The organism is Pseudomonas sp. GL-RE-29, assembly GCF_019947275.1.
In the GTDB taxonomy this organism is placed as follows: domain Bacteria; phylum Pseudomonadota; class Gammaproteobacteria; order Pseudomonadales; family Pseudomonadaceae; genus Aquipseudomonas; species Aquipseudomonas fluorescens_A.
Window position 1 is genome coordinate 1 of the sequence record NZ_JAGYGD010000005.1, and the last position, 51329, is coordinate 51329.

Consider the following 51329-nt stretch of genomic DNA (forward strand, 5'->3'; position numbering starts at 1 on the left):
TGAAGGTAATAACCCCGTCATCCCGGTAGGTCTTAAGGTAGGGGCTGCCGGCGATGTTGTTCGCCATCAAGTCAAAGCAGTAGAACTTTGTCGCGGCGCTGCAGTTCGCGTACATGAATGTAATCGTGTTACCGCTTCGCACCGATCCATTCAGGCAGCCGGGGCCAACGATGAACACGATTGGCGATATCGCGTTGGTTACCGTAAACCCCCACATATCGTCGCCGCTGCCCTGACTGCCTCCCACCGTGGCATCCGTCCAGTTCGCCCCGTTATTCGGATCAAGTTGCGCGGACTTCAGGAATCGCCGATACCACGACTGGATGTACGCCATGTTCCCGCTCTTCACCAGGCCGTAGCAAATCTGTCTGGTATCAAGCAGAAGCTCGCCGGTGTCCTTACTGACCACGAGTTTCGCTGTCATCAATAGTACCCGTAGAAAATTTGGCAATTCGCGGAGAAGTACCCCCACCCATTAGTGGCGTAGGAGTAAGCCCACGAAAGCGTGGTACCGGACAAGGTCACGCCCGGCTTCTTACCCTTCTCCATCTGCAAGTCCACCAGCGGCACAACAATGAAATAGGCGACTTTCCCGGTAGGCGGCGCCGGAATTGTAATCGCCCCATTGACGGCGCCTGTAACGACGCTTCCCATGTGCTGGCTTATCTTCATGGTCATGTCGAGCAGGACGACGCCATCTGCGCTCTTGATTGTCAGTCCGGTCATGTCAAAGGCTCAGGTCGATGCCCAGCACGCCGTTGGCGTGATAGAGCTTGATTGCCGTGCTGACGATCTGCATCCGTCCGGCGCCATTGTTTCCGTTCAGCTCCCAGGGGCCAGACTTCGGAAGCGCCCAGCCGGACAGGCCCGAAACATAATCACTGGCATAAAGGGCGCCGCCGATTTTGCCGTTGGTGATACTGGCGTCCTGGATGAACGCGGAATTCATGAACACCTGACCGCCCTGCACTGCAAACGGAACCGAAATGGCGCCGCCAGCCATGGAGTTGACGATGGCGAACCGATCCGCGCTCACAAGGAACTGGCTTTGCAGACCGGCGCCGGTGTTCTCGATGCCGAGCCCAATACCAGCAGCAACATACTTGCCGTCGGCAGCAACCTGCATTTTGACCGACCACATGGTCGACAGCTTGCCGTTGGTATCGGCGAAGGCTGTGGCTGTCTGTTGGATCGCCGCCGTATTCTGCTGAATCGCAGTGCTGTTTTGGCCAACCGTCACGCTCAGCTGATCGGTCTTCGTGACCATCGCCGAATTGTTGGTGGCGACCACCTGCTCCAGTTCGGTGATGTTGGCTGCGTTATCGTCAACCTTTGCATCCAGCGTTGTAATGCGCTGAGTCTGCGCAAAGTCCCGCTCCGCCGTTGCCTTCACTTCCTGCGCAAAGCTGGCAGTCGAGTCCCAGCCTTTTAAAGCATCGGCCAACTCACCTTCCCCATTGTCATCGCGGGACGAGGCTTGCAGCGCTTGAAGCTGTGTTGCAGTCGCTGTTGTTTTCCCATCAACGGTGACAATGTCAGCTGTGTTTTTGGTGACCTGCGCGGCCAAGGCATTCGCCGCCCTGATCGACTGACCGCTGTTAACCCAGTAGGCCGGATTCGGCGGGGCGTTTGAACCGTCACCTGCCGCAGGCACATCAACAATCGCGGTCCAGAGGTTATCCCCTACCCGAACGGTGTTGTCCCTGACATAAGCGTCTGTCGGAACGTAAGCCAGGGCGTCAACCAAGCCATCTATTTCATCCTGCAGCTCACCTATGCGCTCATTCACCGAGCCAGGTCCGTCGCCGTCGATCAAGTCAATTCGATCATTCAGGTGTTGATAAAGCTGCGTCTCGGTGATTTCCCCGCCCATTGCCGCAAGGTATGCCGACACATCGTTCGAAGTCTGAGTTGGTACATAGAGGAACGAGCTTTTCCCATAGGCATTCGAAGAGCGGATGAAGTAGTAATAGTCCGTGTAAAACGCCAGGCCGGTATGCGTGAAGGACAGTCCCTGCCCTAGATAGTCCGCGTCGTTCGCTGTGGCCGTCGGCGACGTGCTGAAGAAGTACTCGTAAGTGCCGCCGTTGAGGCCGGTATGCGTGTTCTGCGGAATCAGCACGATGTTGTCGATCGAGGACTGCACCACGCAGGATTCTGGGATGGGCGGCCCCATGATGCTGACGGTGATGGTCGCCTCGCCGGATCGCGCCATAGGCCCTACCGCTGCCACGCTCATCGAGTAGTTGCCAGAAGGCAGTCCGTTGATCGCGCACTGAGTCGACGTTGCCGGTACCGAGTGCGACTGAACAGCCGTCGCGCCTTGGCGAACGATGACGACGTAGGACGAAACAATCCCCGCCGGCGGCGTCCAGGACAGAACACCCTGCACGACCTCAGCCCCAGTGTTCTGTGTCCAGGCCAGCCCGGTAGGAGATCCAAGACCGCCGGACGGTAGACTGATGAATCCGAGCGGGTTGTAAGGTTCGCCAACGGCGTCATCGAAGATAGCCTGCTCGTACTGGGCTAGCGAAACCCTACAGCCATCGTCGGCCCCCATGCTCCAGTTCGTCACGATGAACTCGCCGAGGATGTTTAGCGACGGCAGATTTACTCGAACAGCTCGGCCCGGTCGGCAATTGTACCCAGCAAAGTTCATGGGAATGCTGATCGTCCCGCCAGCCCTGCGCCGGCGCAATTCGATGTTCGCCAGGCGCTGAGCCTGGTACGGATCCGTCACATAGGAGAAGCTGAGCGTCTCGGCCGCCTCTCCGCCGTCCTCAGTCACCCATTCGGTCACCACGACCTCTGGGTAGTCGGTTTCAGCCCATGCCTGGGTAGTGTCAATGAAGGTGCCACGCACGGTATTGATCGCGGCATCATTGGTCGGCTCAGTGCCGCCAGAGATAGTGCCGACCACCATGTCTTCGTTGATCTCGAAGTCATAGGGGCCGTAATACGCGCCAACTTGAAGCATCCAGCGGCCGCCGACACGAATCAGCCTCCCCGCACACGCAGCTTCAAGCTTCTGCATCACGGCCGTGCGCTGCTCGTCAGCTCCTATCACGCATCCCGACCTGTACCGCTGACTTACCGAGCCATCCGCATTGGTGACGGCCTCGTCGCAAACGTTCGCCGCACTGGCGAAAGTTTCAAAAACGATCTCGTCATCTGGAATCCCGCAGCGATTGCGCAAATACCAGAGAATGTGAAGAGCTGTGTTTTGCGAGTATGCAGAGGTCCCTGACCGCGGATCATAGATGTCGTTTCGGCCGCGAACGATGAATCGAGCGTCCGGGACTCCAGATGGAAACTTCTCCGCACTGTAGCGAAGAGACAGGCGAACAAACGACAGCCCTCGCCCTATTTGGCTGTCTTTCCAGTCTGGGCAGTTGGCCTTCAGGAAGGCGTTGACCTGGGTTGGGTTTACGATCAGCTCGTAGGTAGCATCAGCCCCGAATGTGCTGATGGATTCTTCGCCCAGAAGAATATCCTCCAGCGCGGCAATAGGGCCTTCACTCAGAACATATACAAGGTGGACCCACTCCCCGGCTGTTTGAGCCCCGCTCTGTTCCTGAGCCCAGACTAAGACGCCGCCGGTGCTTACCCGGCCTAGGATGAAGCGGATCGGCGCCTTGGCGGAGCGCACGGTTTGCGCTGACGGCTCATTGTCGCGCAGAGATGAGCCAGTGCTTAGCGCCTCTTGTTGGGAAGACAAAAAGAGCCCTGCGCCAGCGCCAATAAAGGCACCAACTGGACCCCCAACCATAAAGCCAACCACTGCGCCGATCGCGACCTGAGCTACCTTGCTGACTGCCTTGCTCATTATTCAACTCTCCATACCGCCAATGGCTCGCACGCAATCCGGCTGACGCCCTCTTCGGCGACAGACCAATACTCATTGGCCCAAAACACCGCCACGCCCCGCCCGTTAGGGCCGTCATACAGCACCACGTCACCGCGCTGGATATACGCCGGCGGCACCCGGCTGAAACACGCATCCCAAGCAGCCTCAAGGCTTCCGTGGTTTTTCTTGAGAAGGCGTTTTGCGCCAGTCTCGGTCGTGTACTTGCCCCGGTATTCGGCGGCTGGGTCGGTGTTGCACACGGCGACCGCGCATTCAGCTGCAAACAGGCAGCAGTCAAATTCGCCCCATGAAAAAGGCCGCCCTAAGGCGGCCTTGATCACGTCATGCAGACGCGTGGTCCAGTCTCGATTTCTCATAGGTCACTAGTCGTATGTGAATGACGGGGCATCTTTCGTGGCCGCCCAATAGATGGGCCACTCAGACATTTGTGCGACGGCGTAGAAAAAGCGGTCATCTTCATGGCGCGCCCGGTGGTTCTCGTCGGTCCAGCGCTCGGTACCGGTTCGGCTCCACTCAGCCATGCGATCAATGATCGGGACTGTGATCTTGTTGCCGTCCTGGCCGTTGCCGGCGAATGAGAACTGGGCAGCATCCATGCGGCCGGAGAACAGAATGTCCGCCGCGTAGTTGCCAGCCTCGTCAAACACTACGAACATCAGTTTCCCCGATCTGCCGCGACATCGTCGGATATTGGTTTCTTGCAGGATGTAGGAGTCCAGGCCGTTCAGCGTCAGGTCTATCGACATGGGCGATCCAGAGTTGTCGCTTTCCGTCGCCGACCCGATCTCGCCGAACGTCCCGACGCCCTCGTAGGTGATGCCGTCGATCACCAGCTGCCCGGTACCGGTGTGCGCGAAGACCATGCCATCCTGGAAGTCGAGTTGGCAGGCGTAGACCACCATGAACTTGCCGGTCGCGATGATGTTCACCACGCTCTGGCTGAATGGAAATGCTGATGGCATCAGAAAGCCTCCCTGAACTGGTAGTTGCCGCTCGCAATAACCGGGCGAACAGCCATCGACCAGGTGTCGGAGGTCATGCGCATTTCTGAATACGGGTTGCGGTACTCGATGGCAGCGCCGGGCGTCAGCGTCTTGCGGATCCGCTTGTTCAGCGGGACAACGGCCTGGCCGGAGGCATTTGAGGAAACCGCATCGGTCACCTCGAACATCTCCCCGGCCACCGTGATGTAGTCGCCCATTTTGAAGATGGGCGCGCTAGGTGTTGCGCCAGATACCAGCATGCTGCGCGCCTGCGCATTTCCAGTCACCACCGCCAGAGCCCCTATGTTGTCGGAGCGCGTGCGAGTGAAGGCCGGAAGATTGAAGGTCCCGAACATCCCATCAAGCCGGCCTAAAAATGCAGACAGCTCGCGCTCCTGCAGCCTGGTCAGCAAGCCAAAGGTCAGCGTGCACTGCCAAAAGGCGCCTGGATATCCAGCAATCTGCTGAGCATTGGAGAGCGTTGAGGTGAAGGACCTGCTGTTGTTCACGATGCCCCACGTCATTTCAGACGGGAACAGCGATGCCGGCCATGCGATAGCCATGCGTTACTCCTTGAGCTTATCGGTTGCGAGCGATCATCTGGCGGGCCGGGCCGTTCTGTTTTAGATCCCGCAGGACCAGGTTGTAGCCGTCCTGTGCGCCCTGCCGTGCAGCTTGCTGAATCAGGGTCAGCGTCTCCGAGTCAGCAGAACCCTGAACATTGATTACCTGGTTTAAAGCCAGCGCGCCGATCGGCGAAGAACTGGAAGCGGTTGAACCTCCGCCGCCTGACCCCGAACCCACCGAGACGTTGCCTTTTCGCATCGCCTCAACCGTGGCCACGCCGCCAGCCTTGCGGATATCGTCTTGGCTCCATACGACTTCACCCTTGTGCACGGTGCCAGCTGGGTCATTGACGCCACCCGAACCGGTATAGCCGCCGCTCGAGAATCCAATACCAGCAATAGCCGACACGTTGGCAGCCGTGGCCACACCTACAACCCCGGCCGCAATAAAGTTGAACGGCGGAGGGAATGCAGCCAATGCTTTCTGGACGGCCAAGTAACCGTCGATCGTCGCCTGGGCCATAGCTGCGGCCTTGCCGATCTCGGCCAGCTTGCCGTGACCTGATTGACTCAGCGTGGCCATGATCCCGAAAAAGCTCGACGACTGATTGATGATCGCCGTGTTTTTGGCCTGCTCGATCCTGGCCCGATTCTCGGCCGCCTGATTGTTGATGTTGGCTATGCGCTCGGCGTAGGTCTGCTCATTGATTGCCTTGAGGTCGAGATAGGCTTTCTGCTTTTGAAGCTCGGTAGCTCTCCACTGATCCAGTCTGACCGACTCTTCATTAAGTCGAGTGACCTCGCTGTCAGCCCCACCTACGGACGGGTCGAGACCGGTTGCAGTCGGCGCCTTGGTTACCCCCTCAATCGTCCCGGGCTTCTGCGCAGCGTTGAGATTGATGTCGCGGATCTTGATCAGCGTTTCAAGTCGTTTTGCGGCCTCGGTATTGCCCTGACGCTCGTACTCAGCCATTTGCTGGGCGTCATCGAGGCCGGACTTCAGTTTGTTCGCCTCGCGAAGCTGGCCGGTCAAGGTCAGAAGTTTTACCTGGTCGTCGTTCGCCTGCTTGATGCCATTCTGAATCTCGGCCTCACGCTCAAGCCCGGCATTCTTCTTCAGTTGGGCGGTGATCAGATCCTGACTGGCCAGCAAAGACTTCTGGTCAGCGGTGAGCGTCTTCTTGCCCTTGATATCGGCGAGTTGCTGCTCCCACTTGACCAGCGCCTGCGCCTGGGTGCCGAGCTTCTGGGTGGAGATTCCCTGGCCATTGATCGAAGCATTCTGCTGAAGTAACACGGCATTGGTCTGTCGGGCCGCATCCAGCATCTTGAGCCCGGCGTCTTCGGTGTAAGCCTTGGGCGTAAGCGCCTTTGAATCCTTGAACTGCTCTGCCGCCGCGTCTTTCAGCTGCTTGATTTGTGATGCTGTATACGCCTGGCCGCGGCGACTTGCGGACGCGATCAGCTCATCAATCTCGACGTACCGCGCTTTCAGCTTGTCCGCATTTGAGGCCGAATTTTTCAGTGCTTCGCTAAGCTTCCCTTGGCTCTCGATTGATTTCTTATCCAGTCGCAGCGCCTCAGCTTTGGCGGCGGCGCGTCGATCATCCTCAGCCTTTTGAACATACAGATCGGTGATTGCCGACTGCGCTCCGCTTTCGCCAGCACCAAGCTCGCCAAGGTTTGGATTGTCATCAAAGACGGTCGGCGTCTTGGCGTTACGCACGTTATTCAGACGAGTCTCAAGCTTTATCAGCTTCTGCTCGAATGTGTCTTCCCGGCCAATGTCCAGGACTGCATCCCACGCACCTTTGGCTGCCGACTTAACTCCATCCCATGCCGTTTCAACCAGGCCGAGCTTGCTTTTGATGAGGTCGGCCCGCGAGCTAATGGCTTCGGCGTAGGCCTTCTCAGCAAGGTTTGCGGCGCCTTGCTGATCGCCATGCTTCGCCAGCGCCTCAATTTGCGCGTAAGTGGACGCAGTCAGGTAACCAAGCTGCTCGTTTAGCTCTGCCGAGTACTTCACTGGATCTTTCGCCAGCTTCTCGAAGTCTGCAACGGTTTGGCTTGCAGCCTTTCCGGTGGCGTCTTCCATCTTGAGGGCCGCCGTCGCGATCATTTCAAAAGACGATGCGGGGATCTTCGATGAGCCGGCCAGCTGAGCCAGCACTACCGATGCTGCGCCGATGGTTCCCACGGACCTGCTGACATTTGCTGCCATCGAGCTGATGGCGCCAGCACTGGTGCCCGCTACGTTGCCAGTCAGAATCAGGGCTTGGCTGTAGGCATCAGCCTCTTTTGATCCTTGGTAGTAGGCCAGGCCAAGCGTTCCGACCGCCGCGGCAGCCACGGTGAACGGGTTGACCAGGCCGAGGACGTAACCACCCAAAGCTTTGGCCGCAGGGCCGGCGCCACCGAACATATCCTTGAGCTGGCCGCCCTGCTGCAGGAATACCGTCAGCGGGTTCTGGCCGCCCTGGAGCGATACGGCGATGTCAGTGAATTGTGCCGGCACGCCGCGCAGGGCTGCTGCCGTCTGCTTGGCGGTGTTTCCGGTGCGGGTCAGAGAGTCGTCGAAGCTGGTCAGGCCCTTGCGAGCGGTATCGATCTTCGCCTTGTATTCGTCATAGGTGGCGGTGTCGATCTTTCCAGCCTTGCGATGTTTGGCCAGGTCCTGCTCTTGCTTGTCCAGTTCACCCAGGCGGCGAACCACCGGGTCAATCTGCCCCAGCAGCCTCTCCAGTTCGTCGGCCTCATCCTCGATGGACTTGGTCGCCTTTTCAGCGCCCTTGCCCATTTTTTCCATGCCCGCACCGGCCTTATTCAGTGCCGGCTGAATGCTCAGGCCCGCGTCTTCCAGCGCCTCAAGCGCCTTGCGCGTATCCGCCGCCTTTGCTTCGGCGTCTCGGCTGTCCAGCTCAATGACGAGGCGGGATGTTTGGGCCATTGCCTTTCTCCAGGTATAAAAAAACCCGCCGGAGCGGGTCTTGGTAATTTGTCGACCTTATCGAATGCAGGTCTCTATCTCTTCAGCTACAGCACTCAGCGAGCGAGCGACATCTTCTGAGCCGCCACCCATCATCACATGCACGGGACTGTAACCCGCGTTGACCATGGATCCAGTATCGAGCTGCGCCTGCTGAATGCCGGCGAACAGATATTTCCTTTCAGGGCCGGAGCTCTTGACTGTCACGGTGTAGCGCACGGATCGCGAAACCATGCCGCTTGTGTAGCCTGTCTCGCCCTTCGCCACGACGCTGGACTCATCCGGCGCCACGTACTGAATGGCGTTGCCACCACCAACTTCTCGCTTGCTTCCTGCCTGGTAATAGTTGCCCGTATACGCGCCAACGAAGGTTCTCGACGAGTCGCTGAGCGATACCGGGTCATTCCTGACAGCGCCTGCTGCGCACATGGCAATCTTCCCTGGCGCTGCCGGACCTGACCCGCTTACCTCGAATGACTTCAGATAATTACCATCAATCACTGGCTGGCCGAACCTGTACAAGCTTTTGGCGTCAGAGGCGCAGCCCCCAACAACAACCAGCGCCGCCACTACAGCTGCAATCCTGAGCATTCAATTTCTCCCCCATGTGATGTTGGCAATATAGCATCACAGAGGCGCGGTTTACTCTTCCTCTGCCGCCTTGAGGCAAAGCGCATCAAGGGTATAAACCACCTCGTCAATCTCTGCCCGAGGCATGGCCGGCGAATGCGCATCCAGCCAGTCCGATATCTCTCGGGCCGACAGCGGTAGCGGGAAAGCTCCAGCCATCGACGAGATAAACCGGCGCCCGCGGGTGATGTTGCGGAACGTGCTCAGGAGGTAGTCAGTCATCGGGTCCGTTTCCGGCTCATCCGGGACCGTAATTTTCAGCCGCTGGTAGATCAGTCGCCGCTTTTCGGTGTCTCCACCCCACTCTCGCTCCCACACGAAGCGAGCGACGACTTTCCCACGGTCTCATCCAGGTCCTTTTTCGCCTCGATGGCGGCCTTTCCCGATTCTTTCAGGACGAACAGGAAGAATTCGATGTTGGCATCGAGCATCTGCTCGGCAGCTACGGCGCTGTATGCCAGCGGATTGTCGTCCGCATCCAGCACGCCGGCCCAGTCCTTGACGATGAACTGACCCATCAGCCTGCACTGGGTCTGATGCTCTGTCGTCTCGCCATCGATCACACCCACGACACCGACGCCGAACTGAGCGTCAGCGTTGCGCAACTTGCGGCGTTCGCGCTCAAGGGCGATTTGGTATTCAGGGTTATCAATTCGTGCCAGCAACACTTTGGTGTCGTCGTCATAGGCGACCCACTTTGTTTCCGAGGTGTTCTGGTCTTTCTTGGTCAGTCGCAAAGCCATGGTTATTCCTCACGCCACGCCGAAAAGGACCGCCCCGGCTGGCGTTGGTGCCGGGGCAGTCAAGGGGTGGATCGGTGTTACGGCGCCACGTATGACGCGCGGGTGATGGTCGGGGCGATCTTGGCCACGGTGTAATTGAGCGTGACCTCGATCAGATCCTTTTTGCCGCCGCTCGGCAGCTCGCCGTCGACTTCCACCGCCGGGAAATTGAAGGTGTACTTGTTGCCAGCGCTGTCGGTGATCGGGAATTCGACGGAGACCGGAACACGGGTGAAGGTGTTCTTCCAGATGCCCCAGGCCGTCGCCGACCAAGCCAGCGTGATAGTGCCGGTGATGGCTGCCTCGGTAGCGATCTGCGCGCCAGGCCCAAGCTTGTCGGTGCCGATGCAGCGCTGAGCCTGCAGGCCGTTGTCCAGGCTGATGGTCATACCCGAGACACAGGCCTGGCCTTCGAGCGATGCGCCATCGACCAGGAGAGTGCCGACGTTGCCGTTGCTCATGAATGGGGTGGAAGTCGGGGCCGCCGGTGCGAGTACGATCGGCACGTTGCTGTCGGTGTAGTCCAGGCAGGCGGTGCCGAACGTCACGGTGACCTTGCCGTCGCTCGGGATGTCCAGGGCGAACGTCGGGATATGCACACCCTTGAACAGGGAGTAAACACCAACGTCCATGTAGTTCTTGGCGATGCTGAAGGTGTGGCGCACGTCCCCCACGGTCAGCACGTTGGCGGTCCAGTTGCCGTAGAAAGCAGCCTCCAGCAGCTTGTCGAAGCTGCCATAGGACAGTTCGGCGGTCAGGTCGCCGCCGATGTCGGTACTGGTTACGACCGAGCCCTGGCTGATCCGCGAGTCGGTGATCTCGTCGCTGGTCGCCGTGTTGACGGTCGGGGTCATGGCATTGCCGGTCAGCCGTAGCGTGTCCCAGGTACCGGAGCCGGGAGTAACGCCGGGCGTCACCTCGGGGATGATGTAACTTGTGACTTTGGCGCCGCTCGACATAGTGAGTCTCCAGATTGCGGGCATAAAAAAACCCGCTCAAGGCGGGCTATTGTGTTTCTCTGCGGCGGGTCAGCGACCGCGCGCGACTGATGCGTCAGCGGCGCCTTTTGCGGCGACCAAGGCGAGCGCAAGGCCATCAATTCTTTCCCGCTGCGAGTCGATAACAGCTGCAAGCGCCTCGATGCGCTCTCGCAGAAACTTGTCTGCTAGTGCCCTGGTTTCGACCTCAGAGACTAAGGCGGCCCCACAATCAAAGGCGGGCGATTTCTTGATGGCGTACTTATCCGCCGAGACCAAGAACTGGGAGTCGATGCCGACGCCGATCCCGGCCGCGAAATAATGCCCGTTACGCACATCCATCTTGATCGACCAGCTATCACCTATCTTCGCATTGGTGATTGATCCGCGCTCAACTTCGGAATCCCTGATGTAGGTCACGCCGTCGATGATGACGAAGGGTTTAGGCGGGGTGACTTCCGGTTCAGGCGCCTTATCAAGATCAGCGATTTGAATATTCCCCCAAGGCCCAGCAAGCTCCAGCACCCCATTTTCAAGCTTCCAGCCGGAGACGCCCGGCACGTAGTCGGAACTTTGCATTTGGAATCCTCTCAACCGGCGCGAAACCGGATGTTGACGTTGATTTGATAGAACCCCTCGAACTCGCCGGCCGGGATCTGGCTCGCCTCCATACATTCGAGGTCGCCCGACTGCCAGTAGGCAAAGTGCGCTTCGAGCTGATCCGACAGGACGTTGAGCGCCTTAATGCCGGTGCCGAGCCTGGCGAAGCATTGGATGCTGATCTGCCCAGGCTTGCGGGTGTGCGGCTTGTCAGCCATGCCAGCCATGAAGGCCGTTGCGTGCTGGATGTTCAGGCGGCACCAGAGGCCATCAGCCGGTGGCGTGAAGGTCTGTGTGTTCGGGTAGTCGATGCTCGACTGCGGCAGGCCGGCAAAGGCGACCATGCGCGCCGTGATCAGCTTGCGGATGTCTTCATAGGTCATCGGTAGGCCTCTGATACGCCAATCCAGGCCAGGTCATAGACGCCGCCCGGGGCTTGGGTCGAATGCCCGAGCTCGAGCATTTCGCCGTAGGGGCTGTTCGTCTGGATGTAGATCACGGGGTAATTACCTGACGCCTTGATCATCATCGCGCCTTTGTTGATGGTGTCGCGGCCGGACGGGTCGACGTTTTCGACGACCGTGAAGTCAGGCGACCCCACCGAAACGATGTGGCTGCCGCGGAACGTCCCGCCGATATAGCCCTTGCCAGCGGCCTTGGCATCGACAAAGAAGTTCTCTTTCCGCTCACGCTGGGTCAGCTTCTTGAATTGCTTCTTGCCGGTGTTGGTCGCGTTGCGGGCGTCGACGTTGGCGTCATATGCATCGGCCTGGGCCGTGTTCTGCGCTCGAAGCTCGGTGTTGGCCTTCCACAAGTCCGGGTTACCCACGGGCGAGCGGTTGACGACTTCAGTCAGCATGGACATCGCGATCGCGCGCACATGCTGGGTTACGTCCTCGTCGATCTGGTCGGCGAAGTCGCGCAGGCTATGGCTCCATCCGGCTTTGGCGTTCATTTACGTCTTCCTCAGCTGGATCTCGTAGTGAGCGCCGGCCGGGTCGGTCTGGACGTTGATCACGCTGAAACCGTTGATCTTGTGGCCTACAACAGGCGTGCCGGTCGTTTCGTTGGTGAGCGCGATCAGCAGCTGGTCGGTCGCCAGGATGTTGATTCCGTCCACGGCCTGGGCCTTGAAGGCATCCATCACGCCGCGCCCGGTGTAGGCGATGACGACAGGATCGGTGCTGACTTCCTCGACCGGATCCCATGTGCCCGGCAGCGTAATGCCGCCACTGAACGGCACAACCGCATCAGCCAGGTCGGTGTCGAACGCCTCGGCCAGATCGGCCTGGATCTCTTCTCGCATTCCCATGGGTCACCTGTACACGTCGAAGCTGTAGGCGCTCCGCATCCACGGATCGAGCAGCGCCAAAGCGAACTGGACATCACCAGGCTGAGCGATGATCTTGCTGCTATCCAGCGAGCCGAAGGTCTTGCTGGTGGTCACCGAGCCCGCTTTCACGGTCTTCGCCTCCAGATTGCCTTCCGTCTTCTGCTGGTAGAGCTTGCCGTCGGCGGCTGTCTTCGCCAGTTCAGCGCCGGCTTGCTTCACCTCTTCAGGAATGTCGGCCATATCAATGCCGACCAGGTTGAGCGATGTCATGTACGCGTTGGCCTGCATGACCGCGCGCGCCTTCTTGTCCTCGGTGGTCCACGCTGGGCCGAGGATGGCGTCAACGTCCGCCACGGTGCTGTAGTTAGCCATCAGGCCTCCGCTTGAATGAGTGGGGCCGTAGCCCCGGTGTTACGGCTTGGCGTCAGGCTTGGCCTTCGCTGGCTGTTCGGCGGCTTTCTTCAGCGCGTCGACTTCAGCCTGCAGTGCGTTGCGCTCCTGGGCGATCTGATCGCGACTACCTGCCAGCTCGGTCATGCCGGCGTGGATCTTGTTCAGCGCGTCGAACAGGCGGATCGGCAGCTCGCCAGCGCCTGGATGCTCAAGCGGACTCACGCCCTCGAGGGACTCGATCAGGCCGCGCAGGCCGTCACGCTCTGCATTCAGGTTGCCGATAGCCTCTTGCAGCTCGACCTCTGCCTGCGACAGCGAAACCTCGCCAACGATCTCAGCCGGTGCCTGCAGTTCCTTGATCGTCACCTCAGGCACATCCTCTGCTGCACCGTCCCGGCTTTCAGTAACGCTTGCGTCGACTATGCGCAGGCCCGCCGCCTTGGCCAGCGCCTTCACGTCTTCCTGGTACTGGTGGAACGGGCCGGGCAGATACCAGATGTTCTTGTTGCTCATGATCACATCCTCGCCAAACCGGGCACTGGGCCCGGCTCAGCTGTCAGGGTTACTTGGAGGCATCACCGATCAGAGCAACACCAGCGGTGTGCTTGATGCTGGTGGCGGTCTTATCCCAGTTGGTGCCGGTTGCCAGTTCAGCGTCGGTTGGCGACTTGCCGCCGGTGGTGGTGTCCCAGGTGTAGCCCTTGAGGCCCAGGCCGAAGGTGTAGTCGGTTTGAAGCGTGGTCTCGATACGCTCCTTGCCGTTGACGGTCTGGACGTTGCTGATGATGTCGCGGCCGTCGTGGACCAAAGCGGCGCCTTGCACCAGAGACAGGATGATTTCCTTGTTCGGTGTGCCCGCCTGCATCAGCGCCGGCGCGTCCGTCACAACGGAGATTTTGCCGAGGATGTCCACCACGCGGACGTTGCCAGCCTGGAACAGCTGTTGCTGGTTCGCCAGGTTCTGGCCCACCAACTTGTGGTAGCTGGTGCCCTGCATCACTTGAGTAACCAGGTTCTGGCTTGCGTCGCCGAACTTCGCGTGAGCGTTGTTCAGGCCAGCGTAGGTGATGCCTGCGGTTGCCGACACATCGTTCACGGCCGCGGCCTGGGCGGTGATTGCAGCGACGAGGGCAGCGATCGCGGTGTTCAACTGGTCCTTCAACAGGATTTCAGCAAAAGCGCGGCTCGCAACCTCGATACCTTGCGCGGTCGGGCGCTCGAGCCAGGTCATCTGCGATGGCTCGTAACGGATAGGGCCAAAGCCGCCGGCTACTTTCACAGAGGTGTTTTTCAGTTCGGTCAGGTCGGTGGCTGCCACAGTAGCGTTTGCGCTGTAGCGATCCACGCGGCGCTGGGCAGCCGCCAGGGTTTGGAAGAACGACTCCTGGAGGAAGTCGCCGGTGAAACCGTCCGGAGACAGCACGATTGCGCCGCGGCTGGCAGCGTTGAAAGCGGCCAGATACTGGTCCAGCGTCTCAAGAGTCGCCGGCATGATGTATTCGTTGAAAACCTGCATTTGCGACAGGGACATGAGTTATTTCCTTACGATTGTGGGAGATCCGGGAACCGGCTCGCGATTGCGGCCTGTCGTTCCTCTCTGGTGCCGCCGATTTTTCCTTGTGCGGCCCCGCCGCCTTTACCTGCACCGCCGGCCCCGCCGCCAGATGCTTTGCTACCAGCGATCAGCGGACCAAAGGCCGGATCGTTGGTAAATTCTGCTTTCAGCTCGTCCAGCGTTGCCGCCGAGAGCTTGCCGGAGGCGTCCAGCACGACGACGGTGGGTTTGCCGTCTCGTTGCTCGACGCTCAGACGGCGTTCGATGTGGGGGAGCAATGCCTTGGCGCTGCCGGGGATGGCCAGCGTGGTGGCGATATCGGTAGCGGTGCGGCCTACAGTCAGATCCCGGATCTGGCCTTGCAGGGCGCTGTTTGTGCTTTCCAGCTGGCCGGAGAGTTCAGCCTCGCGGCGGGCGTACTTCTCGGACCAGGACTTCTCCAGTTCCTCGACGTTGCCGGACTTGCGGGCCGCCTCTTCGCGCTCAGTGCGTGCCGCTTCCTCAGCTTCGCGACGGGCCTTCTCGGCCGCTTTCTTCTCGCTCAGCAGTTCTTCAACCTTTGACTTCAGGCCCGAAACGTCTTCGGGTTGCGGCAGACCTTCAATGCCGAGCACAAACTTGCCGTCCTTCTCGGTGTAAAGAGCGCGCACGGATTCGTCGACACCTTCAAGGGTGTCAATTTGAAATTTAAGCATTTTCGTTCCCCTGGAACTTGGGAGAGGCCCGGCCTCTAATTTTTACGACGAAGGGTTTACAGCGAGCCTTATTGTAGATATAGTTTTCCTACAACGAAGCCCAAACAACGGAAAGGAACACAACAATGAATAACGTACAATTCTTGCACGACACCCTTGGAAACCCAGTATTCGCAGTACTACCGATTGATCACTACCGCCAACTGACTGAACAAACTCAATCTGTCATAGATGTTCAACCACTGAACCTCCTTGTAGATGGAGATTTTACAGTTAAGCTTCCTTATGGCGGCGCAGACGCTTATCTCGATGTGCGCGCTCTGGTTCGCCACCTACTGAAAAATGATATTTCTGACTTGGCAATTAACCAACGTGCGCAGTCATTAGATCAGTACCCACCAGAGCAGCGCATGACTCTTGATCCAATCATTCGCCACGACTTCTTGCCTGCATCGTCGCCTTACAAGAACACCATGCAGGCAACAGGAGAAGTAGTTGAAGCGCTCGTAAAGTCGGGTTACTTCGTACGCATCAAAAAGAAATACCCGTACCTGAGCCGCACAGTGAATGCTCTTGCAATCGTGCCCGAGAAGGCTGTCGATCTCGGTTAATGCTCGACTCAAATACCGGCGCGCTCGAAAGCCAACGGCTCACGAGCGCGCATCTGTGCAAGCGTTATCGGCGAAAAGTTTCAATCAAGCTGCACCTCGGAAACCGCTCGACGCTGAGGTTGCTGCAGGCCTGCACACAGATATGAAAAGACCCCGTCATTGACGAGGCCTGTGTAAAACGCGCGCATAAAAAACCCCGGCGATTGCCAGGGCTCGATTCAATGCATGTAGGCCCGTGCGAATGGACGGGCCCTTTGGTTGTTAAATGCCGTATCAGTCGTCCTGATCGATCTGATCAAGAAAATCAACGTCATCATCTTCCTCATCAACAATTGACTGAGCATCTTCTTCGACCCACGACTCATCATCATGGAATTCATGATCGAGCAGGTGGTCGTGCTCGGGCTCTGGAATATCTCGTTCTTCGCTCATGACTTACCGAAACAAAATTGAAAGAACGGACTGTATATGCAGATCCCTTCCTCCAGTCAACGATCATGAAATAACGACGCGCCCCCCTGAGCAGGCGGCGGACGCAAGGCAATTTGTCCCGTAATTGGCTAGCCGTTATTTAACGCCGGCCAGCTCGAACGCCAATGGTTCAAGGTCTTTCAGTTGCTTCAGCGTCAGAGTCTTGCCGTTGTCGTCGACGAACTTGTCGAGGGTCAGCTCACCCTTTGTGAACAGTGCGTAGCGGTTCGGGCCGAGGATGTCGCGTTGGAATGCGGCAGGCTGACGTGAAAGCCACTCCTGATAACTCGTCTTGCTCGACACCAAAGTTACGCCGTCAGGGCCTATTGAGGGTCGGGAAGAGCCCGGAATCTCGCGAGCGAACTCTTCTTTCAGCACGGGTAACGCGCTTGATCTGCAGTTCCAATGCCCGGGCGGCTTCGGGTCTTCCCATCCATACAGATGCTGGTCGCGCGCCTGGCACATGTGCGAGGTCTTGCTATCCAGCGTCGAAATCCATCGCCACCCCTGCAGGATGTCGTCGTTCGCCTTCAGCGTTTCCATGCGCGCCGTGCTGGCGACATGGTTAGTCATGGTGCGAACGAGCGATGTCGCCTGATCCTGATGCAACTGATGAACGCTGGTAAGACGTCGACCTATCTGCTGGCTGGTCTCACCCAGGCTGGAACCAATCTGGATCTCACCGATGATCTCGGCCGCCTTCTTAGTCCCGAACTGATCAAGCGCACCGTTGATGCTGATTCGCTGAGCGCCCTTGCGCGCCTCCAGCAGCATTGGATCAGCTAGTGCCGCCGCGCTCACCATCTCAGCCGACGGCACGCTGAGCTGCACGACCGCCCTGACTACCTTGCCCAGCATCGTCGCGTTGAACTGAGCCTCGTAGACCGCGAACTCGCCGAGGTCCAATTGAGCCCTTCCCTTCATGTCGTCGTAAATACCCCGCAAATCGCCTTGCAGCGTTTCTATCTGCGAGTTGTATCTACGAGTCCCGTAAGCGCTAAGGCCGGCTTTGACGCGAGCCTTGGCGGTGTTGATGGCTTTGCTGATGAACGATGCCACCCGCTTCAGATTTCCGCCGGCATATCGCTGGACGTAGATCTGGTGCCGAGTGGCGGCGTCCGTCAAGTAGCCTTCACTACTCATCGTTCACCCCGGGCTTTTTGCCAGTCAGTGGATCGGGCTCACTGCCCGCAATCGGCGCCTCGTCCTCTCGATCGTCATCGATATCCTCGTCCGTACGATCTGACTCCAGCACACCGGCCTGACGCAGGTTGGTGCGTAAATCCTTCTTGGCGATGATGCCCTGCTGCCAGAGCTGCACCTGCGCCAAAATCGACTGCGCATCCATGACCTGATCGAAGAATTCCTGATTGAGCCAGAACACGGTGTCCTTCTCGTTCGGTTCGCCGATCATGAAGCACTCGGCGTCGAGAATGGCACGGCGCAGCGCCTCGGAGACGTTGCCCGCCACGGTGCCAAGGATCGAATTGTCCGAGCTGTAACGGATGCGTGCCGCTTCGGCAGTCTCGTTGCCGCCGCCCTGCTGGACGATGCGAGCGCCGATCATAACCATCTGCTCTTGCTTGTCCCGCATCAGCTCAAGGGAAAGTTGCGTTTCCTTGGCCTGTACCAGCGAGGCGCTTCCGGACTTGCCGAGGTTGTAACCGCGGCGACTGCCGATGCGCATTCCGTTCGGGTTGAGCTTTACGAACTCATCCGGGGAAATGTCCGTAGTCAGGAAAAGTGTCGGCTGGCTGCTGATGAAGCCCGCCTCTTCCACCGTGGCCGAGTTGCCATAGTGCAGGATGTTCACGTCGGCCAGGTCTTCGAGCGGCGACTTGTCGATGTCTGCGTCGTTGTTCTCGGAGCCGAAGAAGCTGAACGGGATGTGGTCGAATGGCTGGCCGTTCTTATCGGTCGGGTTCGACGGAGTGAAGTCTTCGCTGCCTTCCTTGTAGACCCGCTGCTCGTACTTTCCGTCGATCAGCAGCAACACGCGATTCTGCTTGTACTCTTCGCGGGACAACTGAGCAGCGTCGAACACCGACACGCATTCCTGCAGGTTGACGTAGACCAGGCGCTTCACGCCGTCGATGACCTGCTCATCCCAGTCGATGATCGACTCGGCGTCGTAGAAGTGGATCAGGGCTTTCTGTTTGGCCGCATCCGCCATGGATGAAACGCCGCTGGCCGCCTTGACCTTCGGGTAATCGACCAGGAAGCCGCCGCGCCCGGTGTCCAGGCATTCACCGACCGCCTTTTTCGACAGCTGCTCAAGGCTCGTGCCGTCGCCGCTGGCGTTTTCTTGCAGATATTCGACTTCGGTCGGCAGCTTCACTTCGGCAGTCTTGCGGAACACAGCGCCAAGCAGGTCGGCCCGAGTGCGCCCGGTGACGTTCAGAAACATCGCCCGCTTTTTTAGCTGTTCGTAACGAGCCAGGTTCTCCTGCGACTTGTCCGTAGGGTCAGGCATCGGCAGGTAGATATCATGCTTGCGCACCTCGCGCGCGCCCTTTACGCAACGCTTCACCAGACGCCAGCCAGGCAAGGCCTCGGCATATTCCTGCCGGGTGTCGCTGTAATTCGCCATGAATGGCCTCAGAAAGTGAAGGTGACAGGAATGTGGGTCATCGTGACGCGCTTGGTCTTGGCGACAGCGAAGTACCGGAATGCGTCGGACGGGTGAGACGCCCAGTCGTGAAGCGGCCGGTCTTTCCAGCAGCCCTTCTTGTCGTCCCACTCTTTGCGGTAGTTCTCCAGCGCAGTGATGCCCTCCTCGCACTTCGCCTCGTCAAAGGCACAGTGAGCGAGGATCTCGCGCGCCTGGTCGATACCGTCATCGACGCCGATTTTCGGCACGACCTGGAACGTCATGCGATAGTGCTGGCCGTCGATCTCGTAGCCCTCGCGCGCCATCTCCCGCCGGGTCTTGGCATCGCTGCCAAATTCGCGGTTGTCGATATCGTGCGGCCCCCAGTGTTCGGAGTAGGTGTAACCCTTGTCCTTCAGCACCTTCATGTAGTGCCGCAGGCCCTCTCCGCTGTTCTGGTAGAAGTCGATGACGTGAAACTCGGTGCCGACCTGGCGTACGAACCAGATGGCCGTGGAGTCGCCGACGCCGATGTCCCAGAAGGTCATCACCGGCAGGTGGCTGTTGTCTGGCAGCGTGCCGATGCGCTGAGCGGCGTACAGCTTGGTGAACTGCTGGGCGTAGTAGGCGCCCTCGATCGACTGCTGGAAGGCTTCGGCGGGTATCGACGGGTATTCCCGCTTCATGTCGTCGCCGAGGGTCTTCTCCTTGGCGGCGTACCAGGCGCGCTGGCCCGGGTTGGTGTCGATGCCGTGCTTGGCGAACAGCTCGTTGAAGTAGTCGGTCAGGCGCTGCGGAATGACCGCCTCAGCCGGGTCGAGCCAGTAGGCCTTGTTCTTCCACCAGCTAAAGAAGAAGAACTTCCAGTCCAGCTTGCCGAGCGGCGTGCCGGACAGCAGCTGCTTCTCGGCAGTCTGGGAGTAATCGAAGAAGTAGCCGGCCCGGCCCTCAGCCGTCGATTCAATCGTGACGAAACAATCAGTGGCCACCGCCTCAAAGGCACCGGTGACGATTTCGCGCGCCTTGTGCGGAAACTTGGCGCAGATCTTCCCGAACTCGGAGACGTGCAGGTAACGCAGCGTGCCGCCCCGGAATGAGGTACTGACGTAGAGCGAGCCGCCTTTGCTGAATACCAGCTCACCGGCGGCGTCGTTGCTCGCAGGATTCGCGGCGCGGATCTCTTTCGGCAGGTTGTCGTAGGCGTACTTCACCTTCTCCCGAAACAGGCGCTTGGCGTCGTTCAGGGTGTGAGCGATCAGCGCGCACTTGGCCGACTCAAACAGAGCGGCGTCCAGCTGGATGATGCAGCACTCAGTGGTGAAGCCGAGCTGACGAGCCTTCAGGATGATGTTTCGGGTGTGCATCCCATCGAAGTATTCAATCTGCTCGTCCGTCATCCGGAAGCGGACTTTCTTGCCGCCTTTGTCGGTTATGAAGTAGAGATTATTGAGCCTCCAACGCTTATCCCGGAGCAGCTTCATGTGCTCGGGCTTCATGTCAGGCGTCCTTCGATAGTTCGTCCATCATTTTCGAGAGTTCGTCGGCTTCGTCCGTCTTCTCCTTCTCGTCCAGGCTGTATGCCTGACGCTCCAGAACTTGCAGGTTCTTCATTGCAGAGGAAAGCTGGAACAGCGTTTTGGAGTTACTCGGTAGCGCCACGGAGGCAAGCATCGAAGCCCGGCGCATCCCGTTGTTGTCTTCGGCGGTTTCCGCCTCGATGTCTTCTTCGATCTCTTCGCGGCGCTGGATGGTCGCCAACAGATCATCCATCAGCAGGTTCGCAAGGTTCGTCGCTTTGCGAATGTCTCGCCGGTGACTGCGAACCACCCGGGCGCCTTCTTCTGCCGCCTCTTCGATGATCTCGGCATCCAGTTCGCAGTTCGCGCCTTGATCGTTGCGAACCTCTCCGCGAACCAGCTTGCTGCGAACCTCTTTACGCACCTGGTAAGAAAGGTCTCTCGCCCATCCGAGGGCTTTGGCCTTCTTCCTGATTGCGGTGTCGCTCACGCCTTGGCGCTCGGCGATAGTTCTGATGGAAAGCGAACCGGCCCGGTAGGCTCGTTCGATCGCCTCCCAGTCGGGTTGCTTTGTTGTCATTTATGATTTCCAGAAAAGAAAAACCTCGCTGTTTAGCGAGGCTTGGTTTTACAGAGTGATTTACTTTTTAGGTCCAGTACCAGATAGCCACTGCAACCAGCACCGCGAAGACACTCTTAATTGAGTGCTCCAAAATCCAAAGTCTGACTTTGCCCCACACACTGCCAGTCTCTTTTGCCGCTTCTTTCGAGCTAACTCCTGCATGGCAATCGTCGGCCTCAACACGTTTTAACCCTTCCCCTTCGATCAAAACATCTGAAGTAGTGGAGCTGTGTTTAATCTTGATATCTTCTGAGTCTTTAAGATTGAACATGGCCATGCGCAGCCCTCCGAACCAAAGTCGCAAGTAATGTAGGCTGGCTCATCCATAAGCTGTCGTCATGCGTCATCTTGCTCGCAATGAGGCGTTTGACTCGCTCACCGGAAACCGCGGTTCGCGTTTCACAATGTACATCCGTCATGCTTATGTCTTCTGAATCATAAATTTCGAAGCCAGTGTCCAGCCCCTTCATTGCGACATTTGTAAAGGTCACGTCCTTGCAGTTTCGCAGCAGAATGCCAGTAGCCATTAGAGCTCACTCCTTGGTGATAGCTCAAAGATAGCACTAGGCACAATCCCGCTGCACAAATTGCCGCCTCTCGAAGCGTGTCGCTATCTACATGCGCAACTTCGGCTGAAGCACTACCCGGGCAATCATCACAAGTAAACCCAGCACGCCATAGGCCACCGGTGGCAGCACCCCCTGTAGTTGCGGCATCAGCTGCTCAGCCACTCCCAGCGCAGCAATGGCGCCGCCCGCCTGAACGCTGGTCATGCTCAGCGCTTGTTTCCAGTTGTCGATCAGTTGCATGGGTCACTCCTGGCGCTTAGGTAATTTGAAGTCGGTGAATCGGTCAGCCAGGTCGGCCACCTTCTTAACCCCCAGAGTGCCGATGACAGCTCCGACGGCGGCTGCAAGGCTCGATGGAAGGTTGAAATATTCGAGCAGCGGGAATGCGCCTGCTGTGATTGCGCCACACAGGCACGCTTCAAGAACAGCCTGTCGCCTCCCACCGCCACCGTAGATGACGCGCAAGAAGGCGATCCAGCACGACAGTGTCGCTGCATAGAACATCGGGGAATGTTGGCTGAGCCAGGCCATGACGATGAGCCAGGTGTCTGGTTTGTCGGGCATGTTTGGCATCCGGATTCCTCCCGGCTAGGGAGTTGAGGAATAAAAAAGCCCGCTCTCCGCAGGCTGATATATCGTTGTCGCCCCTACAGCTACAACGATGAAAACAATGGACGAAATAAATATCGAATTTATGGATTCAGCTGGGAGGGTTTCTGATGACCCTACTGGTTTCCCTGTGGTCCTGGTAACCGTTCAAGCTGCATGCATAAAAAACCGAGCGGAGCCCGAATATGGCTCTGTGCCCACTCGAACTTACGCGCTAATCGATACTGGTGCAGAGGGCATGCTTATTGACGAAACCTTGGCCAGCAGTACTGGCTTCCATCAGGGGCGCGCTGTTCATGTTCAGGGCGCAACCTCAACCATGAAAACCTTTGCCAGACCAGGGCTCTTTTCGCTCGAAGGCGGAACTCATCGGTACTCAGGTAACTTTGTAGCCACCCCACTAAAGGAAAATGGGTGTCGATATTTAGTCATCATTGGCATGGACTTCATAAGCAAGGGGGCCCTTACCTTGGATTTCAAAAACCGAGTTTTTAAGCTCGCCGTTGGTGGTTAGGGCTAACGTCGGCAACCGCCTTAGATCAGTAGTGGACGCTTGGACAAAGACAACTCTTTCGCGTACCGATTTTTCAGGCGCTGAGGTCAAAGGTTCTTCCTCAGCTTTGTTAAATCCGGCGCCCGCTGCACTCCCAGCTCGGAGCAATGGGTGTGGGGAGCCGAAAACGAAAAAGCCCCAGCGAATGCAGAGGCCTGAATGAGGCCCCCTACGGCGCGACGAACTACCGCGCTGAGGGCATGGGAGGAAACTGGAGACGCAAAAAACCCCGCTCGAAAGCAGGGTTGGTGGAGCAAGTTGCCGTAGGCAAAATACTCAATATGGCGAAATGATGCCCTCAGCCGTGCGGGAAGTCAAGCAGCCTCTCGCATCTTGTAAATCACCCCGCCGATAGGGCTCAAAGCCTTCGCGTCGATGTCATAGCAGGCATCAAAGCAGAGCTGCACAAACGGCTCCCAGTCTCGGCCCCAGGCAGCGGATGGAAGCTTGATCCCGTACTCGCCATTCACCCAGGCCCGGAACACTTCAGGCTTGATCAGCGGATCATCGCTGGCTGATTGCCCGCCCTGGTGCATGTAGCGGTAACGACGGAACACCCCTTTGGCCACGTACTCGGCACGCTCTCTCTTGTCGGCGGTCATGCGCGGCGCGCGGGTGCAGGCAAGATTGAACACCGCCTCTTCTGCCTCTTCACGGTCATCATCGGTTGGCTCGGCCGCGTACATGGCATTGCCGAATGCGCGGAGCTGTTGGTGAAGCCGTGCGATCGCCGATTGAATCTGGCCGGCCAATGCACCGTGCACGGCGTGATTCGCAGTTGGCCCGCGTTCGGTACTCTGGACCACAACACCCAGCACGGCGGCGTCGGAGGTCTGGCCCGGGGCCGGGTTGTACGTGCAGTCATGCCATGCCTGGCGTGCAGAATTGATCTTCATGCTGCGACCTCCGGCTTCTTGAACGCCAGAATCAGGATGAAGAACGTGACCATGAAACTCGATGCAGCCAGAACGGTATGGCCCGTGAAGATCATTGCGTAAAGGCTGAATGCTGAGCTCGGCAAGCTTATCCACAAGTAAGATCGCAGCCCGGCCGCAACATCGTCCTTGACGCTACCGCAAAACAGAGCAAGCCAGGCACAGCCATTCATGACAGCCGTCACGTAGAAAGCGAACTGATGCAGAGTGTCTATGCCTGACAGAAGCGCAAAACTGAACATGGTACTGATCAATGCAGAAATTAATTTCTTGGTCATGCTACTGCTCCCTTTTTCAAGTCTCTGGTCTTCGCCCGGTAGTCGGCGGTCATCGCCTTCAACTCTTCGACGGTGTACTTCTTGGCCTCATGAGGGCCCTCCAGCCAAACCACCTTTTCTTCCCCGATTCGCTGTAGGAGCGAGATTCGGTAATTGATCAGGTTCCCGGAGAGGTGGTTATTGCATGGGGCGCACTGTTTCCAGGCGTTCAGAGGCTCAAACCGCAATTCCGGGTTCGCTCCCACAGTTCGATAATGGCCGGAGTGATATTGGCCATCGTGGTACCGCCCGCAGCTGATGCATGGAAGCTCGGCGTCACGCTCGCGCACCCAGGCGTTGAAGGCGATCTGCGTATCCTTGAGGTGCTCGGCCCGGCTCTTCAGCTTCTCCTTGCGAACCTTGATCTCGCGTCGCTCGATCTGGGCCAGCGACTTGCGCGCCTTCTCCTGGTTCACATCCTTGATGGCGAGGCCGCACTTCCAATGGCAAACCTTCTGTGTGGTGCTGAATGGCGTGAACTCGGACGCGCACGCCGGATTACCGCAGACTTTCTTCTTCCGCTCCTTGGGTGCTACACGCATGGATTCGCCTCCTTTGGAACAATCACAGCATCTGCCCACTGGTACGAGTACGGACCTGCAACCGCAATCACGCTGTAATCTTTGAACCCCAGCCGAAATGTTTCTCCAACCTCTGGCGGAGTGTCCTCGGCGGTTTTGATCACCGCGGTGCCTTTGAGATACCAGGTGGTTAGGCACTTGTTGATGGCATCTGCAACGGTGAACGATTTGGCCTCCCTCATGCAGCCACCTCACCCAGCAGATCCGTGAACACCACGCCGCGCCCAGTGAAGTCAGCAACAATGCGATCCGTGTAGGCGATGCCCTGGGCTCGACTGAACAACCGAGTCACCGGGAATCCGTCCGGGCCGAACAACGGATTGGCGCCCATCAGGTCCAGCTTCTCCGCATAGGTCAGATGGCGCATGGTCCGGTACCAGCCGTTGCGGAAATCGTCATCCTCGTTCACCAGGATCTGCACGCCGAAGTGCAGCTTGCAGTACCGTCGTGCATCCTCGACGTCGCCGATCTGCGTCATCGCAGCGATGCGCTGGTACAGCGAGAACCACAGTGCGTTTTGGTCCAGGGTGCGATCCTTCCCCGGGCGCAGCGACACAACGACGAACTTCTTCTCGCGGAACATGGTGGTCAGGCTGGTAATGGCCTCAGACAGCTTGGCCTGGCAGTTGACGCTGATTTTGTCGGTCATGACTGCGCCTCCGCTTCCTGCGCCATCTGCTCCAGGCGACGGCCGGACTGCTCAACAAGTGCGGCATGGTCGGCTTCATCCAGAACCGGCACGCACACAAACAGAATCCCGGCTTTGAGGAAAGTATTCGCCACCTCCGCGGCTTTGCGCAGATCGATTGGGCTTGCACGGTTCATGACTGCTCTCCCTTGCTCATGTCGGCGAGCAAGTCGCGGATATCGAGGGCTTCGTTGTCCATGTTTGAATCGGCCTTCCACATGGCAACCTCGGCAGCTTTCAATGCCTTGCGCAGCGCCTCGTTCTCGGTCTTGAGCTGGTCGCGATCTACCCGAAGTTCATTGCGATCACCGACCAGTAACTGCCCGCCAGCCTTCAGGTGCTCGTTCTCGGCGATCAGGGCAAGTACGGCGGCAGGGTTGGCGGCGGCAATGAAATCAGCATCAGCAATGGGCTGAGCACCCGAGCCATGCAATTGTGCCGGACCGGCGTTTTCCCAGCTCCAGTACGCCTCGTCGCCTTCGTACGACACACTTACTTCGTTGCCGTCGCTACGATCCCATTGCCCAGGCGTCGCTGCCTCGGCCAGCTTCTTCAGTTCGCTGTAATCACTCATGACGTCACCGCCATAGTGATCAGGACGCAGAACACGCCGATGGAGAAACCAGCCATGGTGCAGGCCAACGTGGTCATGGTTTTGTTGGTCGTCGGCTTACCCATGGGCATGCCCTCCCCGGTTCTTGCGCAAGTCAGCCAAGGCCTTGTTGCCGATCGCCGCCGTCACGCGACCGTCGACCCGCTCAGGCAGGGCCAACGGAATGTTCCGCAAGCGCTCACCCGCGAGCATCATTCGGATGGTGATGTCGTAGTTGCGGTCGAACAGCTTGCGGCTGACTTCGGCCTTCATCGTGTTCAGCGTGTTGAAGCCGCACTGGCTCGCAGCGTGGTACACGGCCTGGTGCGACCACTCCCTGCATCCTGCCTTGCTCGGGTGAGCATTGGCGACGGATTCGGCGTAGGCCGCTTCGTGGGACGGGATGCCGAGAGCTTCCGGAGTCGGTTGGCACATCTGGATGAACTTGCCCACCGACGGCGCGAAGTCGCTGCCGAGCTTGCGGCAGTTCTGCAGGCCGAAGCGGATCTGTTCGATCTGCTTGATGCCCTCGGCCATGAACGCCTTCACCCAGGTGCGCTTGGCGGTCATCAGCGCCTCATCGGTTGGCCACGCCTGCCGCCACGCCGGAAAGATCGCCTGCAATTCCTTGAACAATGAATTCACGACGTCGGCGGTACCGGTGTCGATCTTGAGCGGAGCAGTCTCCACGGAAGGCAGGTTGCCCAGGGTCTGCATGAGTTGATTCGGGGTCTTCATCACAATCCCCCCAAGTCATTTGCCCAGGTCAGGTCATCGAAGTCGGGACCATTGGCCTGACGACGCGGGGGAAACGGGTGGACGTTGTTCGCAGCAGGCGCCGGCTCGGGCACTTCGTCTTCCCAGCGCTTGCCGTTGAGCCAGGTCGACGGGTGCGGGATGAACTGGCCGCTGTCCTTGGTCCAATCTGAACTCAGGCACTGCGCACCCAACGCAGTGACCATCGACTCGAAAAGCTCGTTGGTCAGGGTGAGTTTGTCCCACGCCTTGCGTGCCGCCTCCTTGCCTACCTTACGTGGATACAGCGACCAAAACCGGGCGAACAGTTCCGCTGAATCGACTGCATCATCGCCAGAAAGCTTTTGATCTTTATCTTCTCTTCTCTTCTCTTCTCTGGTCCGCATTTTGTCCGCATCACTAGCGGACACATTGCGGACGTTTTTCGTCTTTCTGTCGTTACGCTTGCGCTCGTTATCGTTGGCGCGGCGCTTTGCACTTGCCCCGTTATGTTCGTCAAAGCGAGGCATTACAAGGCCCTCATCCTCCATGCAGGCCCACTCAACGTCGATCATGGCCTGCGTGAAACCCGGCCACCCGACAACAGCATCCATCGCATCAGTGGTGTAGCCAACGAGCACACCGTCATCGCAATGAGTGTCAAAAGTGCTCCAGGCAACATGCAGTCCACCAATGATCCGAAGTCTGTCCGCTTTCAATGCGGACACCATGCGGAAAACTTTCGGATGGGTTTGAAGTTCGATGCGCATTTTGATCCAGTCTCCGGCCATTACTTGCTGCCTTTGCCGATCAGGTCGGCCAGTTCGAGGAAACGATCGACGTACCAGTGAGGCTGCGTCTCGCGGGGGCATTGCGGGCTGGTGAGGTTCTTGCCGTACTTGAGGCCCTTTTCAGTCACAGACCAGAAGTCGACCATCTCCTGCTTGGAGTTCTTGCGTTGGAGTTGTTTTAGGAAGCCATGAGCAGCCAGCGCGCGATTGAAGGCAGCCGGTGCGTAGCGGATGCCGCTGTCCTTCAGCAACGCCGTGGCGGACTTCGTAGGCATCGAAGATCCGCCAGAGGCATCTGGAGCTGCGTCTATGGCATACCCCGGTAGGAACTTCGCATCCAGCCCGTTATTGGCGGCGATCTGGGCCAGCATCATCATCTTGCTGGATGCTGCGGGCTTAAGCAGGCGGTCGAAGCATTCGAGGATTGCCAGCTCGCCAACGATTTTGGAGTTGTTCGGCGCCGGCGCCGAGTACTGGCCGTTTTTGCGGATGCTCGGCAGTACTTGGCCAACCACCCACTCTTCGAACTGTTCGGCGGCCGGCAGCTTCGACCTCATCACCAGCCGGTAAAGATCGCGCTCGGGGATTATCTGTACCGCCCTGACCTGACCTCCCATTTCGGTATGGCAGGTGCTAACCGCCTTGCAGTGCGCGTTGATCGCCTTGGACGTGTTGGCATAACCGAGAGCCTCCGCCACATCCCTGGCGATGAACAGCGGCTCACCGCTTCCGTCGTCGATCACGCGAACCAGAAGTCCGTGAAAGCTAAACTGAGTTGGAATACGCGACACGTTTTCACCGTTGCCAAAATGTGTCGCGACACTGGCCGGGGTATTGATCGTTTGGATTGATTGGTGCATGATTTGCTCCACAACGCGTTTTAAGAGAGCCAGGCCACGAACCTGGCTTTTTTTCGTCTCGGATTTGGCAGAGGCCCTCTTGGTTACCCTCAAGAGTCCCTGCCTGAGGCCCTCATTGGGGTCACCAGTTGAAGCACCTTGGCCTTCTTGCGCCCTACTTCTGAAAGCGCCCCGCCAGCAATGGCGGTTTCCATCATTTCGTTGATGGCTCGGTCGAAGCTCCAACCGTTCTGGCGCATCAGCCCCTCTACTGCTTGCCGCGTTTTAGGCGGCAACTTTTCAAGCTCGATGGTCATTCGGGACTCCATAGGCCCGTCAGCCCGCGATATCTTCTTGTTTGTCCTGCATGAGTTCCTCGATCACGCCGTTTGCAACAGCCCACTCGATGATTTCGTAGAGGTACGTGGCGTGCTGCATGCGGGTCTTTGTAGCGGCCTTGCGCAGAATCCGATCAAGAACAGGTTCGAAACGAACCTTCACCGGAATGGCGCGCTTTTGATTGGGGTCCATGTACATGCTCGGATTTCCTGTGTGGCTGATGAGATTGATTAAGCGGCGGATTTTTGGGATGGGAACGGGCGCTGCTCTTTCGCCTGGAAGCTTCCATCTGGAAGCTCAAGCACTCGGATGTCCCGTTTCGCGGTTAAGGCTTTGTGAATGGCTGGCGCAGTAACCCGAAGAAGCCGTGCGGCTTCGGACTGCCCTTTGTCAGCCACGAACTTGTCGAGGGGAGTCTCATTCATGGTCGTGCCTCTGCTGTTGATGAGGCCGATATTAACCATCTGTTAATTTTTAATCAATACCGATGGTTTCTTCTTATTTTTAACCATTGGTATACATTCGCGCGATGACCAAGAAACGAATCCTTCCGCCCGAGCTGCTTGCCGAGTGCTCGGCCGCGCACGAGTTGTTCCTCTCGAAGAAGAACGAACTGAAGCTCAGCCAGAAAAAGATCGCCGATGAGGCGGGAATGACGCCGGCTGCTGTAAACCTGTATTTCAAGGGAATCAATCCCTTAAACACTAAATTCGCAGCCGTACTTGCACGCATGCTTGATGAGCCAGTTTCAGCATTTAGCCCGCGCCTAGCTCGCGAGATAGCGGCACTGACCGGTGCATCGACTAAGGTAACAGCGGCGAGCGGATCGAGCGCCGCCGAGAAAGTTATGGAGATGATCCGCAAGCACGCGGGCAAGAATCTCGATGCGGATGCGCAAGAGAAAATTGCGGCGGCGGCGCTCACGGCGGCCGGGGAAGTCCAAGGCAAGGTTATTCAAGCTGATTTTTCCGGGCTTAAGGCTAGGCCAGAGGAAATCATCATCCGTCAATACGATGTGCGCGCCGCCATGGGGCATGGCCAGGTGCCGGCAGACTACAACGAAGTGATCAGAAACCTCATCATTCGCGAAGATCTATTGCGCGAGAAAGGCGTTTCGTACACATCACCCCACTCCTTGGCCATGATTACCGGCTGGGGTCAGAGCATGGAAGGCACCATCAACGATAAAGACCCACTTATCGTTGACAAAGGGGTCAACGAGTTTGTGGGTGATGGTATTTACGTGCTGACATGGCTTGATCACCTGTACATAAAACGAGTTCAGATTATGGACGCTGAACGGTTCTGGCTGATTTCGGACAACGCAAAACACAAAGACCAAGAAGCCAGGATTGAGGACGTCACGATCCACGCCAAGGTGCTGATGATCTGGAATGCGCGGAAGGCGTGAGATTGCCGGATGGTCTTGCGGGGCGGGGATTTGTGGGCGAGGACTTTAGCGTACGAGGTAAACGACTATGGAAAGCTCGGCATCGGCTTCAAAACTCGAGGTAATAAAGCGCTCAATGGATACCCTCCTCGACGCCATAACAACGCTGTGCGAAGCCGGTATGGTTGAGGAGGCGGATATCCTTTTAGCTTCTCTTCAGGACCTCAAGAAATCCCTGCAGCGCATCAAAATCGCCGAGGACGGCAATGTCGTGATGGTTCATTAGTAAAAGGATTGTGCGGGGGAAGGCGGAGTGATGGCCGGCGCGCTCTTAGTGTGGAATGCTCACCTGCTGTAACACCAGGGAAAATTAACTCTGAACTGTATTTTCGGCGCCCGGGAGGCGCAATGGATGGCGCGCAGCGATTGGGTGGTTTTTGTTGATGAAAGCGGTGATCACAGCCTTGCATCGATCGATGAGAATTATCCGATCTTTGCTCTGACCTTTTGCCTAATCCACAAGGATGAATACATCGACATCCTCTCCCCGAAGGTTAACCGACTGAAGTTCGACCTCTTTGGTCATGACCATGTGGTTTTCCATGAGTCGGAGATTGTTCGAAAAAAAGGTCGATTTTCAAAGATGGGCAAAGAGGATCGTGAGGCCCTCCTAGAGCGACTTTCTCAGATCATGGACGAAAGTAACTTCGACATTTTTGCGGTGATCATCGATAAGAAGCGCCATAAGAATCGCTATGCAGAGCCGGAGCACCCTTACCACCTAGCTATGCAATTCGGGCTTGAGCGGATTTATAAGCACCTTCTTGGCCTGGGAGCTCACGACAATGAAACACATTTTGTTTTTGAGGCGCGCGGCGGAAAAGAGGATGCAGATCTAGAGCTTGCGTTTAGAAGGGTCTGTGATGGTGCGAACTGGGGCGCTAAAAAATACTCATTTGAAATTTGCATCGCTGACAAGAAAACCAATTCAGTTGGCCTGCAAATCGCCGATCTCACCGCAAGACCTATAGGGCTTTCGGTGCTTCGCCCCGACCAGCAAAACCGTGCGTACGAAATCCTCAAGAAAAAGATCGGTCGCTACGGCAAAAAAGTTTTCCCATAAGCCAGAAAGCGAAAAGCCCCTGAGTCAATGTCTCAGGGGCCTAGCGCCGGCCGCGTAGTCGCAACCCATTTATCGTTAAATCTGTGTGGGAGAACGCGCTTTCGTGCTGCTATTCCCCTTTCTTGCTTATGAGACGATTAAAGCATCTGGTAGGTCATGCGTACACAAATTTTTTTCAAAAAGGCGCTGCCTCATTCCTATAGCCCGGCCATTGAGTCGGGCTTTTTATTAGCTGTCAGAAAGGTGCCTCTTCTAGTGCATCAATCTCGCCCGTCTCTAGCACCCGATCTTCCTCACTCGGCGCCTCCCATTCCAGCAGGACTCCGCCATCATCCTGAAAGATCATCGAGACGCCGTCCGTCTCGGCTATCTGCCCCATGACTTCGTCCCACTCGGCATCTTGATCCGTATCCATGCGATGAATTAGCACCGAGCATCTGTCCTGGGAGCGCGGCGAGTTGATCATTGCTGACACGCGCAACCCTAGCCTCTCTACCCCGGACGACTCAGTTCGTACTGCCGGCTTAGACTTCTGCGCCTTGCTCATTCTCCACCCCTAATACTGTATATACGTCCAGTTGCGACAAAAGAATACTCCACGCCCACCAAAAATAAATTAACCATCGGTATTGACGTTAAAATATACCGATGGTTAACTACATCCATCGCAGCGACACACAGCCAATGCGAAGGGCCTCAAAGGGCCTGACCGCTCTTTAACAATCTGATGGACGCCGAGCTGGCCGATGCATAGCCAGCGGACGTACCGCGCAACGGTACGCAGCGATTCGACCTGATGTCGGCGCTGGGCATAGGAGACCTCATTCGGAGGGCGTAGCTGGAGAGGCTGCGTGGTGGTGATTAAGCGTTTGGCCTTGGGACCTTGATCCCGTGTCGCGCTGAAAGACATCAACGGGAAAGCGACCGTTGGCCTATGCAAGAGAGCGACACAAACAGATTTCCTCGATGCCCTTCTAGCGAGGGGTATCAGGGAAATCAAACCGGAGTGATACGGCTATGAGCCAAGAAATAAGTAGCGGGCAGGAAATGACAATCAACATGCTGTTCAGTGACTGGCTGGCAGCGTCGAAGTCGCTTGAACGTAAGGCGCTCGATTACAAGTTGGCCAGAGAGCGGAACGAGTCAGCCAGAAATTTATTCGTCAAAGAGTTCGCCGAGGCTAATCAGATAAGCCCCGGCGATATCACGGCCCTACTTTCCAGCCTCTAATTTCTCGATTCTGCCTAGCAACACGGTAACCACGTTGCACAGAGCAAAAATCGCTTCAGACGCATCCTTGATGTCCTTTGATTCGCCATGCAGAGCAAGCTTGTTTGCTGCCGCTCTTGCCAAGTCAATTGACTCAACTGTCCCGCTTCTTTCCTGACTCATACACATCCTCTGTGGTGCTTGTTGGTGGAACTTCAAGCGTACCACCGAGCGCGTCACCTGCGCAGTGGTGAGCTGGCTGCTAGCCACTGAACAACCAGCGCCGCGTCAGCCTGACGATAACTGCCCTATTCCGGTGATGGTTGAGGAAGTGGGTGGTCACTTCTAATCCGGTTAACCCACCCGAGCACCTGGTACTCCCCAGCACCAGGCCGCATCGGACTGACCCTTTGCACGGAGCCTGCCGCAACTCGGCAGCGTAGCCGTGATAACGGAGAGTCAGCCCGATGCGGATGATTCTGCACCGCGCAACGCGGCCCCCTGCATTACCCATTCAATAGGTGGCCACTGCCTGCCCAGTGAGCGAGCAATAGGAGCCACTGCCATGAAGGATTAACCCGCCGTTGCCAAGCAACAGTATCCGCAGGCACTACAGCCCTGCGCGCTTGGACCGACGAGAGAATATCGGTTCCGGAGAGCGCGCCTTGTCAGCGCCCCGTAGCGGGCATAGCCCACAGGATCTGCTGGTGACATCAGCGCCGGACAAGTAACCGGCAACCCCTCCCGACACCACCCGCATGCACTCCCCTCCGCGCCCAACGGCAACCAGCGGAATGGATGAGTGCAGCCGGGTTTTGTTGGACGACCACCGGTTAAACCCCGATGGATCACCCTGAATGGCCTTACGGTCAATATGTTTAAAACGGATGGGCGGCCCTCGCCTACTCCACCTCGCCACTTGGAGGCGATCATGAACGCAACACAGCTTGCTCAGTTGAGACTTGAACGCCGCCTGCCGCCTCCAGTGAGCGAAAGCCCGCACGATGACGCTCGGGCGGAATGGATTTACAACGCTGCCGAAGAGTTGCTGCGCGGCAACAATGTGTCGTTCCAGCGCCGCATGCGCACTCCGCAGGGTGTGACGGCTGAGGAGTTCGCTCTGGCGGTCGACGAGTACGTGAACAACCGGCTCGCCGACAGTGAGGTTCATACCCCTGCGCTTGGCTGGCTGCTCATCACGACAGCGATTGGCAGCGCTGACAAGACTGCGGTGGCCGAGTTGCTCGGCAACAGTGACCACCCGCTGGGCAAGCTCGGTGAAATCGCCCAAACGTTACTTTGGCCGCTCGCTGATGACGCGCTCATCGCCAAAGCCGAAGACGATGAGTTGTGAGCCCTCACATCCAGATAGACAAAGACATCGATGAGCTGACCCGCGAAACCTGCCCTCCTCTCTACGAGGTGTTGGCCCTGCGCAACATCGCCAGCTTCCTGCAGGCAAGCACGATCACCATCGAAGAATTCCACCACTACTGCGAAAGGCTGAATCGTGCGGTTGCGAGCCGGCCGAGGAGTTGCAATGAGCACTGCACCGGTTAAAACGCTGATCGACGAGCAGATTGAAGAGATCGAATCGAAGCTGATCATGCTCGGCTTCGGCCTTCCGTTTAACGAAGTGATCGGCATGTCGCGTGAGCGCAAAGTGTCGAGCCTGCCTCAGCGCTTGGCGGCAACCATGAAGGGCGGCCGCATCGCGGTAAGGGTTCGGCCTTGACCGGCTACCAGCGCGCTAAGCGCATCTACCTCTGGCGCGGCTCAGCTCTCGTCCTGATCGGCACCACCTTCGTAATGCTGGCCAGCTCCTACTGCTCTCAGCTCACCCAATAACCCACACCTTCAAACGCTGCGAGCATCGCGGCAAGGATTCCCCATGTCCGCAAATACCGAACTGGCCGTAGTGCCGCCCCAAGAAACCGCCCTCGCGGTCTACAGCACCGAAAAGGGCCTTGAGCCGTGGCTACAGAAGATCCGCACCGAGATCGACGGCTTCACGCCGGACATCAGCACCCGCAAGGGTCGCGATGCGATCGCCTCCATGGCCTACAAGGTAGCCCGGTCCAAGACCGCTCTGGACGACGTCGGCAAGAAGCTGGTCGCCGATCTGAAGGAGGTGCCGAAGAAGATCGACGCCGAGCGAAAACGCGTTCGCGACACATTGGACTCATGGCAGGAAGAGGTTCGGCGCCCACTGAACGAATGGCAGGCTGCTGAAGACGCCCGGGTCGATAAGCACAATGATGCGATTGAGCGTATCCGGTTGCTGGCCGTAGATCTGGACGGCATCACCGCCGAGGACCTGGCCGACCGCGTAGCTCAGCTTGAAGCAGTTGCCATGGGTGATGACTGGGAAGAGTTCGAACCGGAAGCCGCTCGCGCCAAGGACAAGGCACTGGGGGTGCTTCGCGCTGCCCTCACCGCCCGCCAGAAATACGAAGCAGAGCAGCTGGAACTGGCGCGACTGCGCAAGGAAAAAGAAGAGCGCGACAAGAAGGACCACGAAGAGCGAATCGCCCGCGAGGCTGCCGAGCGCGCCACTCGCGAAGCAGAAGAGAAAGCTCGGCTTGAGCGTGAAGCTGCGGAACAGCGCATCCGTGATGAGAAGGCCGCCGCCGAGAAGCGCGAGAGCGACCTGAAGCTGGCAGCCGCCGAATCCGAACGCAAGGCTGAACAAGCCAAGCGAGAACAGATCGAGGCCGAGCAGAAAGCGGAGCGCGATCGGTTGGCAGCCGTCGAAAGCCAGAAGGCAGCCGTTGAGCAAGCCAAGCAGGAAGAAGCGGCCCGCCAGAAAGCAGCGGCTGACGAAATTCTGCGGCAAGAGCGGTTGCGCGAACAGGACAAAGAGCACCGCCGCTCAATCAACCTCGCGGCCCTTCAAGCCTTCGTGAGGGGCGGCATGACCGAAGAATGTGCGAAGCAAGCAATCACGCTGATCGCCAGCCGCCAGATCCCCGCCATTTCAATTCAATACTGAGGTCGCCATGAGCAATCTTGCAGTGAAAGACCAGGTCGAGCGCGTGCCGGCCATTCAAACCGAATCGGCGACCATCATGTCGATCATCCAGCAGGTGGCCATGAGCCCCGATGCTGACATCGACAAGATGGAACGACTGATGCTGATGCACGAACGCTTCCAGGCTCAGCAGGCGAAGCAGCAGTACGACGATGCACTGGCTCACATGCAGGAAGAAATGCCGGTGATCGGCGAGCGCGGTGGCATCAAGGACAAGAACGGGCGAGTACAGAGCACCTATGCGCTCTGGGAAGACGTCAACGAAATGATCAAGCCGGTGATGGCCAAGTATGGATTCGCCATTACCTTCCGCACCCCTCGTAACGAGCGAGGCATCGAGGTTGAAGGTGTGCTGAGCCATCGCGCTGGCCACCGGGAAGTGACGTCGATTGTCCTACCTGTGGACGCGTCGGGCAGCAAAAACGGTGTGCAGGCAGTCGCCTCCAGCGTCAGCTACGGCAAGCGCTACACCGCAGGCCTGCTCCTGAACTTCACCACCACCGGCGAAGACGACGACGGCAACGGCCCGGCCGCGCAGGTTACGCCGCGCGTGACTTCGGCGCAGGCCGCGCAACTCGCCATCCTGTTGGAGAAGTGCAGCGACAAGGCGAAAGAGGCTTTTAAGAAGATGCACGGCACCCCGGCATCGGTTGAGAAATCTCTGTTCGACCAGGTGCTCGCAATGCTCACCAAATCAGCGACCCATCACAGCAAACCAGCCGAGGACAAAGGCAATGAAAATAATCAGTAACGTAGAGCAAGGGACTCAAGAGTGGCTGGATCTGCGCCTGGGCATCGTGACCTGCTCGGAGCTGGACACCCTGCTGGTCAACGGCAAGGGTGAGGCAGGTTTCGGCGCCGGGGCATTCACCTACATGAATACGCTGATCGGCGAGCGCATCACCGGTGAGGCCGCCGACCCGTTCCAGGGTAACCGCCACACCGAGCGCGGCCATGAATACGAGGGCATTGCCCGCGGCCTGTACCAGTCGCAACTGGACGTCACCACCGAGCAGGTCGGCATCATCCTGAACCACGGCATCGGCTATTCGCCTGACTCGCTGATCGGCGAAGACGGCCTGTGCGAGATCAAGACCAAGCTGCCGAAGTTTCAGGTGGAAGTGATCCTCTCCGGCGAGATCCCGAAAGAGCATGTTGCGCAGTGCCAGGGCGGTTTGTGGGTATCGGATCGCGAGTGGATCGACTTCGTCAGCTACTGGCCGGGCATGAAGCTGTTTGTGAAGCGTGCCTACCGTGACGAAGTGATGATTCGCAAGATGAGCGAACGCGTCAAAACCTTCTACGAAATTCTCGACGAGCGCATGAATCGCGTGCTCGGCATCGCCGCTTAAGGACATATCATGCCAACACTTACCGACGTCGGCCGCATTGGCCGTGACGCTGAACTGCGCTACACCCCTGGCGGCGATGCCGTAATTAATCTGGCACTGGCCTGCGACTACGGTCGCAAGGGCCAGGACGGCAAGCGTCCGACTCAGTGGGTTGATGCCACTCTCTGGGGCAAGCAGGCCGAAGCCATGGCGCCCTATCTGCTCAAGGGCCAGCAGCTCTACTTCACCATGGAAGATGCCCACATCGAGACCTACGCCAAGAGCGGCGGCGGTGAGGGCTTCAAGCTGACGGGCAAGATCATCCTGATCAAGTTCGTCGGCTCACCGCCTCAGGCGGCCAATCAACCGCAACAGCAGTCGAGGCCGCAGCAGCAGCCACGACAACAGGCGGCGAACCGGCCAGCGCAAAACCAGCAGGCCGCCCCGCCCGATAGCTTCGACGACGACATCCCCTTCGCGCCCCTCCACCATTTAAACGGTGTCTGACATGGACCAAGCAATCGAAGAAGCCGCAAAGCGGCAATGTGGACTGGAGGCGGCGAAAGCTGCCTTCTTTGCATCTGGGGGTCAGGCGCAAATGATCCCGACTGGCCTCGGCAAGGACAGTCCCGGAATTGCTCAAGTACCGAAGCCGGCATACGGCTATCGGAACATCGAGGCGCCAAAGAGCAAGCGTGGGCGACTCATCAGCGATGACGAAAAAGCCGCCTTGGCCGTTCAATTGATGGAGTGCAAAGCGGCCGGCATGACGCGGTACAAGGCCAGCAAGCACCTGGGCATCAGCGAAACGCTATGCCGGCGGCTGATTGCCGACTACTCCCTCGACTTCCCGGCATCTGCCTGATGCGCAGGATGGCACGCGTGCAATAACGCAAACGACAAACCTGGCTGGCGATCCCGGCCAGCGGAATAGATGAGGTTGGCCATGGCCAAAAGTGGAAAGGAGCGGTCGGCCAAGGCTGCCAAGAAGCGGATCGAGTTCGACGAGAAGGAACTGCGACACCGGTGCCGACTCGGCACGCGCAACATTCTTGAAGAGTTGATGGTCTGGAGCGAGGATGCCGAGCAGGCCTCTGTTATCGAGGGTGTCCTGCGGTACGTGCATTCGCTCGGCCCTGAGGGTGCGCGGAATGCGCTTCGTGCGCGCCACGAAATCGTAATTAGCGAAAGCGTGGCGCAGGAATTCCGCAATCAAAGCTTGGCGGAGCTGAAGCGTGATCCGGGCGACGAGATTATCTCTCCTCAGGATGAGCAGATTGAATAACACCACTATCCGTACGGTACTTGAAACCTGGAATGTTCAATCTGTAGGTTCTTCCGCAGAACTTGGCTTGATATACAGGTATAGCCTGATTCAAAGAAGATTCCACCGCCCCAACAAGCGCGACTAACTCTTCCTGATTTTCATTCCGCGCGCCTAAAACAACAGCGCTCAGCGCAGTGGGATCGTACTTAAAAATCCCCTCACCACCATAACTTTTCAGAACCCTGCTCTCTTGTTCATAAGCCCACACATCTGATTTTGTAAGTATAAGGTTCTCAAGAACTGTGTTCGGAGCGGATGGATTGCCATCCCAAAGCATTACCGGTCGCTCCCTGGAGTAATGGACATCAAGGCAAATCAAATCGGCATGGGATGTTCCCAATGAGAATTTTTTTGAACAATCTATTCGAAACTCAACAACAGCACCTTTGTGGTCCTCTGCGTAATGCGACCACATCAAAGTACTGTCCGGAATTTTTGAGAGCGAAAGAACTGAAGCGCCAGAGAGTAAGCTTGTAATGAAGTCACCACTCTCGAAGGATACCCTCATCCCTGACTCAGCCTTTGAAAGTGTGACGTGAAGCTCCTCCGCGCTTAGGCCGTCGAGATGTAAAGCCTCTCTTAACTGCGGGTGAATTTTAGAAATCTCGCGAGGAAGATCGATCTCGCATACTGGCATGCAGTCAAATGGGTCATTGAATTTTTGCGGATGCGTGAACTTCAGTGTCCGCTTTCCTATGACCGCCCTGAGCCCGTCCCCGTCCGGGAGATATTTGTATCTATAAATGAATTTTGGCACAGGATCCTCGACACGAGCTTCTGAGTTGTTCTGCTCCCCACATTATCACTCAAAAATTGCCACCACCGGTCACGGATGGCGGCGCCTGATGCATTTTTCACTAAGAGCCGGGCTTGTTTAACGCAAGAACTGCCACCCACATGCTAATGCCGGATATGACCATGCTGAGTATTGCAATAACGGTATTGAGCCCTGGGTTATTGTTCCAATAGTCCAAAAATCTGCGCCAGCGCGACTTCGACGCCTCGGCATACCCAAGGTTGGTAAGGTAGTACCTGAGGCCATTTTCGGACCTCATCAACTCAGATTTTTCAAGCTCCACCAGCACATCCAGCAGTCGGTACCGAACCACATTCCCTTCGGTTTCGGCCAATTCTGGCATGCGGTCTATGTAAACCTCCGCAGCCGTGGTGAGAATTGCGTAGCCGTTAATGTGCCTTGAACCATGGCCATACGTTGTCTCGTAGTCCTGGTAAAAAATCCTGAGCAACTTGCTCATCATCTTCGGTGTGATCTTCTTCGTTATCACGATCTTCCCCAATACCTAAAACATCAACCAATACCCCACTTCAACGAATCACGCCAGCCGGCGAGGATCTTCTATGTCCGCTCAACAGAAATTACCCCAGTTCATCAACCGTCAGCCAAGCATGGGCCTGCCATTCGAAAAGGAACTGGTGGTGGACCTGTTTGCCGGTGGCGGCGGTGCAAGCACCGGGATAGCCCGGGCGTATCGGGAGCCGGATGTCGCGGTAAACCACAACCCGATCGCCCTGGCGGTTCACCGCGCCAACCACCCGCAGACGGCGCACTATGTTGCGGACGTGTTCGAGGTGGATCCGGTCCATGCCACCGGCGGCCAGCCGGTCGGCATTCTCTGGGCCTCGCCGGACTGCCGACATCACAGCAAAGCCAAGGGCGGTGCGCCGCGTGACCGCGGGGTGCGCGGGCTTGCCTGGGTCGTTGTTCGTTGGGCGCACGCCACCCGGCCGCGCCTGATGTTCCTGGAGAACGTCGAAGAGTTCTGCGACTGGGGCCCGATCGACGAAGACGGCCAACCGATCAAGGCCGAGCGTGGCCGAACCTTCAAGGCATTCATCGCCGCGCTTAGCACCGGACTCGCCGCCGATCACCCGGACATGCCAGAGATCCTGCAATCGATCGGCGAATACGTGCCGGCGGAAAGCCTGGTGCGAGGCCTGGGCTACAACGTCGGATGGCGGGAGCGCATCGCGGCCAACGCAGGCACCCCGACCATCCGCAAGCGCCTGTACCTGGTGGCCCGAAGCGACGGCAAGCCGATAGTCTGGCCGGCACCAAAGCGCCACAAAGTGCCGACGGCGAAGCAGCAACCTTGGCGAACCGCCGCAGAATGCATCGACTGGAGCAACCTGGGCCGCACGATCTTCCGAGACAAGCCGATGGCCTTGAACACCATGCGCCGCGTAGCCAAGGGTTGCTGGCGACACGTGCTGACCAGCGCGAAGCCCTTCATCGTGCCGATGCGCGGAACATCGGAAGCGCACACCAGCACCCACGGCGTTGACGAGGCATTATCGACCATCAGCGCCGGCGGCACGCATCACGCATTGGTGCAGCCAGTAGCGGCGCCCTTCCTGACCGAGTGCGCCAACGGATCGTCGCAGCGCAACTTCGATGCGCAAGAGCCGCTGCGCACGCAGGTCGCCCAAGTCAAAGGCGGCCACTTCGCGATGGTTGCCGCGCACATGACAGCCTTCGGGCAGAACGCCGTCGGCAGCTCGCCGGAAGAGCCAACCCAGACCGTGCTGGCCGGCGCCGCACGACACGGTGTCGTCGCTGCGTTCTTCGAACAGGCGAATGGCGGGTATTACAAAGGCGACGGCCGTTCGGCCTTCGACCCTATCTCGACCATCTGCCAGTCAGGCGCCAACCAGCGACTGGTGAACGCCTACCTGGTGAAGTACTACGGTAACGAGAAGGACGGCATTTCGCTCACCGAGCCGATGCACACCCTGCCGACGAAAGATCGAGTCGCGCTGGTCGAAGTTGTTCAGGTGCCGGACACCCTGACGCCTGAACAGTTGGAAGGTGCGCGCCGCTGCGCTGCCTTCATGCACGAACATCTGCCGGAACACTTCAAAGATCCTGCGGACCTGGTCATGGTCGGTGGCTATGTGCTGGTCGACATCACCCTGCGCATGCTGCAGCCGCCTGAGCTCAAGGCAGCCCAGGGCTTCGACAAGGACTACATCATCGATCGCGGGTTGTTCGTCGATCCGGTCACAGGCGCCGAAGAATGGCGCGAAATCAACAAGACGGACCAGGTACGGCTGATTGGCAACAGCGTCTGCCCGGATGAGGCTGAAGCCTTGGTCAGCGCCAACGCTGCCGACATCATCGAGCTTTACCGGGGACTCGCCGCCTGACCTATCCTCACTTACTGCTGCGAACGGGCAAGCTTTCCTTTCGCAACGACGTTGGACTGTATTTGCGCTGCCAATTTCATATGGGAGGGGTGTTTGTCGTGATCAGAAGCTACAAACAGCACTTGCGTACGATAAAATTCAAACGGGGATTTAGTTCTCTGGCTTATGGCTCGACCTACAAACATCGAGAACTTAATACCAAGCAAACTAAAACTGTGAACCCTATCCCCTCGCATACGCCCACAGGTAGGGAAGGACATCATTGAAGACGTTTTTAAATGTGAGTTTACGTCCACTAAAAGTAGAACGTTTTCGAGCTTACGCTTACCAAGCAGAAACTCTCGAAAACCCAGCTCATATTTAGTACCTAATGCCCTGCTGTAAGCATCTTTATCTCTACCCCAGTCCCAGACTTGCGCCCTCCAAAAAATGCTAGCGGCAAAATATAAAATCGCATTGACGACATGCTGATCCAGAGTCCTTCCGTCATAGAAATTTAACCCAGAGTCGGTGGTAGTAACAGGCCTGGATCGCAATAGCTCAAGTAGAGGGAACCCGAATTTGGTAGCCCAAAGCTCTCCCATTTTACGTTCGCCGTTTTTTGAGAACAGGTCTTCGCAATCGCCACAAAGCAAGGGCTTCTTAATTTGTCTATCTGTATAAAAGGCACTATTTTTTCCGATATTTATATGAATTGGTCCCTCATTGGCTAATTCATCAACTCCTCGGATTTGGTAGTACGCTGCAGAGGGAAGGAAGTGGCTATCTATTAGCTTGTCTTTCTCTTGCTTGCACAATGCACAAATCATAATGCCCACCCCCAAAATCAGTTCCGTCGAATATACCGACGAGGAATCCCCATGCCCATAGAAAACAAACCGGCCGAGCCTCTGAAGATTGAGCGCTCGACAGTCACGAAGCTGGTGATCACCGGCGCGCCGAATCTTGATCCGATCACCGTCTTCCTCGAAGACCTGGCTCCGTGCAAAGGCAAGATCACCGTCAGCTGCTGGGGCAAGAGCTGGACGGCCTACTGGGGCGGTATGTGGGACGGCCTGAACATAGGCCAGTTCTTCTGTGAGCTGAACGCGAGCTACATCATTGGCTACTTCGACAAGGATATGAGCTCCCGAAGGTTCAGCGGCAATGCGCTGGCGGACAAGGCGAAAAGCCTGATTCTGCAACAGCGAAGGGAACGCGAGATTGATCAAGGTGAGGCGCGCGATCTGTTTGACGAAGCGGAAGACGTCAGGCAGGCGAACTCTATCGATCATCTTGCAGGTGCTCACTACACATTCATGCGGCAACTGTTCGGTGATGAGTGGTGGCATCTGGATAACGATTCAACCGAGCTGAACCCTGACTGGGCCTACCTCGAAAGCATCATCTTCGCGGTGCAGCAGGCGCTGCGCCAGGATCAGTAGCAGGAGACAGCATGAAACGCTTCTACCTCAGCCCCTCTGACTGCTCGCTCCTAATCGCGATACGTTAAACGTCGATCAAGCGAGCTGCCTGGTTCGAATCGATGATTGGAATCGCCCCAGTGCCTTGATGTTCTGAAAACCACTTCCGCGTTAATTCCACGTCGAAGTGCCATTTATGGGCTTTCATCAGCACAAGCGCAGTACCAGTGATTCGATAGTATCCGCATTTCGGACAGGCTCTTTCCTGATACTCGACACCAGCATCGACGATTGCCGCTGGCTCATAGCAAACCAAACAAGTCATCGCTCCCCCTTTGCCTAATGGCTTCACTGCAACCATTCCTCACCACTCTCAATCACCCGGGCAAGCCCCGGCGCGAAGTACGCTCTATGCCCACAGACACCGACACGGGCAAGTGCGCCCACCCCATCAGAGGGGTCCAGCAACGCCAAAACGCAGCTGTTCAGCGAATCAATAAGCTGCTGATCAAAAAAACAAACGAGATCGCGCATCACCAAAATTCATGAACCCACCCAACTCTGGCCTAGCAATCCGTGCCTGGTAAAGAGCCAGAGTTGAGCAAGTGGCCAGATAATATCAAATGGATCCAATCCTGTATTTAGGCTGATTGCCTAAAAATCAGCCGCTATAGCAGCCGAACACCAAACGAGAAGCTCAGATCGCAGGCGGAAAATTACCGGCAGCTTTTACTAACGGGGCGTTCATAAAGGTGTCCCAGCACTGATAGGCGTCGTGCTGCCTCTTGGTCGCCATTTCCCATTCAGGTCCCGAGACACATCTGGACGACACCAGCATCATCATGCCCATGGTTGCTGCGTCGAGCTCTAATAACAGTTCGTGTGATTTCATCCTGAAGTCGTCGATGGATGCCATGTCTATGTCCTGGGCGGAGCACACCGCCATTGAGTAACTGTTGTCACTCAGGCGGTTGAGTGTGGTGTGAGGACGATAGTTCATACCCATTCGACCGTAGTGACCCCAACAATCCCTCCCCCTTCAAAGTCAGCCGCATCCCGACAGGAGCACATTTGTACTCCACGCCTAGAAAATCTTAACTCCGCCGAGAAAATCTTAATTTTCGGCGCTTTCCTTCAATTTTTGTTAACTCAAAGTCAGCCGCTATAGCGGCAAGGACGAAGTCATGCCTGAAAAAAACAAAGTCCACGACGAAACCTGGTCAGCCAATGACGAGATGTTCAACTGCGACAGTTTGATCGAACTGCTCAACGAGAACGACGAGTTGGCCGTTGGCGACACCGTTTGGAAGGGAGAGAAATTCCCGGTGAACATCACCGGATACGTCGACGCCGGCGACATCATCGAAATGCTTAGCGAGCGCGCCTATGACGATGTCGGTGAGGCCTCAGAAGACTGGCCAGATGTTTCAGCCGAAGCCCGACAAGAGCTTGATGCGCTTCTGAGTGCATGGGTCAGTAAGCATTGCACTGCCACCTTCTACCGCGTGCGCAACGTCGTCGAATACAAGATCGACGCCGAGGATCTGGTGGATCTGGTGATGTCATGACGGTATTCATCATGGAGTATCGGAAGATTGGCTACCAGCTTTCTGACGGCCTCAGGCCAGACCCTAAGTGGGGTAAACGCCGTTTTACGATCGATTCGAAAGATGTCGGGACCGATGACGTCAACGTAGTACTTGTAGCGGCAAATGCGCCAGAGAACACGCCGGACGGCTACAAGCTGTATTCAGTTCGGGACCGTGACGCAGGTGTTGAGGTGAAGCCATGATCGCCCTCACCTGGTTCGCCTACGTGTACTGCTACAAGGGGCCGCGGTGAATTCAAACCGCCTCACCAGCCACCGAATGAACCGGACAGGAGTTCGGCAGCTGATGAGACGCAAGCTTCAAACATAGCTCACCAAAGTTACACATTCCACCTACCAGCCTGCCGGTGAACGGCGGGCGAGGAATCCCTATGGCTTTTATTACTCCGACCGCCGTCAAGTGCCCTCAATGCGACTACACCGGGCACGCCCTGCGTGAGACCGCAAAAGGCGGTTACTGCCCAAAATGTTTCGATGAATTCATCCAGCAGCATGTACCGAGATTGGTGCCTGACCCTGATGGGAAGCAATTCGACCCCAATAGCCAATTCGTCACCCTTTAACCGTACTCACCTTCGGCCGCCGCGCGCGGCGTGGAGCAGCTCATGACCATCCAGTTCCTATCCCACGAGGAGGTTTGCGAGCTCACCGGCGCGCGGACCAAGGCAGGGCAGATCCTCAACCTCAAGAAGAATGGCGTCCGCCACACGATTAAAGTGAACGGCTGGCCAAGTGTTACCGCCATGGCGGTGACCGCGGTCGGAACGTTTGAAGCGGAAAAACCCGTATGGAAATCACGTAAGGCCAGCTGACATGGGACGACGACCAAGTAAACCAGGCTCCATCGCCCGGCTGCGGGAGCGCAAGAAAGCAAGCGGCCGGGTTTTCTACTATTACGACACTGGCGGAAAGAACCGCAAAGAAATTCCGCTGGGGAGCGATTACGGGCTGGCGATCATGGAGTACGCGAAGCTGGAGCGTGACCGCACAGCGACCGATCTTGTAGCCAAAGTAATAACTTTCCGCTATGTCGCTGAAAAATATATGGTCGACATTGTTCCTACAAAAGGTAAGGCCACGCAGTTCGACAACAAACGCGAAGTGAAAAACCTGATCGCGTTCTTCGATGATCCGCCCGCGCCTCTGGAAACGATTGAGCCGTTGCACGTTCGCCAGTACCTCACCTGGCGTAAGGCGGCACCAGTCAGGGCGAATCGTGAAAAAGCCCTGCTGAGCGCGATCTGGAACTACGCCAGAGACAAAGGCTACACGTCGCTCGCCAACCCCTGCGCGGGCATCAAGGGCAACAAAGAAACTGGGCGGGACACGTACGTAGAGGATGCGCTGTTCAAACGCGTGCACGATAAGGCCGACGTTGGCCTGCAGGATGCGATGGACCTTGCCTATCTCACCGGCCAGCGGGTGACCGACACCAGATTGATGGATGAGCGAGACGTGCGCGACGGGCAAATTTGGGTACTGCAGGGCAAAACAAAGGCAAAGCGTCGGATTGAGGTAACAGGCGAGCTGAAGTTTTTGATTGATCGAATCATGTCCCGAAAGTCAGAACACAAAGTCCGCTCGACGCGGCTGATCGTTACAGAGGACGGCACACCAATGACGGTGGCAATGTTGCGAAGAAGGTTTGACTTGGCCAGGGAGGCGGCCGGGGTGAAGAAATCTGAATTTCAGATGCGGGATTTACGCGCAAAGGCAGGTACGGACAAAGCCGAGTCCAGCGGTGACATCATGCAGGCGAGAGATCAACTTGGGCATACGACCGTGGTGATGACTGAGCAGTACATCCGGAATCGCATGGGCAAGAAAGTCACTCCCACCAAGTGAATTGCGGACCAACATCAAAATAGCGGACCAGCAACAAACAAGGGTTTGCATCAGCTTTCGCCCGCAAACCCTTGATTTAAGATGGTGCCCGAAGCCGGAATCGAACCGGCACGCCCTTACGAGCGGGGGATTTTAAGTCCCATGCGTCTACCAGTTTCGCCATTCGGGCGGTAGCGCGATAAAGCAGTCTGAGTCTTGGCCAATAACGATCTGGCAGTCCTGACGCTTGTGCAGCAGAGGGGGAAATATATACATCCCGTCCCGGTGAAGCAAGTTCGCATCTGTCCTTTTCAAGACTAAATCTTGCAGGACTGTGCAAATAAAAAAGCTCCGTAAATCATTGATCTACGGAGCTTGTTTATTAGTGGAGGCCGAGGTCGGAATCGAACCGGCGTAGGCGGATTTGCAATCCGCTGCATAACCATTTTGCTACTCGGCCTCAAAACATTTGTTGCCAGTAGCTCAACAACAAACGTGTACAAACTTGGAGCGGGAAACGAGACTCGAACTCGCGACCCCGACCTTGGCAAGGTCGTGCTCTACCAACTGAGCTATTCCCGCGTCTTGGTGTGGCGCATTCTATAGAATCCAGAAGCCCCGTCAACCCTTTGATTCAAAAAAGTTTTATTTCTTTTCAACGTCGGTCTTCAGATGCGGCCAGGCAGCCCGCAAGTACTGGACCATGGACCACAAAGTCAGGCCAGCAGACACCATCAACAGTACGTAACCCATCAGAACCCAGAAGCTGAAGTCCTTGGGATTGGCCAACAGGATGACCAGTGCGAGCATTTGCGCAGCGGTTTTCCATTTGCCCAGGTTCGATACGGCAACGTGTGCGCGAGCGCCGAGCTCGGCCATCCACTCCCGCAGAGCGGACACCACGATCTCGCGACCAATGATGACTGCAGCCGGCAGCGTGAGCCACAGGTTACCGTGTTCCTGCACCAGCAATACCAGTGCAACGGCAACCATCAGCTTGTCGGCAACAGGATCGAGAAAAGCCCCGAACGGCGTGCTTTGTTCCAGACGGCGGGCAAGATACCCGTCCAGCCAGTCAGTGGCGGCGGCAAATGCGAACACCGAGGCGGAAGCCAGGTAGCTCCATTGGTAAGGCAGGTAGAACAGCAAAATAAAGATCGGTATGAGCAGGACGCGTAGAACGGTAATCAGATTAGGGATATTCATCGGCACAACTGGCTACGAGGTGAGGTGGCATTCTACTCGCTGTGCAGATTTGCATAAATCAACTCTGCGAGCTTTTTACTGATCCCGGGTGCTTTGGCGATCTCTTCGATGCTGGCACGAGACAGCTCCTGCAATCCACCAAAATGTTTCAACAAATCGCGGCGACGGGTCGGCCCGACGCCGGCGACGCCCTCAAGTGTAGACGTACGACGGGTTTTGCCACGGCGGGCGCGGTGCCCGGTAATGGCGAAACGGTGGGCTTCGTCGCGAATCTGCTGGATCAAATGCAGCGCGGGGGAATCTCCGCGCAACGTGAATTCGTGGGCGGCGTCATTGAGGTACAAGGTTTCGAAACCGGCCTTGCGTGTTGCGCCTTTGGCTACGCCGAGCAGGATCAGGTCCGGCACCGCCAGCTCATTGAGCACGTCGCGAGCCATGGACAACTGCCCCTTGCCACCGTCCACCAACAAAATGTCCGGGAGTTTGCCCTCCCCGTCCTTCAGCTTGCTGAAGCGCCGGGTCAGCGCTTGATGCATCGCCGCGTAGTCGTCGCCCGCCGTTACGCCTTCGATGTTATAGCGACGGTAGTCGGACTTGATCGGACCTTCGGGACCGAAGACCACACACGAGGCAACGGTCGCTTCGCCACTGGAGTGACTGATGTCGTAGCATTCGAGGCGTTGTGGTGGCTCGTCCAGTTTCAACACTTCTGCCAGCGCTTCGAAACGTGCGGCCACGTGTTGTCGGTTGGCCAGGCGCGCGCCCAGTGCCTGCTCGGCATTGGTCACTGCCAATTGCTGCCAGCGCGCTCGTGTACCACGAACCCGGTGACTGATGGTCAGCTCGCGACCGCGCAACTCGTCAATGGCCGCGATCAATGTCGGAAAGTCTTCGTGGACCACGTTGACGATCAGTTCGCTTGGCAAGTCGCGTTCGGGACTGCTGATGAAGTATTGGCCGAGAAACGCGGCCATGACTTCGGAAACGTCCTCTTCAATACCGACCTGCGGAAAGAAGTTCTTGCTTCCGAGGACTCGCCCACCGCGCACGCTGATCAAATGTACGCAAGCGCCACCCGGATTGACGAATGCCGCAATCACGTCGACATCACCCGTCCCGCCTTCCATGCTCTGCTGATCCTGAACACGACGAAGCAGCGAGATCTGGTCGCGCAATTCGGCGGCACGCTCGAACTCGAGGTTGATCGCCGCCTCTTCCATCCCGGCGGACAACTCATCCGTAAGCGCATTACTGCGCCCCTCAAGGAACATCACCGAGTGCCGCACGTCTTCGGCGTACACCTCGGGATCCACCAGACCGACGCAAGGTGCCTTGCAGCGTTTGATCTGGTATTGCAGACAAGGGCGAGTACGGTTCTTGTAATAACTGTCTTCACACTGCCGAACGAAAAACGTTTTTTGCAGCAGGCTCAGGCTTTCGCGAATCGCGCCGGCACTGGGATAAGGACCGAAATACTTGCCCTTGGCCTTCTTGGCACCTCGATGGATGCTCAGGCGTGGGAAATCGCCGTCCGAGAGATAAACATAAGGGTAGGATTTATCGTCACGCAGCAGGATGTTGTACGGCGGGCGCCACTCCTTGATCAGTGTCTGTTCAAGCAGTAATGCCTCGGTTTCATTGGCCGTGATGGTCGTTTCGACCTGTGCGATACGTGCGACCAGTGCAGCGGTCTTGGGTGCCAGACCGGTTTTGCGAAAGTAACTCGACAGGCGATTCTTGAGGTTCTTGGCCTTGCCGACATAGAGCAGGCGCGCGTCGCTGTCGAACATGCGATACACACCGGGGCGCCCACTGACGGTTGACAGAAAAGCGCTTGGATCAAAGGTCTCGGTCATTTTCAGAGGCTGGCGTCGACCATGCCGTGACGGACCGCCAACAGCGTCAACTCGACATCACTGCTGATCGAGAGCTTCTCGAAAATGCGGTAACGGTAGGTGTTCACGGTTTTCGGCGACAGGCACAACTTGTCGGAAATGATCTGGACCTTTTGGCAACCCACGATCATCAACGCGATCTGGATTTCCCGCTCCGACAGGGCGTCGAAAGGCGAATCGTTGGTCGGCTGGAAAGATTTGATCGCCAGTTGCTGGGCAATTTGCGGACTGATGTAGCGTTGACCGGCGAACACCAATCGGATGGCCTGGACCATTTCCGGCAGACCCGCGCCTTTGGTCAAGTAACCTGCGGCGCCGGCTTGCAGCAGCCTTGTAGGAAACGGATCTTCCTCGCATACAGTCACTGCGACGACTTTGATGTCCGGATGGCTGCGCAGCAATTTTCGAGTGGCCTCAAGGCCGCCGATCCCCGGCATCTTGACGTCCATCAAAACCACATCGGGTTTCAGCTCACGCGCCTTCAACAGGGATTCTTCACCTGATTCAGCCTGGCCGACTACTTGCAGGCCATCGATGTCAGCCAGCATTCGTGTAATGCCTGTACGAACGAGATCATGGTCATCGACTACTAGCACCCTAATCAAGCAGACACCTCGCGATATGGTCTTATTGGGTTGCCGACACCTTAGCAAAAAGCAACTGGCAGACCTAGCGGAAAGCGTCATATAAAAAGTTTCAATTCATCTTGAAAGGCTTGTGCCTAGCGTGTTTCAGCGATGCGAGCCATTGACATCCAGCTGCATTCTCAGGAAACACTCGTCCATCCCCACCACCTGTAGTCCCTTTCTTTCATACAACGATCGCGCCGGGTTGTTTTCGAAAACCGTCAGCCGCAATGCCGGGCGTCGCTCCTTTCGCGCGATGGCCATTACCTGGTCGATCACCCAGGAACCGGCACCCTGCCCGCGGAAAGCTTCGGCAATGTGCAGTTCGCGGATATAAAGAGCCCTGGCGTCTCGGCTCAGGCTGACGTAACCCACGCGATTATCAGTGTGCGTGATGATCCGGTGTTCACGTCCTGCCCAAGCGACGTCGAAGGCCTCGTCTTGCCACAGCAGGCTGTGCTGAATGTAGTAACGCAGCATGTTGCTGCGGCTCAGATCGCGGGCAAAATCGAGGTCGCGATCAGACCCGTGGCGCCACTCAAATACCATCAAGCCTCCACGAGCGCATGATTAGTCCCTCTGTGTATCCGTAAGAAAGGGAGAGTGTCACACCCTTCGCAGCATCCAAGCGATAGAAAACGTCGCTAAACATCAATAGCAATTTCTGATTGAATCCTCGCACCAGCCTCGAGTAAGCTCGGCGCATCCATCGGAGTCAAACCATGTTCAACGCCCTCTCACAGCTTCATACCACCAGCGCCCTGCGCTCGGTTGCGGCCGCCCGGGTGAACGACGTTTGTGCTTCGGTCAGCTTTTATTTTGGGTATTGGTTTAGCCACTGGCGCGCCTGATACCCACACGGCGCCCATATCAAACGGGTCGCCACCAGAGAATTTTCAACCCCCGGTCGGCCTCCCGACCGGGGGTTTTGTTTTTTCGGCCCCCAGATTTTTTAGCGACACACCAGACAACTTGAGGATTTAGAAAATGAACTACGCCACTTATTACCGTTACGACAGTTTTTTCGCCTGGCGATTTACCACCCTCCGCTCGGGACAGCCTGCCGCCTCCGATCGGTCACCCACAGGTGGCAAGCGCACACTCGTAGCCAATCCGGCCAATTGTCGAACACCCCAGTAGGGCCGAGCGAGCGGGACCGAACCCGCCGCCAGCCCAGGAAGCCTGAACATGAACTCGTCCGTCTCTGCTTTGCCACTATCCACCCTGAGCCCTGCCAATGAAGCGCTGACCCTGCGCCTGCCGAGCTCATTGCAACTCAAACAACAATTGCCACTCAGCACCGCCCTGACCCAACAGGTCGCTGCGCACCGCGAGGCGGTCCGCGCGATCCTCAACGGTGAAGACTCCCGCCTGCTCGTCATCGTCGGCCCCTGCTCGATTCACGACCCCAAGTCAGCGCTCGAATACGCCCACAACCTGGCTCGCCTCGCCGCCGAGGTCAG

The 51329-nt window shown here is 57.3% G+C and carries 73 protein-coding genes, 3 tRNA genes and 1 pseudogene (1 of these 77 running past the window's edge); 22 read left to right on the plus strand and 55 right to left on the minus strand.

Going from position 1 to position 51329, the window contains the following annotated elements; translation table 11 throughout:
• The 19 genes and pseudogenes from KGB21_RS06040 to KGB21_RS06130 all read right to left on the minus strand — a co-directional run.
• Positions 1-424, minus strand: a pseudogene (locus KGB21_RS06040) (hypothetical protein); the annotation flags it as partial.
• Complete coding sequence (locus KGB21_RS06045) at positions 424-726, minus strand: hypothetical protein (protein ID WP_223504182.1); 303 nt, start codon at positions 724-726, stop codon at positions 424-426. The pseudogene KGB21_RS06040 and the gene KGB21_RS06045, both read right to left, overlap by 1 nt.
• A 1-nt stretch (position 727) precedes the next feature.
• Complete coding sequence (locus KGB21_RS06050; RefSeq protein WP_223504184.1) at positions 728-3826, minus strand: DUF1983 domain-containing protein; 3099 nt, start codon at positions 3824-3826, stop codon at positions 728-730.
• Positions 3826-4224, minus strand: a complete 399-nt coding sequence (locus KGB21_RS06055) for a DUF6950 family protein (protein WP_223504186.1) — start codon at positions 4222-4224, stop codon at positions 3826-3828. The genes KGB21_RS06050 and KGB21_RS06055 overlap by 1 nt, the downstream gene beginning before the upstream one ends.
• A 6-nt stretch (positions 4225-4230) precedes the next feature.
• On the minus strand, positions 4231-4830 hold the full coding sequence (locus tag KGB21_RS06060; RefSeq protein ID WP_223504189.1) for a hypothetical protein: 600 nt from the start codon (positions 4828-4830) through the stop codon (positions 4231-4233).
• Positions 4830-5414, minus strand: a complete 585-nt coding sequence (locus tag KGB21_RS06065; RefSeq protein WP_223504190.1) for a hypothetical protein — start codon at positions 5412-5414, stop codon at positions 4830-4832. Before KGB21_RS06065 ends, KGB21_RS06060 begins: the two co-directional genes overlap by 1 nt.
• 16 nt (positions 5415-5430) lie before the next feature.
• A complete protein-coding gene (locus KGB21_RS06070; RefSeq protein ID WP_223504192.1) occupies positions 5431-8364 on the minus strand; it encodes a phage tail length tape measure family protein in 2934 nt (977 codons plus the stop codon).
• Positions 8365-8421: 57 nt separating this feature from the next.
• Positions 8422-8994 carry a hypothetical protein gene (locus tag KGB21_RS06075; RefSeq protein WP_223504194.1) on the minus strand — a complete coding sequence of 191 codons (573 nt, stop codon included), beginning with the start codon at positions 8992-8994 and terminating at the stop codon, positions 8422-8424.
• A gap of 51 nt (positions 8995-9045) precedes the next feature.
• Positions 9046-9255, minus strand: coding sequence for a hypothetical protein (locus KGB21_RS06080; protein ID WP_263386138.1), 210 nt, complete (start codon positions 9253-9255; stop codon positions 9046-9048).
• 50 nt (positions 9256-9305) lie between these two features.
• Entirely contained in the window at positions 9306-9776 is a 471-nt protein-coding gene (locus KGB21_RS06085; RefSeq protein WP_223504196.1) for a hypothetical protein, read from the minus strand.
• A 77-nt stretch (positions 9777-9853) separates the two neighbouring features.
• Complete coding sequence (locus KGB21_RS06090) at positions 9854-10774, minus strand: phage tail tube protein (RefSeq protein WP_223504198.1); 921 nt, start codon at positions 10772-10774, stop codon at positions 9854-9856.
• 69 nt (positions 10775-10843) lie between these two features.
• Entirely contained in the window at positions 10844-11371 is a 528-nt protein-coding gene (locus tag KGB21_RS06095) for a DUF1983 domain-containing protein (RefSeq protein ID WP_223504200.1), read from the minus strand.
• 11 nt (positions 11372-11382) lie between these two features.
• Entirely contained in the window at positions 11383-11775 is a 393-nt protein-coding gene (locus tag KGB21_RS06100; protein WP_223504202.1) for a phage tail terminator-like protein, read from the minus strand.
• The gene (locus KGB21_RS06105) at positions 11772-12347 is read right to left on the minus strand and encodes an HK97 gp10 family phage protein (protein ID WP_223504204.1); all 576 of its coding nucleotides are present in this window, start codon (positions 12345-12347) and stop codon (positions 11772-11774) included. Before KGB21_RS06105 ends, KGB21_RS06100 begins: the two co-directional genes overlap by 4 nt.
• The gene (locus tag KGB21_RS06110) at positions 12348-12704 is read right to left on the minus strand and encodes a hypothetical protein (RefSeq protein WP_223504206.1); all 357 of its coding nucleotides are present in this window, start codon (positions 12702-12704) and stop codon (positions 12348-12350) included.
• Between the two features lie 3 nt (positions 12705-12707).
• On the minus strand, positions 12708-13097 hold the full coding sequence (locus tag KGB21_RS06115; protein WP_223504207.1) for a protein singed: 390 nt from the start codon (positions 13095-13097) through the stop codon (positions 12708-12710).
• A 39-nt stretch (positions 13098-13136) separates the two neighbouring features.
• Entirely contained in the window at positions 13137-13631 is a 495-nt protein-coding gene (locus KGB21_RS06120; protein ID WP_223504209.1) for a hypothetical protein, read from the minus strand.
• Positions 13632-13680: 49 nt separating this feature from the next.
• Positions 13681-14649, minus strand: a complete 969-nt coding sequence (locus tag KGB21_RS06125; protein ID WP_223504211.1) for a major capsid protein — start codon at positions 14647-14649, stop codon at positions 13681-13683.
• 11 nt (positions 14650-14660) lie between these two features.
• The gene (locus tag KGB21_RS06130) at positions 14661-15368 is read right to left on the minus strand and encodes a hypothetical protein (protein WP_223504213.1); all 708 of its coding nucleotides are present in this window, start codon (positions 15366-15368) and stop codon (positions 14661-14663) included.
• Between the two features lie 125 nt (positions 15369-15493).
• Between KGB21_RS06130 and KGB21_RS06135 the strand changes: the two genes are divergently transcribed.
• Positions 15494-15979, plus strand: a complete 486-nt coding sequence (locus KGB21_RS06135) for a hypothetical protein (RefSeq protein WP_223504215.1) — start codon at positions 15494-15496, stop codon at positions 15977-15979.
• 273 nt (positions 15980-16252) lie between these two features.
• Here the strand turns inward: KGB21_RS06135 and KGB21_RS06140 are convergent, their stop codons facing one another.
• The 9 genes from KGB21_RS06140 to KGB21_RS06180 form a co-directional block, all read right to left on the minus strand.
• Complete coding sequence (locus KGB21_RS06140) at positions 16253-16411, minus strand: hypothetical protein (RefSeq protein ID WP_223504217.1); 159 nt, start codon at positions 16409-16411, stop codon at positions 16253-16255.
• Positions 16412-16546: 135 nt separating this feature from the next.
• Positions 16547-17593, minus strand: a complete 1047-nt coding sequence (locus KGB21_RS06145; protein WP_223504219.1) for a minor capsid protein — start codon at positions 17591-17593, stop codon at positions 16547-16549.
• On the minus strand, positions 17586-19040 hold the full coding sequence (locus tag KGB21_RS06150; RefSeq protein ID WP_223504221.1) for a DUF4055 domain-containing protein: 1455 nt from the start codon (positions 19038-19040) through the stop codon (positions 17586-17588). The genes KGB21_RS06145 and KGB21_RS06150 overlap by 8 nt, the downstream gene beginning before the upstream one ends.
• Positions 19041-19048: 8 nt before the next feature.
• Positions 19049-20536: a terminase gene (locus KGB21_RS06155; protein ID WP_223504223.1), complete on the minus strand. Its 1488-nt coding sequence runs from the start codon at positions 20534-20536 to the stop codon at positions 19049-19051.
• A 1-nt stretch (position 20537) separates the two neighbouring features.
• Positions 20538-21137: a hypothetical protein gene (locus KGB21_RS06160; protein WP_223504225.1), complete on the minus strand. Its 600-nt coding sequence runs from the start codon at positions 21135-21137 to the stop codon at positions 20538-20540.
• A 67-nt stretch (positions 21138-21204) separates the two neighbouring features.
• Complete coding sequence (locus tag KGB21_RS06165; RefSeq protein WP_223504226.1) at positions 21205-21456, minus strand: hypothetical protein; 252 nt, start codon at positions 21454-21456, stop codon at positions 21205-21207.
• A complete protein-coding gene (locus KGB21_RS06170; RefSeq protein ID WP_223504228.1) occupies positions 21437-21706 on the minus strand; it encodes a hypothetical protein in 270 nt (89 codons plus the stop codon). Before KGB21_RS06170 ends, KGB21_RS06165 begins: the two co-directional genes overlap by 20 nt.
• A gap of 87 nt (positions 21707-21793) precedes the next feature.
• Positions 21794-21988, minus strand: coding sequence for a hypothetical protein (locus KGB21_RS06175; RefSeq protein WP_223504230.1), 195 nt, complete (start codon positions 21986-21988; stop codon positions 21794-21796).
• Positions 21989-21991: 3 nt separating this feature from the next.
• Entirely contained in the window at positions 21992-22321 is a 330-nt protein-coding gene (locus KGB21_RS06180) for a phage holin, lambda family (protein WP_223504232.1), read from the minus strand.
• A 97-nt stretch (positions 22322-22418) separates the two neighbouring features.
• Here KGB21_RS06180 and KGB21_RS06185 point away from each other — a divergent pair, with 97 nt between their 5' ends.
• The gene (locus KGB21_RS06185) at positions 22419-22871 is read left to right on the plus strand and encodes a retropepsin-like aspartic protease (RefSeq protein ID WP_223504233.1); all 453 of its coding nucleotides are present in this window, start codon (positions 22419-22421) and stop codon (positions 22869-22871) included.
• A gap of 353 nt (positions 22872-23224) precedes the next feature.
• Here KGB21_RS06185 and KGB21_RS06190 read toward each other — a convergent pair whose 3' ends face one another.
• The 13 genes from KGB21_RS06190 to KGB21_RS06250 form a co-directional block, all read right to left on the minus strand.
• A complete protein-coding gene (locus KGB21_RS06190; protein WP_223504235.1) occupies positions 23225-23806 on the minus strand; it encodes a hypothetical protein in 582 nt (193 codons plus the stop codon).
• Positions 23803-24123 carry a hypothetical protein gene (locus KGB21_RS06195; RefSeq protein ID WP_223504237.1) on the minus strand — a complete coding sequence of 107 codons (321 nt, stop codon included), beginning with the start codon at positions 24121-24123 and terminating at the stop codon, positions 23803-23805. Before KGB21_RS06195 ends, KGB21_RS06190 begins: the two co-directional genes overlap by 4 nt.
• Positions 24120-24704, minus strand: a complete 585-nt coding sequence (locus KGB21_RS06200) for a recombination protein NinG (RefSeq protein WP_223504239.1) — start codon at positions 24702-24704, stop codon at positions 24120-24122. The genes KGB21_RS06195 and KGB21_RS06200 overlap by 4 nt, the downstream gene beginning before the upstream one ends.
• On the minus strand, positions 24695-24925 hold the full coding sequence (locus KGB21_RS06205; protein WP_223504242.1) for a hypothetical protein: 231 nt from the start codon (positions 24923-24925) through the stop codon (positions 24695-24697). Before KGB21_RS06205 ends, KGB21_RS06200 begins: the two co-directional genes overlap by 10 nt.
• Positions 24922-25392, minus strand: a complete 471-nt coding sequence (locus KGB21_RS06210; RefSeq protein WP_223504244.1) for a hypothetical protein — start codon at positions 25390-25392, stop codon at positions 24922-24924. The genes KGB21_RS06205 and KGB21_RS06210 overlap by 4 nt, the downstream gene beginning before the upstream one ends.
• Positions 25389-25568 (minus strand): DUF1382 family protein, encoded by a 180-nt coding sequence (locus KGB21_RS06215; protein ID WP_223504246.1) that lies wholly within the window; start codon positions 25566-25568, stop codon positions 25389-25391. The genes KGB21_RS06210 and KGB21_RS06215 overlap by 4 nt, the downstream gene beginning before the upstream one ends.
• Positions 25565-26005: an ead/Ea22-like family protein gene (locus KGB21_RS06220; protein WP_223504248.1), complete on the minus strand. Its 441-nt coding sequence runs from the start codon at positions 26003-26005 to the stop codon at positions 25565-25567. Before KGB21_RS06220 ends, KGB21_RS06215 begins: the two co-directional genes overlap by 4 nt.
• Before the next feature lie 96 nt (positions 26006-26101).
• Positions 26102-26761: a replication protein P gene (locus tag KGB21_RS06225; RefSeq protein ID WP_223504250.1), complete on the minus strand. Its 660-nt coding sequence runs from the start codon at positions 26759-26761 to the stop codon at positions 26102-26104.
• Positions 26761-27549 (minus strand): Pyocin large subunit-like protein, encoded by a 789-nt coding sequence (locus KGB21_RS06230; protein WP_223504252.1) that lies wholly within the window; start codon positions 27547-27549, stop codon positions 26761-26763. Before KGB21_RS06230 ends, KGB21_RS06225 begins: the two co-directional genes overlap by 1 nt.
• A complete protein-coding gene (locus KGB21_RS06235; RefSeq protein WP_223504254.1) occupies positions 27549-28409 on the minus strand; it encodes a Bro-N domain-containing protein in 861 nt (286 codons plus the stop codon). Before KGB21_RS06235 ends, KGB21_RS06230 begins: the two co-directional genes overlap by 1 nt.
• A gap of 89 nt (positions 28410-28498) precedes the next feature.
• Positions 28499-28705 (minus strand): hypothetical protein, encoded by a 207-nt coding sequence (locus KGB21_RS06240; protein WP_223504255.1) that lies wholly within the window; start codon positions 28703-28705, stop codon positions 28499-28501.
• Positions 28706-28724: 19 nt separating this feature from the next.
• Positions 28725-28925: a hypothetical protein gene (locus KGB21_RS06245; RefSeq protein ID WP_039012569.1), complete on the minus strand. Its 201-nt coding sequence runs from the start codon at positions 28923-28925 to the stop codon at positions 28725-28727.
• A gap of 32 nt (positions 28926-28957) precedes the next feature.
• Positions 28958-29191 carry a Cro/CI family transcriptional regulator gene (locus KGB21_RS06250; RefSeq protein WP_317846710.1) on the minus strand — a complete coding sequence of 78 codons (234 nt, stop codon included), beginning with the start codon at positions 29189-29191 and terminating at the stop codon, positions 28958-28960.
• Between the two features lie 65 nt (positions 29192-29256).
• On the opposite strand from KGB21_RS06250, the gene KGB21_RS06255 reads away from it, so the two are divergent.
• The 3 genes from KGB21_RS06255 to KGB21_RS06265 all read left to right on the plus strand — a co-directional run bounded on the left by KGB21_RS06255 (position 29257) and on the right by KGB21_RS06265 (position 31240).
• Positions 29257-30138 carry a helix-turn-helix transcriptional regulator gene (locus tag KGB21_RS06255; protein ID WP_223504259.1) on the plus strand — a complete coding sequence of 294 codons (882 nt, stop codon included), beginning with the start codon at positions 29257-29259 and terminating at the stop codon, positions 30136-30138.
• Positions 30139-30205: 67 nt separating this feature from the next.
• Positions 30206-30403 carry a hypothetical protein gene (locus tag KGB21_RS06260; protein WP_223504261.1) on the plus strand — a complete coding sequence of 66 codons (198 nt, stop codon included), beginning with the start codon at positions 30206-30208 and terminating at the stop codon, positions 30401-30403.
• A gap of 126 nt (positions 30404-30529) precedes the next feature.
• Positions 30530-31240 carry a DUF3800 domain-containing protein gene (locus KGB21_RS06265; protein WP_223504263.1) on the plus strand — a complete coding sequence of 237 codons (711 nt, stop codon included), beginning with the start codon at positions 30530-30532 and terminating at the stop codon, positions 31238-31240.
• A gap of 235 nt (positions 31241-31475) precedes the next feature.
• Here the strand turns inward: KGB21_RS06265 and KGB21_RS06270 are convergent, their stop codons facing one another.
• Complete coding sequence (locus KGB21_RS06270) at positions 31476-31787, minus strand: DUF1654 domain-containing protein (protein ID WP_223504265.1); 312 nt, start codon at positions 31785-31787, stop codon at positions 31476-31478.
• A gap of 470 nt (positions 31788-32257) precedes the next feature.
• Between KGB21_RS06270 and KGB21_RS06275 the strand changes: the two genes are divergently transcribed.
• The 9 genes from KGB21_RS06275 (at position 32258) to KGB21_RS06315 (ending at position 38096) form a co-directional block, all read left to right on the plus strand.
• Positions 32258-32470, plus strand: a complete 213-nt coding sequence (locus KGB21_RS06275) for a hypothetical protein (RefSeq protein ID WP_223504266.1) — start codon at positions 32258-32260, stop codon at positions 32468-32470.
• A 910-nt stretch (positions 32471-33380) separates the two neighbouring features.
• Positions 33381-33803, plus strand: a complete 423-nt coding sequence (locus tag KGB21_RS06280; protein ID WP_223504268.1) for a hypothetical protein — start codon at positions 33381-33383, stop codon at positions 33801-33803.
• Positions 33804-33989: 186 nt separating this feature from the next.
• Complete coding sequence (locus KGB21_RS06285) at positions 33990-34184, plus strand: hypothetical protein (protein ID WP_223504269.1); 195 nt, start codon at positions 33990-33992, stop codon at positions 34182-34184.
• A 156-nt stretch (positions 34185-34340) separates the two neighbouring features.
• Positions 34341-35441 carry a hypothetical protein gene (locus tag KGB21_RS06290; RefSeq protein ID WP_223504271.1) on the plus strand — a complete coding sequence of 367 codons (1101 nt, stop codon included), beginning with the start codon at positions 34341-34343 and terminating at the stop codon, positions 35439-35441.
• A 7-nt stretch (positions 35442-35448) separates the two neighbouring features.
• The gene (locus KGB21_RS06295; protein ID WP_223504273.1) at positions 35449-36231 is read left to right on the plus strand and encodes an ERF family protein; all 783 of its coding nucleotides are present in this window, start codon (positions 35449-35451) and stop codon (positions 36229-36231) included.
• On the plus strand, positions 36215-36832 hold the full coding sequence (locus KGB21_RS06300; RefSeq protein ID WP_223504275.1) for a lambda exonuclease family protein: 618 nt from the start codon (positions 36215-36217) through the stop codon (positions 36830-36832). Before KGB21_RS06295 ends, KGB21_RS06300 begins: the two co-directional genes overlap by 17 nt.
• Before the next feature lie 9 nt (positions 36833-36841).
• A complete protein-coding gene (gene ssb / locus KGB21_RS06305) occupies positions 36842-37318 on the plus strand; it encodes a single-stranded DNA-binding protein (protein WP_223504276.1) in 477 nt (158 codons plus the stop codon).
• Between the two features lies 1 nt (position 37319).
• Positions 37320-37676, plus strand: coding sequence for a hypothetical protein (locus tag KGB21_RS06310; RefSeq protein WP_223504278.1), 357 nt, complete (start codon positions 37320-37322; stop codon positions 37674-37676).
• An 81-nt stretch (positions 37677-37757) separates the two neighbouring features.
• Complete coding sequence (locus KGB21_RS06315) at positions 37758-38096, plus strand: hypothetical protein (RefSeq protein WP_223504280.1); 339 nt, start codon at positions 37758-37760, stop codon at positions 38094-38096.
• On the opposite strand, the gene KGB21_RS29435 is transcribed toward KGB21_RS06315, so the two are convergent.
• Positions 38065-38895 carry a DUF2971 domain-containing protein gene (locus tag KGB21_RS29435; RefSeq protein WP_223504281.1) on the minus strand — a complete coding sequence of 277 codons (831 nt, stop codon included), beginning with the start codon at positions 38893-38895 and terminating at the stop codon, positions 38065-38067. The two genes, KGB21_RS06315 and KGB21_RS29435, sit on opposite strands and share 32 nt — an antisense overlap.
• A gap of 100 nt (positions 38896-38995) precedes the next feature.
• Entirely contained in the window at positions 38996-39394 is a 399-nt protein-coding gene (locus tag KGB21_RS06325; RefSeq protein ID WP_223504283.1) for a hypothetical protein, read from the minus strand.
• 103 nt (positions 39395-39497) lie between these two features.
• Here KGB21_RS06325 and KGB21_RS06330 point away from each other — a divergent pair, with 103 nt between their 5' ends.
• Positions 39498-41303, plus strand: a complete 1806-nt coding sequence (locus KGB21_RS06330; protein ID WP_223504285.1) for a DNA cytosine methyltransferase — start codon at positions 39498-39500, stop codon at positions 41301-41303.
• Positions 41304-41314: 11 nt separating this feature from the next.
• Here KGB21_RS06330 and KGB21_RS06335 read toward each other — a convergent pair whose 3' ends face one another.
• A complete protein-coding gene (locus tag KGB21_RS06335; protein ID WP_223504286.1) occupies positions 41315-42121 on the minus strand; it encodes a hypothetical protein in 807 nt (268 codons plus the stop codon).
• 42 nt (positions 42122-42163) lie between these two features.
• On the opposite strand from KGB21_RS06335, the gene KGB21_RS06340 reads away from it, so the two are divergent.
• On the plus strand, positions 42164-42727 hold the full coding sequence (locus tag KGB21_RS06340; protein ID WP_223504288.1) for a hypothetical protein: 564 nt from the start codon (positions 42164-42166) through the stop codon (positions 42725-42727).
• Between the two features lie 64 nt (positions 42728-42791).
• Here the strand turns inward: KGB21_RS06340 and KGB21_RS06345 are convergent, their stop codons facing one another.
• The 3 genes from KGB21_RS06345 to KGB21_RS06355 all read right to left on the minus strand — a co-directional run bounded on the left by KGB21_RS06345 (position 42792) and on the right by KGB21_RS06355 (position 43622).
• Complete coding sequence (locus KGB21_RS06345) at positions 42792-43058, minus strand: hypothetical protein (protein ID WP_223504289.1); 267 nt, start codon at positions 43056-43058, stop codon at positions 42792-42794.
• Positions 43055-43240: a hypothetical protein gene (locus KGB21_RS06350; protein WP_223504291.1), complete on the minus strand. Its 186-nt coding sequence runs from the start codon at positions 43238-43240 to the stop codon at positions 43055-43057. Before KGB21_RS06350 ends, KGB21_RS06345 begins: the two co-directional genes overlap by 4 nt.
• A 163-nt stretch (positions 43241-43403) precedes the next feature.
• Positions 43404-43622, minus strand: a complete 219-nt coding sequence (locus tag KGB21_RS06355; RefSeq protein WP_223504293.1) for a hypothetical protein — start codon at positions 43620-43622, stop codon at positions 43404-43406.
• A gap of 268 nt (positions 43623-43890) precedes the next feature.
• Between KGB21_RS06355 and KGB21_RS06360 the strand changes: the two genes are divergently transcribed.
• The 4 genes from KGB21_RS06360 (at position 43891) to KGB21_RS06375 (ending at position 46160) form a co-directional block, all read left to right on the plus strand.
• Positions 43891-44274, plus strand: coding sequence for a hypothetical protein (locus KGB21_RS06360; protein ID WP_223504295.1), 384 nt, complete (start codon positions 43891-43893; stop codon positions 44272-44274).
• A complete protein-coding gene (locus KGB21_RS06365; RefSeq protein ID WP_223504297.1) occupies positions 44271-44498 on the plus strand; it encodes a hypothetical protein in 228 nt (75 codons plus the stop codon). Before KGB21_RS06360 ends, KGB21_RS06365 begins: the two co-directional genes overlap by 4 nt.
• A 422-nt stretch (positions 44499-44920) precedes the next feature.
• Positions 44921-45127 (plus strand): DUF4224 domain-containing protein, encoded by a 207-nt coding sequence (locus tag KGB21_RS06370; RefSeq protein WP_223504299.1) that lies wholly within the window; start codon positions 44921-44923, stop codon positions 45125-45127.
• Between the two features lies 1 nt (position 45128).
• Positions 45129-46160, plus strand: coding sequence for a tyrosine-type recombinase/integrase (locus KGB21_RS06375; RefSeq protein WP_223504301.1), 1032 nt, complete (start codon positions 45129-45131; stop codon positions 46158-46160).
• An 82-nt stretch (positions 46161-46242) separates the two neighbouring features.
• Here KGB21_RS06375 and KGB21_RS06380 read toward each other — a convergent pair.
• The 7 genes from KGB21_RS06380 to KGB21_RS06410 all read right to left on the minus strand — a co-directional run bounded on the left by KGB21_RS06380 (position 46243) and on the right by KGB21_RS06410 (position 50415).
• Positions 46243-46329: transfer RNA gene (locus KGB21_RS06380), tRNA-Leu, on the minus strand.
• A 196-nt stretch (positions 46330-46525) separates the two neighbouring features.
• A tRNA-Cys gene (locus KGB21_RS06385) sits at positions 46526-46599 on the minus strand.
• Between the two features lie 46 nt (positions 46600-46645).
• A tRNA-Gly gene (locus KGB21_RS06390) sits at positions 46646-46721 on the minus strand.
• 63 nt (positions 46722-46784) lie between these two features.
• The gene (gene pgsA, locus KGB21_RS06395) at positions 46785-47345 is read right to left on the minus strand and encodes a CDP-diacylglycerol--glycerol-3-phosphate 3-phosphatidyltransferase (protein ID WP_034147143.1); all 561 of its coding nucleotides are present in this window, start codon (positions 47343-47345) and stop codon (positions 46785-46787) included.
• Between the two features lie 32 nt (positions 47346-47377).
• On the minus strand, positions 47378-49201 hold the full coding sequence (gene uvrC / locus KGB21_RS06400; protein WP_034147144.1) for an excinuclease ABC subunit UvrC: 1824 nt from the start codon (positions 49199-49201) through the stop codon (positions 47378-47380).
• Positions 49202-49203: 2 nt separating this feature from the next.
• Entirely contained in the window at positions 49204-49845 is a 642-nt protein-coding gene (gene uvrY / locus KGB21_RS06405) for a UvrY/SirA/GacA family response regulator transcription factor (RefSeq protein ID WP_008015884.1), read from the minus strand.
• A 126-nt stretch (positions 49846-49971) separates the two neighbouring features.
• Entirely contained in the window at positions 49972-50415 is a 444-nt protein-coding gene (locus tag KGB21_RS06410) for a GNAT family N-acetyltransferase (RefSeq protein WP_223504302.1), read from the minus strand.
• 173 nt (positions 50416-50588) lie between these two features.
• Here KGB21_RS06410 and KGB21_RS29370 point away from each other — a divergent pair, with 173 nt between their 5' ends.
• Both KGB21_RS29370 and KGB21_RS06415 read left to right on the plus strand, forming a co-directional pair.
• Positions 50589-50717, plus strand: a complete 129-nt coding sequence (locus KGB21_RS29370; RefSeq protein ID WP_263386139.1) for a hypothetical protein — start codon at positions 50589-50591, stop codon at positions 50715-50717.
• Positions 50718-51054: 337 nt separating this feature from the next.
• Positions 51055-51329: the start of a 3-deoxy-7-phosphoheptulonate synthase gene (locus KGB21_RS06415; protein WP_223504304.1), read on the plus strand. Its footprint extends 802 nt past the window's final position; the window shows 275 of its 1077 coding nt (coding positions 1-275); it begins with the start codon at positions 51055-51057; its stop codon lies off the right edge, out of view.

Coding starts and splice junctions, on each gene's coding strand:
- KGB21_RS06140 (WP_223504217.1), bottom strand. CDS start 16,411: ATGAGCGAAGAACGAGATATTCCAGAGCCCGAGCACGACCACCTGCTC.
- KGB21_RS06350 (WP_223504291.1), bottom strand. CDS start 43,240: ATGCGCGATCTCGTTTGTTTTTTTGATCAGCAGCTTATTGATTCGCTG.
- KGB21_RS06240 (WP_223504255.1), bottom strand. CDS start 28,705: ATGACCATCGAGCTTGAAAAGTTGCCGCCTAAAACGCGGCAAGCAGTA.
- KGB21_RS06125 (WP_223504211.1), bottom strand. CDS start 14,649: ATGTCCCTGTCGCAAATGCAGGTTTTCAACGAATACATCATGCCGGCG.
- KGB21_RS06280 (WP_223504268.1), top strand. CDS start 33,381: ATGAACGCAACACAGCTTGCTCAGTTGAGACTTGAACGCCGCCTGCCG.
- KGB21_RS06185 (WP_223504233.1), top strand. CDS start 22,419: ATGGACGAAATAAATATCGAATTTATGGATTCAGCTGGGAGGGTTTCT.
- KGB21_RS06150 (WP_223504221.1), bottom strand. CDS start 19,040: ATGGCGAATTACAGCGACACCCGGCAGGAATATGCCGAGGCCTTGCCT.
- KGB21_RS06210 (WP_223504244.1), bottom strand. CDS start 25,392: ATGACCGACAAAATCAGCGTCAACTGCCAGGCCAAGCTGTCTGAGGCC.
- KGB21_RS06285 (WP_223504269.1), top strand. CDS start 33,990: ATGAGCACTGCACCGGTTAAAACGCTGATCGACGAGCAGATTGAAGAG.
- KGB21_RS06220 (WP_223504248.1), bottom strand. CDS start 26,005: ATGAGTGATTACAGCGAACTGAAGAAGCTGGCCGAGGCAGCGACGCCT.
- KGB21_RS06170 (WP_223504228.1), bottom strand. CDS start 21,706: ATGGCTACTGGCATTCTGCTGCGAAACTGCAAGGACGTGACCTTTACA.
- KGB21_RS06165 (WP_223504226.1), bottom strand. CDS start 21,456: ATGGCCATGTTCAATCTTAAAGACTCAGAAGATATCAAGATTAAACAC.
- KGB21_RS06245 (WP_039012569.1), bottom strand. CDS start 28,925: ATGTACATGGACCCCAATCAAAAGCGCGCCATTCCGGTGAAGGTTCGT.
- KGB21_RS06160 (WP_223504225.1), bottom strand. CDS start 21,137: ATGACAACAAAGCAACCCGACTGGGAGGCGATCGAACGAGCCTACCGG.
- uvrC (WP_034147144.1), bottom strand. CDS start 49,201: ATGACCGAGACCTTTGATCCAAGCGCTTTTCTGTCAACCGTCAGTGGG.
- KGB21_RS06295 (WP_223504273.1), top strand. CDS start 35,449: ATGAGCAATCTTGCAGTGAAAGACCAGGTCGAGCGCGTGCCGGCCATT.
- KGB21_RS06365 (WP_223504297.1), top strand. CDS start 44,271: ATGACGGTATTCATCATGGAGTATCGGAAGATTGGCTACCAGCTTTCT.
- KGB21_RS06190 (WP_223504235.1), bottom strand. CDS start 23,806: ATGAAGATCAATTCTGCACGCCAGGCATGGCATGACTGCACGTACAAC.
- KGB21_RS06105 (WP_223504204.1), bottom strand. CDS start 12,347: ATGAACGCCAAAGCCGGATGGAGCCATAGCCTGCGCGACTTCGCCGAC.
- KGB21_RS06100 (WP_223504202.1), bottom strand. CDS start 11,775: ATGACCTATGAAGACATCCGCAAGCTGATCACGGCGCGCATGGTCGCC.
- KGB21_RS06225 (WP_223504250.1), bottom strand. CDS start 26,761: ATGAAGACCCCGAATCAACTCATGCAGACCCTGGGCAACCTGCCTTCC.
- KGB21_RS06075 (WP_223504194.1), bottom strand. CDS start 8,994: ATGCTCAGGATTGCAGCTGTAGTGGCGGCGCTGGTTGTTGTTGGGGGC.
- KGB21_RS06135 (WP_223504215.1), top strand. CDS start 15,494: ATGAATAACGTACAATTCTTGCACGACACCCTTGGAAACCCAGTATTC.
- KGB21_RS06085 (WP_223504196.1), bottom strand. CDS start 9,776: ATGGCTTTGCGACTGACCAAGAAAGACCAGAACACCTCGGAAACAAAG.
- KGB21_RS06060 (WP_223504189.1), bottom strand. CDS start 4,830: ATGCCATCAGCATTTCCATTCAGCCAGAGCGTGGTGAACATCATCGCG.
- KGB21_RS06215 (WP_223504246.1), bottom strand. CDS start 25,568: ATGAACCGTGCAAGCCCAATCGATCTGCGCAAAGCCGCGGAGGTGGCG.
- KGB21_RS06325 (WP_223504283.1), bottom strand. CDS start 39,394: ATGAGCAAGTTGCTCAGGATTTTTTACCAGGACTACGAGACAACGTAT.
- KGB21_RS06330 (WP_223504285.1), top strand. CDS start 39,498: ATGTCCGCTCAACAGAAATTACCCCAGTTCATCAACCGTCAGCCAAGC.
- KGB21_RS06310 (WP_223504278.1), top strand. CDS start 37,320: ATGGACCAAGCAATCGAAGAAGCCGCAAAGCGGCAATGTGGACTGGAG.
- KGB21_RS06315 (WP_223504280.1), top strand. CDS start 37,758: ATGGCCAAAAGTGGAAAGGAGCGGTCGGCCAAGGCTGCCAAGAAGCGG.
- KGB21_RS29370 (WP_263386139.1), top strand. CDS start 50,589: ATGTTCAACGCCCTCTCACAGCTTCATACCACCAGCGCCCTGCGCTCG.
- KGB21_RS06120 (WP_223504209.1), bottom strand. CDS start 13,631: ATGAGCAACAAGAACATCTGGTATCTGCCCGGCCCGTTCCACCAGTAC.
- KGB21_RS06070 (WP_223504192.1), bottom strand. CDS start 8,364: ATGGCCCAAACATCCCGCCTCGTCATTGAGCTGGACAGCCGAGACGCC.
- KGB21_RS06410 (WP_223504302.1), bottom strand. CDS start 50,415: ATGGTATTTGAGTGGCGCCACGGGTCTGATCGCGACCTCGATTTTGCC.
- KGB21_RS06055 (WP_223504186.1), bottom strand. CDS start 4,224: ATGAGAAATCGAGACTGGACCACGCGTCTGCATGACGTGATCAAGGCC.
- KGB21_RS06355 (WP_223504293.1), bottom strand. CDS start 43,622: ATGGCATCCATCGACGACTTCAGGATGAAATCACACGAACTGTTATTA.
- KGB21_RS06115 (WP_223504207.1), bottom strand. CDS start 13,097: ATGGCTAACTACAGCACCGTGGCGGACGTTGACGCCATCCTCGGCCCA.
- KGB21_RS06080 (WP_263386138.1), bottom strand. CDS start 9,255: ATGACTGACTACCTCCTGAGCACGTTCCGCAACATCACCCGCGGGCGC.
- KGB21_RS06205 (WP_223504242.1), bottom strand. CDS start 24,925: ATGAGGGAGGCCAAATCGTTCACCGTTGCAGATGCCATCAACAAGTGC.
- KGB21_RS06155 (WP_223504223.1), bottom strand. CDS start 20,536: ATGAAGCCCGAGCACATGAAGCTGCTCCGGGATAAGCGTTGGAGGCTC.
- KGB21_RS06270 (WP_223504265.1), bottom strand. CDS start 31,787: ATGAGCAAGGCGCAGAAGTCTAAGCCGGCAGTACGAACTGAGTCGTCC.
- KGB21_RS06145 (WP_223504219.1), bottom strand. CDS start 17,593: ATGAGTAGTGAAGGCTACTTGACGGACGCCGCCACTCGGCACCAGATC.
- KGB21_RS06260 (WP_223504261.1), top strand. CDS start 30,206: ATGGAAAGCTCGGCATCGGCTTCAAAACTCGAGGTAATAAAGCGCTCA.
- KGB21_RS06050 (WP_223504184.1), bottom strand. CDS start 3,826: ATGAGCAAGGCAGTCAGCAAGGTAGCTCAGGTCGCGATCGGCGCAGTG.
- KGB21_RS06360 (WP_223504295.1), top strand. CDS start 43,891: ATGCCTGAAAAAAACAAAGTCCACGACGAAACCTGGTCAGCCAATGAC.
- KGB21_RS06275 (WP_223504266.1), top strand. CDS start 32,258: ATGAGCCAAGAAATAAGTAGCGGGCAGGAAATGACAATCAACATGCTG.
- KGB21_RS06095 (WP_223504200.1), bottom strand. CDS start 11,371: ATGCAAAGTTCCGACTACGTGCCGGGCGTCTCCGGCTGGAAGCTTGAA.
- KGB21_RS06175 (WP_223504230.1), bottom strand. CDS start 21,988: ATGCAACTGATCGACAACTGGAAACAAGCGCTGAGCATGACCAGCGTT.
- KGB21_RS06090 (WP_223504198.1), bottom strand. CDS start 10,774: ATGTCGAGCGGCGCCAAAGTCACAAGTTACATCATCCCCGAGGTGACG.
- KGB21_RS06300 (WP_223504275.1), top strand. CDS start 36,215: ATGAAAATAATCAGTAACGTAGAGCAAGGGACTCAAGAGTGGCTGGAT.
- KGB21_RS06370 (WP_223504299.1), top strand. CDS start 44,921: ATGACCATCCAGTTCCTATCCCACGAGGAGGTTTGCGAGCTCACCGGC.
- pgsA (WP_034147143.1), bottom strand. CDS start 47,345: ATGAATATCCCTAATCTGATTACCGTTCTACGCGTCCTGCTCATACCG.
- KGB21_RS06130 (WP_223504213.1), bottom strand. CDS start 15,368: ATGCTTAAATTTCAAATTGACACCCTTGAAGGTGTCGACGAATCCGTG.
- KGB21_RS06235 (WP_223504254.1), bottom strand. CDS start 28,409: ATGCACCAATCAATCCAAACGATCAATACCCCGGCCAGTGTCGCGACA.
- KGB21_RS06200 (WP_223504239.1), bottom strand. CDS start 24,704: ATGCGTGTAGCACCCAAGGAGCGGAAGAAGAAAGTCTGCGGTAATCCG.
- KGB21_RS06180 (WP_223504232.1), bottom strand. CDS start 22,321: ATGCCAAACATGCCCGACAAACCAGACACCTGGCTCATCGTCATGGCC.
- KGB21_RS06065 (WP_223504190.1), bottom strand. CDS start 5,414: ATGGCTATCGCATGGCCGGCATCGCTGTTCCCGTCTGAAATGACGTGG.
- KGB21_RS06230 (WP_223504252.1), bottom strand. CDS start 27,549: ATGGCCGGAGACTGGATCAAAATGCGCATCGAACTTCAAACCCATCCG.
- KGB21_RS06110 (WP_223504206.1), bottom strand. CDS start 12,704: ATGGGAATGCGAGAAGAGATCCAGGCCGATCTGGCCGAGGCGTTCGAC.
- KGB21_RS06340 (WP_223504288.1), top strand. CDS start 42,164: ATGCCCATAGAAAACAAACCGGCCGAGCCTCTGAAGATTGAGCGCTCG.
- KGB21_RS06290 (WP_223504271.1), top strand. CDS start 34,341: ATGTCCGCAAATACCGAACTGGCCGTAGTGCCGCCCCAAGAAACCGCC.
- ssb (WP_223504276.1), top strand. CDS start 36,842: ATGCCAACACTTACCGACGTCGGCCGCATTGGCCGTGACGCTGAACTG.
- KGB21_RS06195 (WP_223504237.1), bottom strand. CDS start 24,123: ATGACCAAGAAATTAATTTCTGCATTGATCAGTACCATGTTCAGTTTT.
- KGB21_RS06265 (WP_223504263.1), top strand. CDS start 30,530: ATGGCGCGCAGCGATTGGGTGGTTTTTGTTGATGAAAGCGGTGATCAC.
- KGB21_RS06045 (WP_223504182.1), bottom strand. CDS start 726: ATGACCGGACTGACAATCAAGAGCGCAGATGGCGTCGTCCTGCTCGAC.
- KGB21_RS06375 (WP_223504301.1), top strand. CDS start 45,129: ATGGGACGACGACCAAGTAAACCAGGCTCCATCGCCCGGCTGCGGGAG.
- KGB21_RS06250 (WP_317846710.1), bottom strand. CDS start 29,191: ATGGTTAATATCGGCCTCATCAACAGCAGAGGCACGACCATGAATGAG.
- KGB21_RS06255 (WP_223504259.1), top strand. CDS start 29,257: ATGACCAAGAAACGAATCCTTCCGCCCGAGCTGCTTGCCGAGTGCTCG.